Annotated in this window: 45 protein-coding genes and 1 pseudogene; 19 read left to right on the top strand and 27 right to left on the bottom strand. The window is 61.6% G+C overall.

Going from position 1 to position 41,182, the window contains the following annotated elements:
• Positions 1 to 331: 331 nt before the first annotated feature.
• Genes tyrS through NFV80_RS02640 form a run of 6 tightly spaced genes read right to left on the bottom strand, consistent with a single transcriptional unit; the run spans position 332 to position 5,546 of the window.
• A complete protein-coding gene (gene tyrS, locus NFV80_RS02665; RefSeq protein WP_295325869.1) occupies positions 332 to 1,531 on the bottom strand; it encodes a tyrosine--tRNA ligase in 1,200 nt (399 codons plus the stop codon).
• Between the two features lie 31 nt (positions 1,532 to 1,562).
• Positions 1,563 to 1,823 (bottom strand): YfhL family 4Fe-4S dicluster ferredoxin, encoded by a 261-nt coding sequence (locus NFV80_RS02660; RefSeq protein ID WP_295325872.1) that lies wholly within the window; start codon positions 1,821 to 1,823, stop codon positions 1,563 to 1,565.
• 14 nt (positions 1,824 to 1,837) lie between these two features.
• Entirely contained in the window at positions 1,838 to 2,335 is a 498-nt protein-coding gene (gene coaD, locus NFV80_RS02655; RefSeq protein ID WP_295325985.1) for a pantetheine-phosphate adenylyltransferase, read from the bottom strand.
• On the bottom strand, positions 2,328 to 2,882 hold the full coding sequence (gene rsmD / locus NFV80_RS02650; protein WP_295325988.1) for a 16S rRNA (guanine(966)-N(2))-methyltransferase RsmD: 555 nt from the start codon (positions 2,880 to 2,882) through the stop codon (positions 2,328 to 2,330). The genes coaD and rsmD overlap by 8 nt, the downstream gene beginning before the upstream one ends.
• Positions 2,883 to 2,886: 4 nt before the next feature.
• Positions 2,887 to 4,182 carry a pitrilysin family protein gene (locus NFV80_RS02645; protein WP_295325874.1) on the bottom strand — a complete coding sequence of 432 codons (1,296 nt, stop codon included), beginning with the start codon at positions 4,180 to 4,182 and terminating at the stop codon, positions 2,887 to 2,889.
• A gap of 11 nt (positions 4,183 to 4,193) precedes the next feature.
• Positions 4,194 to 5,546: a pitrilysin family protein gene (locus NFV80_RS02640; RefSeq protein ID WP_296757733.1), complete on the bottom strand. Its 1,353-nt coding sequence runs from the start codon at positions 5,544 to 5,546 to the stop codon at positions 4,194 to 4,196.
• Between the two features lie 101 nt (positions 5,547 to 5,647).
• Here NFV80_RS02640 and ftsY point away from each other — a divergent pair, with 101 nt between their 5' ends.
• The 3 genes from ftsY to ftsX are packed head-to-tail and all read left to right on the top strand — an operon-like array spanning position 5,648 to position 8,222.
• Positions 5,648 to 6,640, top strand: a complete 993-nt coding sequence (ftsY, locus tag NFV80_RS02635) for a signal recognition particle-docking protein FtsY (RefSeq protein WP_295325879.1) — start codon at positions 5,648 to 5,650, stop codon at positions 6,638 to 6,640.
• Positions 6,637 to 7,326, top strand: a complete 690-nt coding sequence (locus NFV80_RS02630) for an ATP-binding cassette domain-containing protein (protein WP_295325882.1) — start codon at positions 6,637 to 6,639, stop codon at positions 7,324 to 7,326. Before ftsY ends, NFV80_RS02630 begins: the two co-directional genes overlap by 4 nt.
• Positions 7,323 to 8,222, top strand: coding sequence for a permease-like cell division protein FtsX (gene ftsX / locus NFV80_RS02625; protein WP_295325885.1), 900 nt, complete (start codon positions 7,323 to 7,325; stop codon positions 8,220 to 8,222). Before NFV80_RS02630 ends, ftsX begins: the two co-directional genes overlap by 4 nt.
• 18 nt (positions 8,223 to 8,240) lie before the next feature.
• On the opposite strand, the gene NFV80_RS02620 is transcribed toward ftsX, so the two are convergent.
• From NFV80_RS02620 to nirJ, 5 genes are all read right to left on the bottom strand, one after another.
• Positions 8,241 to 8,786 (bottom strand): chorismate lyase, encoded by a 546-nt coding sequence (locus NFV80_RS02620; RefSeq protein ID WP_295325888.1) that lies wholly within the window; start codon positions 8,784 to 8,786, stop codon positions 8,241 to 8,243.
• 68 nt (positions 8,787 to 8,854) lie between these two features.
• Positions 8,855 to 9,286 carry a DUF192 domain-containing protein gene (locus tag NFV80_RS02615; RefSeq protein ID WP_295325890.1) on the bottom strand — a complete coding sequence of 144 codons (432 nt, stop codon included), beginning with the start codon at positions 9,284 to 9,286 and terminating at the stop codon, positions 8,855 to 8,857.
• An 87-nt stretch (positions 9,287 to 9,373) separates the two neighbouring features.
• Positions 9,374 to 9,823, bottom strand: a complete 450-nt coding sequence (locus tag NFV80_RS02610; protein ID WP_295325893.1) for a hypothetical protein — start codon at positions 9,821 to 9,823, stop codon at positions 9,374 to 9,376.
• Positions 9,824 to 9,855: 32 nt separating this feature from the next.
• On the bottom strand, positions 9,856 to 11,439 hold the full coding sequence (locus NFV80_RS02605) for a nitrite reductase (protein ID WP_295325895.1): 1,584 nt from the start codon (positions 11,437 to 11,439) through the stop codon (positions 9,856 to 9,858).
• Positions 11,436 to 12,632 (bottom strand): heme d1 biosynthesis radical SAM protein NirJ, encoded by a 1,197-nt coding sequence (gene nirJ / locus NFV80_RS02600; RefSeq protein WP_295325898.1) that lies wholly within the window; start codon positions 12,630 to 12,632, stop codon positions 11,436 to 11,438. Before nirJ ends, NFV80_RS02605 begins: the two co-directional genes overlap by 4 nt.
• Before the next feature lie 292 nt (positions 12,633 to 12,924).
• On the opposite strand from nirJ, the gene NFV80_RS02595 reads away from it, so the two are divergent.
• A complete protein-coding gene (locus tag NFV80_RS02595) occupies positions 12,925 to 13,749 on the top strand; it encodes a mechanosensitive ion channel family protein (protein WP_295325900.1) in 825 nt (274 codons plus the stop codon).
• 129 nt (positions 13,750 to 13,878) lie between these two features.
• The gene (gene clsB, locus NFV80_RS02590) at positions 13,879 to 15,033 is read left to right on the top strand and encodes a cardiolipin synthase ClsB (protein ID WP_295325902.1); all 1,155 of its coding nucleotides are present in this window, start codon (positions 13,879 to 13,881) and stop codon (positions 15,031 to 15,033) included.
• Here the strand turns inward: clsB and gluQRS are convergent.
• Positions 15,015 to 15,980, bottom strand: coding sequence for a tRNA glutamyl-Q(34) synthetase GluQRS (gluQRS, locus tag NFV80_RS02585; RefSeq protein ID WP_295325905.1), 966 nt, complete (start codon positions 15,978 to 15,980; stop codon positions 15,015 to 15,017). The two genes, clsB and gluQRS, sit on opposite strands and share 19 nt — an antisense overlap.
• Before the next feature lie 110 nt (positions 15,981 to 16,090).
• On the opposite strand from gluQRS, the gene argB reads away from it, so the two are divergent.
• The 3 genes from argB (at position 16,091) to NFV80_RS02570 (ending at position 19,020) form a co-directional block, all read left to right on the top strand.
• Positions 16,091 to 16,978, top strand: coding sequence for an acetylglutamate kinase (gene argB, locus NFV80_RS02580; protein ID WP_295325907.1), 888 nt, complete (start codon positions 16,091 to 16,093; stop codon positions 16,976 to 16,978).
• 28 nt (positions 16,979 to 17,006) lie between these two features.
• Positions 17,007 to 17,636, top strand: coding sequence for a pyrimidine 5'-nucleotidase (locus NFV80_RS02575; protein WP_295325910.1), 630 nt, complete (start codon positions 17,007 to 17,009; stop codon positions 17,634 to 17,636).
• Positions 17,637 to 17,919: 283 nt separating this feature from the next.
• Positions 17,920 to 19,020: an acyltransferase gene (locus NFV80_RS02570; RefSeq protein ID WP_295325913.1), complete on the top strand. Its 1,101-nt coding sequence runs from the start codon at positions 17,920 to 17,922 to the stop codon at positions 19,018 to 19,020.
• On the opposite strand, the gene hemB is transcribed toward NFV80_RS02570, so the two are convergent.
• Both hemB and yihA read right to left on the bottom strand, forming a co-directional pair.
• Positions 19,004 to 20,020 carry a porphobilinogen synthase gene (hemB, locus tag NFV80_RS02565; RefSeq protein ID WP_295325916.1) on the bottom strand — a complete coding sequence of 339 codons (1,017 nt, stop codon included), beginning with the start codon at positions 20,018 to 20,020 and terminating at the stop codon, positions 19,004 to 19,006. The two genes, NFV80_RS02570 and hemB, sit on opposite strands and share 17 nt — an antisense overlap.
• Before the next feature lie 303 nt (positions 20,021 to 20,323).
• A pseudogene (gene yihA / locus NFV80_RS02560) lies at positions 20,324 to 20,911 on the bottom strand (ribosome biogenesis GTP-binding protein YihA/YsxC); the annotation flags it as partial.
• Between the two features lie 134 nt (positions 20,912 to 21,045).
• Here yihA and NFV80_RS02555 point away from each other — a divergent pair.
• Both NFV80_RS02555 and NFV80_RS02550 read left to right on the top strand, forming a co-directional pair.
• On the top strand, positions 21,046 to 21,681 hold the full coding sequence (locus tag NFV80_RS02555; RefSeq protein ID WP_295325919.1) for a c-type cytochrome: 636 nt from the start codon (positions 21,046 to 21,048) through the stop codon (positions 21,679 to 21,681).
• Between the two features lie 151 nt (positions 21,682 to 21,832).
• On the top strand, positions 21,833 to 22,264 hold the full coding sequence (locus NFV80_RS02550; RefSeq protein WP_295325922.1) for a CBS domain-containing protein: 432 nt from the start codon (positions 21,833 to 21,835) through the stop codon (positions 22,262 to 22,264).
• 79 nt (positions 22,265 to 22,343) lie between these two features.
• Here the strand turns inward: NFV80_RS02550 and NFV80_RS02545 are convergent, their stop codons facing one another.
• On the bottom strand, positions 22,344 to 22,967 hold the full coding sequence (locus NFV80_RS02545; RefSeq protein WP_366143396.1) for a histidine phosphatase family protein: 624 nt from the start codon (positions 22,965 to 22,967) through the stop codon (positions 22,344 to 22,346).
• Positions 22,968 to 23,139: 172 nt separating this feature from the next.
• On the opposite strand from NFV80_RS02545, the gene glpK reads away from it, so the two are divergent.
• Complete coding sequence (gene glpK / locus NFV80_RS02540) at positions 23,140 to 24,651, top strand: glycerol kinase GlpK (RefSeq protein WP_295325927.1); 1,512 nt, start codon at positions 23,140 to 23,142, stop codon at positions 24,649 to 24,651.
• Positions 24,652 to 25,006: 355 nt separating this feature from the next.
• Entirely contained in the window at positions 25,007 to 25,504 is a 498-nt protein-coding gene (locus NFV80_RS02535; RefSeq protein ID WP_295325929.1) for a hypothetical protein, read from the top strand.
• A 144-nt stretch (positions 25,505 to 25,648) separates the two neighbouring features.
• Here the strand turns inward: NFV80_RS02535 and NFV80_RS02530 are convergent, their stop codons facing one another.
• Entirely contained in the window at positions 25,649 to 26,317 is a 669-nt protein-coding gene (locus tag NFV80_RS02530) for an OmpA family protein (protein ID WP_295325931.1), read from the bottom strand.
• Positions 26,318 to 26,676: 359 nt separating this feature from the next.
• Between NFV80_RS02530 and NFV80_RS02525 the strand changes: the two genes are divergently transcribed.
• Entirely contained in the window at positions 26,677 to 27,663 is a 987-nt protein-coding gene (locus NFV80_RS02525) for an NAD(P)H-dependent glycerol-3-phosphate dehydrogenase (RefSeq protein ID WP_295325934.1), read from the top strand.
• Positions 27,664 to 27,683: 20 nt separating this feature from the next.
• Here the strand turns inward: NFV80_RS02525 and NFV80_RS02520 are convergent, their stop codons facing one another.
• Genes NFV80_RS02520 through NFV80_RS02510 form a run of 3 tightly spaced genes read right to left on the bottom strand, consistent with a single transcriptional unit; the run spans position 27,684 to position 29,488 of the window.
• Positions 27,684 to 28,211, bottom strand: coding sequence for a tRNA (cytidine(34)-2'-O)-methyltransferase (locus tag NFV80_RS02520; RefSeq protein WP_295325937.1), 528 nt, complete (start codon positions 28,209 to 28,211; stop codon positions 27,684 to 27,686).
• Entirely contained in the window at positions 28,198 to 29,004 is an 807-nt protein-coding gene (gene dapB / locus NFV80_RS02515; protein ID WP_295325940.1) for a 4-hydroxy-tetrahydrodipicolinate reductase, read from the bottom strand. Before dapB ends, NFV80_RS02520 begins: the two co-directional genes overlap by 14 nt.
• Position 29,005: 1 nt before the next feature.
• Entirely contained in the window at positions 29,006 to 29,488 is a 483-nt protein-coding gene (locus tag NFV80_RS02510; RefSeq protein ID WP_295325943.1) for an outer membrane protein assembly factor BamE, read from the bottom strand.
• Between the two features lie 177 nt (positions 29,489 to 29,665).
• On the opposite strand from NFV80_RS02510, the gene fur reads away from it, so the two are divergent.
• Positions 29,666 to 30,142, top strand: coding sequence for a ferric iron uptake transcriptional regulator (gene fur / locus NFV80_RS02505; protein ID WP_296757721.1), 477 nt, complete (start codon positions 29,666 to 29,668; stop codon positions 30,140 to 30,142).
• A 58-nt stretch (positions 30,143 to 30,200) separates the two neighbouring features.
• Positions 30,201 to 30,476, top strand: a complete 276-nt coding sequence (locus NFV80_RS02500) for a type II toxin-antitoxin system Phd/YefM family antitoxin (protein ID WP_295325950.1) — start codon at positions 30,201 to 30,203, stop codon at positions 30,474 to 30,476.
• A 397-nt stretch (positions 30,477 to 30,873) separates the two neighbouring features.
• On the opposite strand, the gene NFV80_RS02495 is transcribed toward NFV80_RS02500, so the two are convergent.
• The gene (locus tag NFV80_RS02495; protein WP_295325953.1) at positions 30,874 to 31,407 is read right to left on the bottom strand and encodes a helix-turn-helix transcriptional regulator; all 534 of its coding nucleotides are present in this window, start codon (positions 31,405 to 31,407) and stop codon (positions 30,874 to 30,876) included.
• A 282-nt stretch (positions 31,408 to 31,689) separates the two neighbouring features.
• On the bottom strand, positions 31,690 to 32,310 hold the full coding sequence (gene istB, locus NFV80_RS02490) for an IS21-like element helper ATPase IstB (protein ID WP_295325956.1): 621 nt from the start codon (positions 32,308 to 32,310) through the stop codon (positions 31,690 to 31,692).
• Between istB and NFV80_RS02485 the strand changes: the two genes are divergently transcribed.
• The 3 genes from NFV80_RS02485 to NFV80_RS02475 all read left to right on the top strand — a co-directional run bounded on the left by NFV80_RS02485 (position 32,302) and on the right by NFV80_RS02475 (position 33,704).
• A complete protein-coding gene (locus tag NFV80_RS02485) occupies positions 32,302 to 32,826 on the top strand; it encodes a zinc ribbon domain-containing protein (RefSeq protein WP_295325958.1) in 525 nt (174 codons plus the stop codon). The two genes, istB and NFV80_RS02485, sit on opposite strands and share 9 nt — an antisense overlap.
• Entirely contained in the window at positions 32,823 to 33,278 is a 456-nt protein-coding gene (locus NFV80_RS02480; RefSeq protein WP_295325961.1) for a LacI family transcriptional regulator, read from the top strand. Before NFV80_RS02485 ends, NFV80_RS02480 begins: the two co-directional genes overlap by 4 nt.
• A gap of 129 nt (positions 33,279 to 33,407) precedes the next feature.
• Complete coding sequence (locus NFV80_RS02475; RefSeq protein ID WP_295325964.1) at positions 33,408 to 33,704, top strand: antibiotic biosynthesis monooxygenase; 297 nt, start codon at positions 33,408 to 33,410, stop codon at positions 33,702 to 33,704.
• A 225-nt stretch (positions 33,705 to 33,929) separates the two neighbouring features.
• Here the strand turns inward: NFV80_RS02475 and NFV80_RS02470 are convergent, their stop codons facing one another.
• The 5 genes from NFV80_RS02470 to NFV80_RS02450 are packed head-to-tail and all read right to left on the bottom strand — an operon-like array spanning position 33,930 to position 37,925.
• Positions 33,930 to 34,751 carry an alpha/beta hydrolase gene (locus NFV80_RS02470; protein ID WP_295325967.1) on the bottom strand — a complete coding sequence of 274 codons (822 nt, stop codon included), beginning with the start codon at positions 34,749 to 34,751 and terminating at the stop codon, positions 33,930 to 33,932.
• A 6-nt stretch (positions 34,752 to 34,757) separates the two neighbouring features.
• Positions 34,758 to 35,975 (bottom strand): pyridoxal phosphate-dependent aminotransferase, encoded by a 1,218-nt coding sequence (locus NFV80_RS02465; RefSeq protein ID WP_295325970.1) that lies wholly within the window; start codon positions 35,973 to 35,975, stop codon positions 34,758 to 34,760.
• Positions 35,972 to 36,598 carry a dimethylmenaquinone methyltransferase gene (locus NFV80_RS02460; protein WP_295325973.1) on the bottom strand — a complete coding sequence of 209 codons (627 nt, stop codon included), beginning with the start codon at positions 36,596 to 36,598 and terminating at the stop codon, positions 35,972 to 35,974. Before NFV80_RS02460 ends, NFV80_RS02465 begins: the two co-directional genes overlap by 4 nt.
• Positions 36,595 to 37,260, bottom strand: coding sequence for an RraA family protein (locus NFV80_RS02455; protein ID WP_295325976.1), 666 nt, complete (start codon positions 37,258 to 37,260; stop codon positions 36,595 to 36,597). Before NFV80_RS02455 ends, NFV80_RS02460 begins: the two co-directional genes overlap by 4 nt.
• On the bottom strand, positions 37,257 to 37,925 hold the full coding sequence (locus tag NFV80_RS02450) for an RraA family protein (protein WP_295325979.1): 669 nt from the start codon (positions 37,923 to 37,925) through the stop codon (positions 37,257 to 37,259). Before NFV80_RS02450 ends, NFV80_RS02455 begins: the two co-directional genes overlap by 4 nt.
• A 108-nt stretch (positions 37,926 to 38,033) precedes the next feature.
• Here NFV80_RS02450 and NFV80_RS02445 point away from each other — a divergent pair, with 108 nt between their 5' ends.
• A complete protein-coding gene (locus NFV80_RS02445; protein WP_295325982.1) occupies positions 38,034 to 38,924 on the top strand; it encodes a LysR family transcriptional regulator in 891 nt (296 codons plus the stop codon).
• A gap of 866 nt (positions 38,925 to 39,790) precedes the next feature.
• Here the strand turns inward: NFV80_RS02445 and NFV80_RS02440 are convergent.
• Positions 39,791 to 41,011, bottom strand: coding sequence for an aminotransferase class I/II-fold pyridoxal phosphate-dependent enzyme (locus NFV80_RS02440; protein WP_296757712.1), 1,221 nt, complete (start codon positions 41,009 to 41,011; stop codon positions 39,791 to 39,793).
• Positions 41,012 to 41,182 lie beyond the last annotated feature (171 nt).

Raw genomic sequence — 41,182 nt, 5'->3', positions numbered from 1 at the left:
ATCACCACCAAATCCAGAACCCACACCTATCGGTTGTCCAGTTGTTAAAGAGCTGCAGCGCGGTTGTTCGGCCGCTCCGCCTTGCTGCCCGAGCAGCGAGAGGGGCGCATTATACAGACGTTTCCTGCGACGTCAACACCTGGACTTGCAGAACCCGCCAATCGCCCCCCGATGCCCTGACACTCTCCGGCAGGGCTCACCGAAAGCACATAAGCGGCCAATTTAAAAAGGATCTATCGTTCCGAGCAACGAAACTGCGAACCTGCGCGGTGTTGATGGCACGGCAAGCCTCTCTTGCCCCGTGGCGAAGGCGGGACCGTCTGATCCTCGCTCAGGCGATGCTGACTCGGGCGTACTTGCGCTTGCCGACCTGCAGGACGAAGCTCCCTTTGCTCGGAAGCACAAACTGTTTGTCGTCTATCCGGATGCCGTCCACTCTGACGCCACCTTGCTCGATCATGCGCAAAGCCTCCGAGGTGCTGCCAGTAAGGCCCGCCTGCTTGAGGACCTGCGCGATGGCAGGGGGTGACTCGCCAGCCAGCAGGTTCACCTGCGGGATGTCTTCGGGAATGACCCCCTGCCGAAAGCGCGCATCGAAGTCGGCCTGCGCCTGCGCGGCGGCAACCGTTCCATGAAAGCGCTCGACGATTTCGTGCGCCAGCAGGACCTTGATGTCACGCGGATTGCGGCCGCCCGCCGCCTCCTGTTGCAAGTCATTGATGGCCTGCATGCTTCGGAACGAAAGCAGCTCGAAGTATCGCCACATCAAGTCATCGGAAATCGACATCAATTTGCCGAACATCTCAGCGGGCGGCTCGTTGATTCCCACGTAATTTCCGAGCGACTTTGACATCTTGTTGATGCCGTCCAGTCCTTCGAGCAGTGGCATGGTCAGAATGCACTGCGGCGCCTGCCCGTAGTGCTTCTGCAACTCTCGTCCAACGAGGAGGTTGAACTTCTGATCGGTACCACCGAGTTCGACGTCGGCCCTCATCGCAACGGAGTCATACCCCTGGCATAGCGGATAGAGCAGTTCGTGGATCGCGATCGGCTGACCATTGCGATGGCGCTTGGCAAAATCGTCGCGTTCCAGCATCCTCGCCACCGTGTGCAGAGCGGCCAGCCGGATCATTCCGGACGCTCCCAGCGGCTCGAACCAGCGTGAATTGAAGCAGATTTCCGTTTTTTGCGGGTCGAGAATCTTGAACACCTGCTCCTGATAAGTCCGGGCATTGACGACGATCTGCTCGCGTGACAAGGGCGGTCGCGTCACGTTCTTGCCGGTCGGATCCCCAATCATTCCGGTGAAATCCCCGATCAGGAACATCACGTGATGACCGAGATCCTGAAAATGCCGGAGTTTGTTGATCAGGACCGTGTGCCCGAGATGCAGATCGGGCGCCGTGGGATCAAATCCTGCCTTGATCCGCAGAGGCCGACCGGCCTTCAGTTTTTCGAGCAGTTCGGCTCGGATCAGCAGTTCTTCCGACCCGCGCTCGATCTGCTCGATTTCTTCCTCAATGGCTCGCATACAAGAATCTTCCGTAGCTGGAGGGCTTCTGTCAGCGGCGCCCCGGATTCCCGGTCAATTTCTCGTACTTTACCCACAGCTGACCTTCGCTCTCGACGTGCGCCGGATCCTTGGGAATGCAATCTACCGGACAGACCTCGACGCATTGCGGAGTATCGTAGTGCCCGACGCACTCGGTACACTTGTTCGGATCGATCTCGTAGATCTCTGGCCCCTGGGAGATTGCTTCGTTCGGGCACTCCGGCTCGCACACGTCGCAGTTGATGCATTCGTCGGTAATAATCAAAGCCATTCTTGCTTGTTCCTTCAGATCGTTGAAATTTCTCGGACACGCTTGGCGAGCCGCTCACGGATCGCTGGTTGCACGAACTTGCTGACATCGCCACCGAGAATGGCGATCTCCCGCACCATCGTCGCGGAAATGAACAGGTACTGCTCGGCCGGAGTCAGGAACACGGTTTCGACTTCGGGGTACAGATTCCTGTTCATCCCCGCCATCTGGAACTCGTAATCGAAGTCGGAAACCGCCCGCAGCCCGCGGATGATCACCTTGGCACCCTTGGCATGCAGAAAGTCCATCAGTAAACCGTCGAAGCCGCAGACTTCGGCGTTGCGGTACGGCGCAAGCACCTCCTGAGCCATTTCCACCCGTTCCGCCAGCGAGAAGAAAGGGCGCTTCGGCTGATTCTGGGCAATCGCCACGATCACCCGATCGAAAAGGCAAGTGGCACGCCGGACGAGATCCTCGTGCCCCCGGGTCATCGGATCGAAGGTGCCCGCATAGATTGCCACTCGCCTATTCAATGCCATCCGCTTCCCCTCGCCGCATCAAGTGATAGAACACCTGGCCCGCCCGGCCGTGACGCACCGTGCGCCAGTTGCCCAGGCCCGTCAGGAATTTTTCCGCCTCGGCATAAATCGCGCCATCGTCCGCCAGAACACGCGGCAGCAGAGGCGCCAACCGATCCATCCAGGCGTCGTGAAACGGCGGATCGAGAAACAATACGTCGAAACGCGATCCCACGGAAGAAAGAAATCTTACCGCATCCGAATGCACAATACGGACACGCGGACCCGTATCGAGGGCTTGCGCGCTAATGGCGAGCGCTGCCAGGATCTTTGGCGAGTGATCGACCATCACCACCTCGGCCGCGCCACGCGAGGCCGCCTCGAAACCCAGGGCTCCACTGCCGGCAAACAGGTCCAGGCAGCGCAGGCCGGTCAGTTCCTGCCCGAGCCAGTTGAACAGCGTCTCGCGCACCCGGTCGGGCGTCGGTCGCAGCGTCGGCGAATCGGGGAAGCGCAAGGTCCGCCGGCGCCATTCACCACCAATGATGCGCAACGAATTCAGGACGCTACTCCCCACCGACCACCACGGTCACCAGATGCTCCGGGCGTACGTGTCGCGAGAACGCTGCCTTGACATCGGCCACCGTCACCTTTTCGATGTTTTCGGGATAGTGATCGAGATAATCGAGCGGCAGGCCGTAGAAACCAATCATCGCGACATTTTCCAGAAGCTTTCGATTGCTGTCGAGTCGCAAGGGAAAGCTGCCGATCAGATTCTGCTTGGCGGCCTTCAGCTCCGCTTCGCTCGGTCCCTGATCCAGGAAGTTGGCCAGCACTTCCCTGGCGACCTGCAATGCGTCGTTGACCTGCGCCTTCTTGGTCTGCAGGCCAAGCTGAAAGGGTCCCAACTGCTGCAGCGGCAAGAAGTAGCTGTGTACGCTGTAGGCCAGCCCGCGCTTGTCGCGGACTTCCTTCATCAGGCGCGAAACAAAACCGCCGCCGCCGAGCGAATAGTTTCCGACCGACAAGGGAAAAAAGTCGGGATCGCCGCGCTTGAGCGCCGGCAGTCCGAGCAGCAGATGCGCCTGTGCCGCCGGATGAGAAATGCGCTGCTCGCCGGCCGCCGGCATTTCGGGTACGGCGATGGCCAGTCCACCCGGACCCGAAGGCAGACCGGCAGTCAGCTCTTCCGCCACTGCCTTGGCCTGCGCGCGCGACAGGTCGCCGACAATGGCCAGGCTGGCCCGCTGCGCCGTGTAGTTGCCCGCATGGAAGGCAAGCACGTCGGCGCGCGTGAGGGCACCCACCGATTCGGGCGTGGCATAACGTCCATAGGGATGCGCGCCATACATTGCCGCCCAGAAAGCCCGGCTGGCAATCGCGTCGGGGCGCGTCAACGCTTCCTTGAGACTGGCAATCGAACGCGCCCTTTCGCGATCGAAAACGTCAGCAGCGAACTGTGGACTGCTCAGGATGGCCCGTAGCATGGCCAGCGCCGGTTCACGCTTGTCGGGCATCGATAGCGTCCGCAGGGTGACCGAGGCGCGATCCATATCGACACCACCCGAGAGCTTGGCGCCAAGGTCGGCCATCCGGCTGGCAATCTGCATCTCGTCCATCCCGGCGGCGCCCAGATCGAGCAGTGATCGGGTCAGGGAGGCGACGCCCGCCTTGCCTGCGGCCTCACGCGCCGTACCGGCGGCGAAATCGACTTGTACATCGACGATCGGCAGACTGTGATTCTCGACAAAGAGAACTGTGGCGCCCCCCGTCGTCTGCCAGCGCTCGATCTTCGGACCCGCCTGCGCCATCTGCATGGCAAGCGCAAGAAACAGGCAAGTCAGCAACCGGAACGGGATCATGAACGTGACTCTCAATGGCGAAAAACAAACGGCGAGCGCGCGCGCGGCGGCGGCAAGGGTTGCGGATCGAGTTCGGCGACGGTCAACAGCTCTTCGCGAAAGTATTTCCTGGCCACCGCCTGCACCTGTTCGGCGGTGACCGCCTGCAGCTTTTCGATCATGCGCCGGTTCATCGTGTACGAAATCCCGGCGGATTCGAGTTGTCCGATTTCCATGGCCTGGGCGAACATCGAGTCGAGCTTGTAGATCTGCCCGGCAATGAGCTGCGCCTTCGCCCGCCTCAATTCGTCGGCAGCCACTCCCTGCTCCTGCACACGCGCGAGTTCGGCGCGCAGACCCGCTTCGAGCTCACCGCGGGTCCTTCCTTCGCTCGGCGAACCATAGAGGTAGAACAGGCCGGGGCCACGCGCCACCGAATCGTAGCTGGCCGTCGCATTCACCGCCAGACGCTGCTCACGTACCAGGTGCCGGGAGAAGCGCGCCGCTTCGTGCCCCGCAAGTACGGCCGAAAGCATTTCCAGCGCGTAGGGATCGACATCGCTCTCGACGCCGCGGATCACCGGCACCTTGTAGGCCATCATCACCACCGGCAACTCGGCCGGGGCTTTCACCGTCAACCGGCGAACTCCGACCTGTGGTGGCTCGTCCTGCGGTTTGCGCACTGGCAAGCTGCGCGCCGACAGGGCGCCGTAATGCTTTTCGGCCAGCTGGAAGACAGCGTCGTGGTCGACGTCCCCGACGACCACAACATAGGCGTTGTTCGGCGCGTACCAGTTGTCGTACCACAAACGCGCGTCACTTGCCGTCATGTTCTCGAGATCGTTCATCCAGCCGATGATCGGCACCCGATACGGGTGCACCTGCAAGGCCACGGCGGTCAGTTGTTCCAGGAGCAGCGACTGCGGTTGGTCTTCGGTACGCAGCCGCCGCTCTTCCATGACCACCCTGATTTCCTGCCCAAACTCGCGCACGTCGAGGTTCAGATGCCGCATGCGATCGGCTTCCAGTTGCATCATCTCGGAGAGGTTCTGCTTCGGCACCTGTTGAAAGTAGGCCGTATAGTCCCGGCTGGTAAACGCATTGTCCCGCCCACCCGCGGCCGCCACGCGACGGTTGAACTCCCCGGGGCCAGTGGTCGGCGTCCCCTTGAACATCATGTGTTCGAGGACGTGCGCCACCCCGGTACGGCCATTCGTCTCGTCCATGCTGCCTGCCCGGTACCAGACCATATGCACTACCGTCGGTGCACGGCTATCCTCACGGACGATCACTCGCAGGCCATTCGCCAGCTGCTGCTCGTAAGGATTGGCCAGCGCCAGCAACGGCGCTGCAAGAACCAGCAGAATCAATCGCGGGTAAGGCATCGGCATTCGTCGCTTCTGATAGAATTTGCGGTTGTCAGGTAGCTGCGGCGGCATCTTACCATTGCCGCTGCCGCCAGGCGCCTTTGATAGACGGAAGCATCATGTTTGGTTTCCTCAAGAAATCCCCTGGCGAGCAGCCCGCGACAGGCAGTCCAGCCGTCTCTGAATACCCCGAGACGGTTGTTGCCGTACCTTGGCGACAGCGCCTCAAGGCCGGCTTGGCGCGTACTCGAGCGCAGTTCGGCGGCAAGCTGAAATCGCTGTTCGCACGTGGCAAGGTAGACGACGAACTGCTCGAGGATCTCGAAACTCTGCTGTTGAGCAGCGACGTCGGGCTCGATGCGACCGAGCACCTGCTCTATCAACTGAAGATGCGTGCCAGGCGCGACAAGCTCGATACGCCGGAAGCCATTCAGCAGGCGCTAACGGAAGTCTTCTACGAACTCCTGCGGCCGCTCGAGGAACCGCTCGATCTTGCCTCGCATCGTCCCTTCGTGATCATGATTGCCGGAGTCAACGGCGCCGGCAAGACCACTTCGATCGGCAAGCTGGCCAGGCATTTTCAGGGGCAGGGTCTATCCGTCTTGCTGGCAGCCGGCGACACTTTCCGCGCCGCTGCGCGCGAGCAGTTGCAGACCTGGGGTGAGCGCAACAATGTGACGGTTATCGCACAGCAGTCCGGTGATCCGGCGGCGGTGATTTTCGACGCCATCGCTGCAGCCAGGGCGCGGGGCATCGACATCGTGCTGGCCGACACCGCCGGCCGCCTGCCGACGCAGCTACACCTGATGGACGAGATCGCCAAAGTCCGCCGCGTCATCCAGAAGGCTGACCCGTCGGGCCCGCACGAAACCTTGCTGGTACTCGACGCGACCTTTGGCCAGAATACCCTGCAGCAAGTGATGGCCTTCGACAAGGCAATCCAGGTCAGCGGTCTGGTGCTGACCAAGCTCGACGGTTCGGCGAAAGGCGGGGTGGTCGCCGCCATCGCCCGCCAGTGCCCGAAGCCGGTACGTTTCATCGGCGTCGGTGAAGGTATCGACGATCTCCGGCCATTCGTCGCCCGCGATTTCGTAGACGCGCTGTTCGCGTGATCACCGCCAGCGACGTCTGCAAACGCTACCCCGAAGGCCGCGAAGCGCTGCGCAATGTAAGCTTCGAGATCACCACCGGGGAGATGGTCTTCCTCACCGGCCACTCCGGCGCAGGCAAGTCGACGCTGTTCAGGCTCTTGGCCGCGATCGAACGTCCGACTTCGGGCAGCATCGTGATCAACGGTCAGAATCTCGCTTCGCTGCGCAGAAATGCGATCCCCTTCCTGCGCCGTAAACTCGGACTGATCTTCCAGGACCGCAAATTGTTGTTCGATCGAAACGTTCTCGACAACGTACTGTTGCCATTGGCAATCGTCGGCCATCCCGCGAAGGACGCGCGCCGCCGGGCACAGGCAGCGCTGGCCAGGGTCGGCCTCCCCGGTCGGGAACGGACTTTCCCGATCGCGCTCTCGGGGGGTGAGCAACAACGGCTGGCAATTGCGCGCGCCGTGGTCAATAGACCGGCGATCATCCTTGCCGACGAACCGACGGCCAATCTCGATAGCGCTTCGGCAGGCGACATCTTTGAAATCTTTCGCGCCTTTCAGCAAGTGGGAGTAACCGTCCTCATTGCTACGCACGATCCACTCCTGCTGCCCAATATGCGAGCGCGTGTCCTGCTCCTCGAACGGGGAGATTTGAGCGAATCCGAACAGCGTCCAGTCCCGGACACGAGCGCACCGTGATCGGATGGCTCGCCCAGCACCAGGCGGCACTGCGCGACGCCGTGCGTCGGATGACGGCGGCTCCGCTCAATTCGCTGCTCTCGCTGCTGGTGATCGGAGTCGCGCTGACCCTGCCGACCGCCGGATGGCTGACACTCGACAACCTTCGCCAGCTTGCGGGCGACGCGCCGGGCGTGCAACAGATCAGCATCTTCCTCACCGTCGAAGCAGGCAAACGCGAGTTCAACGACATTGATTCGCGGCTCCGGGAGGCGCGCGCCGGAAACTGGCGCTTTGTACCGCGTGAGGAGGCATTGAAGCGACTGCAGGCGGCAGAAGGAATGGCCGAGATCATTGGCAGTCTGCCGCGCAACCCGTTGCCCGACGCTTTCATCGTGACTCCGACCGATGTGCGACCGGAAGCACTCGAGCAATTGGCAAGAAACTTCTCGACCTGGCCAAAGGTGGCACACGTCCAGCTCGATTCAGCCTGGGTCAAACGTTTGGACGCTCTCTTGCGTCTCGGCAAGCTGGTGATCATGCTGCTTGGCGCGCTTTTCGCCGGAGCCATGGTGACCATCACCTTCAACACGATTCGCCTGCAAATCCTTGCCCAGGCGGCCGAAATCGAGGTGGCCAAACTGATCGGTGCCACCGACAGCTACATCCAGCGTCCCCTGCATTATTTCGGAATGCTGCAGGGCGCCCTGGGTGGCCTGGTAGCGGCCCTGCTGGCAAGCGCAGGCTTCCATCTGCTGACGCCGGGTGTGGCGGAACTCGCCCGCCTGTACGGATCCAGTTTCGCCCTGCAGGGGCCTTCGGCAACGGACGTCGTCGTCCTGACCGTGATCGGCGGGGTGCTGGGCTGGCTGGGAGCGAGGATTTCCGTTCTGATTCACTTGCAGCGCGTGATCTGAACTCTGCTCCGGCACGAATCAATTGCCGCGCACCGCCGCCGGCGCGCGGCATCGATCGAACTGCAACAGGGTCGGCGAGAAAACCTCGGTCACCAGCACGGATTGCGCACCGAAACCGAAGCGCGAGCGACGAGCGCAAAGGGCAACTGGTACCCGGTCACCAAGTTGCAGACCGCCGATTGCCGACGAAAACAACGCGTCGCGTCGATCGATCCGCTTGAAAGCCATCGGGCCACGCGTGAAACCGACGTGTGCGAAGAGCAGCGCGCCAAGGGAGCGACTGCCGAGGCGGGCCAGCCAAAGCGTCAACGGACCGCGCGGCCGATAGGGCAGAACCGTATGCGCGAAGACGACGATCCGGTCGTCACAGGACAACGCCACCTCCCGTACCCAGGCATGCACCCCGCACGGAAGCCCGAGCGCGGACGCTTCGTCGGGCGTCGTCCGCTGCAGGCCCTGGCGTAGCACCCGTACCGCGAAACGCCCTCGCTCCTCGATGCGCGCCGTCAGGGAACCTCGGTCACGCAGCCAGTGCAGGAACGGTGCGTTCTCGGCAGTGCGCAACAGACTCTGACGCCATCTGAGGCTGTCTCCATGAATCACTGGCGCAAGCCGCACCGTGGCATCGTCAACTAGTGCGGGACTGGAGACTTTTCGAGGCCATTGACCCGACTCCCCGGTTTGATGCTCTTGCTGGAAAACCAGCCCTGGTTCATTTCCAGCGCATAGCGCGCAGGCTTGGCAGCGCAATGATTGTCTTCCGTCTGCGGCTGCATCTCCTCGATGTTCAGGATTCGTCCGCTTTCGTCGAGAAAGGCTACCGACAGAGGGAGAAGGGTATTTCGCATCCACATGCAGTGCACGGCGGCTTGTGGAAAAACGAACAGCATGCCCTGGTTGGCAGGCATGCTACGGCGATGCATCAGGCCCTGCATACGAGTCTGGTCGTCCGCGGCCACTTCCGCTTCGATTCGGTAGAAACCGGCGGTCAGCTCGATGCGCGGCACTTGCGCCATGACCGGCAAGGCGGCCGACAGCAAGGCAATCAAGAAGGCAATGGGCATCGGAATCTCCGGCATGGACGACGATCAGGGAACCGGCGACTCGCCCGGCAATCTTCGGCACCGCGCCGCAGCGGGAAGATACCGCCGCTATTTCTTCCGTGCCGAACCATTCTTCTTCGCGGAAGCCTGCTGCGCCGGCGATGCCTTGGCGGTCGCTGCCGAGTGCTTGCCTGTGGAGTTTGTCGACCGGGCTTCCTTCCTGGCCAGCGGCGGTTTCCCACTCTGCGCTCGTGGAACCGCCTGCTTTGCCGGCTTGGCCGCCGCGCCTGCCGATCGTGTGCCGGTGCTGGCCGAGGGCTTGCTTCCCGGATGCTTCACGGGTTTGCCTGCCGAGCGCCTTTCGACCGTACCTGCGGGCGGCTTCGCTGCCGACGCCACGTGCTTTGCCACCGGTTTGGGCGGGGCGCCTGCCTCGCCGAAGGTCACCGCTTCTTCCTCGCTCTCGGCAGCTTTCGGTACGGCCAGTGCCACCGCAGCAGGGAAGAAAAAGGCTGTCGCCAAGAGAACGTGCGACAGCCGGACGACGAACTTGCTCATGACCAATTCTTTCAACCTCGCCGGGCACCCGCTCAGTGACTGGTGCCCTCGGAACGCGATATTTTATTCCAAACGTTGTACTTGCCGACCGGTTTGTTCGCCGGAATGCGTTTGACTTCCTTGAGTGTCTGCGCATCGATCACCAGCAGTGCACCATCCAGTTCCCACAGACTGGCGAGCGCGTAGCGGCCGTCCCGCGTGAACTCGACATGCGCCAGGGTCTGGCCGCGATCCGCTTCGATCTGCGCGACGACTTCGAGGTTCTGTTTGTCGATCACCTGCAAGGTGTTCCGGTAATCCCTGCTCATCATCGAGTCGGTAAAAGCATATCGGCTCTTTTCGTGGCTGCGCAGGAAAAAGCCTGGTCCGAGCGTTCTGATCTGCCGGATGGTCTGGTAGGTATTCAGGTCGATCACGGTCACCAGTCCCTCGTTGAGGTTGGGAGAAGCCATGACCGTTCGTTCGCGTCCGGACGGGTCCTTCCACTTCCAGGTGATTCCGGAGCCAAGATGCGGCATTCCAGGCAGATCGAGATCGGCGATTTTCTGCCGTACATCGAGTTGAATCACCTGTCCTCGGGTCGCCGAACGTGACGAGCCGAGAATCGTGTCGTAGCCCTGAGTAAAGAAGAAGTCATCGAGACAGTCTACGAGCCTGGTCCGGCGTGGGGAGAACATCGCCTCTTTGAAGTGCCCTTCCTGGTACTGATAGTCGTGCACCAAGCCTTCAGCGATCGGCCTGGCATCCGGATCATAGCTGATCTCCCAGACTTCCGGCACGTCCTTGAGGGCGGCGACGAAACTCTTGCGTGGCGCCGCATCGTAGACTGCGGATACGCGCGAGCTGCCGGCCTTCGTCACGGTCGGAATGATTTTCACCAGCGAGAGGTCGGCGGCATCGAGCACGACCAGGTTGTGCGGCAGGTAGTTGCCGACCATCACCCACTTTCCGTCCCCCGAAACCGCGGCATTGCGCGTGTTCAGGCCGGCACGAATTTCGGCGACGACCACCAGGTTGTAGAGATCATATTTCGTGATCCAGCCGTCACGCGAAGCAAAGTAGACGAAGCGCCCGTCCGGCGAAAACTTCGGTCCGCCGTGCAGCGCGTAACGGCTCGGAAAACGGTGCAGGCGCTCCAGCCTGTCGCCGTCGAGCAGCGAAACATGATGGTCGCCGGCCTCGACCACGACGAACAGATTCAATGGGTCGGCGCCCCGCAATCCTGGGCCGGGCTGCGCCGGCAGCTTGGCAGCGACCGGATCGAACAGGTGCGAAGCGCGGATCTCCGCCTCACCCCAGGCGGGGGGCGGCTCCAGCGGTGTGTAGATCCATTCCACCAGTTTTTCCACCTCGTCCATACCGAGCTTGTCACCAAAAGGCGGCATCTGCGTCGCCACCCGTCCCTCGCGGATGACTTTCACCGCGTCCCCCCGGCGCAGGCGTTCCAGGCTCTCCGGGAGGAGTGCCGGACCGATGCCACCCAGGCGGGATTCGCCATGACAGGCCATGCAGTGCTCCTGGTACAGCGACTGGACTTCGGCAGCAGCGGCTGGCAACGACGCAGTCGCGAGTACGGCCACGAGAGCACAGGCCAAACGGCCGGTTCGCCGGGTCATGGCGCCCTCCCGATGCTGAAACGAGGCATCGAGGCACTCCGCTCGCGACCGGGAAGGATGCCGATTTCGTCATCGTCGAGATAACAACCCGGATCTTCGGCCCAGGGGTCGCCAGTCAGCTGCTGGGCTCGCACTCGGGTATTGCCGTTGCAGATCGCGAAATGCCGGCACTCGCCACAGCGCCCCGAGACCTTGCGTGGAAACTGCTTGAGTCCCGCCATCAGCGAATCGGAAACGTCCATCCAGATTTCCGAGAAGGGCCGTTGGCGAACGTTTCCCAGGCTGTAATGCCACCACATGGTGTCGGGATGCACATTGCCCAGGTTGTCGATGTTGGCCACATTGACGCCAGACGAATTGCCTCCCCACTGAATCAGGCGTGCCCGAATGTTGTCGACGCGGTCTGGGAAGCGTTTCTCCACCCAGTGCAGGAAGTACACTCCATCGGCATCGTTGTTGCCGCTGGTGAACTCCTTGTGCAGGCCGCGCTGCTGATAGGCCCAGCAGGTCTCGAAGAGCAGATCCATCGCCCAGCGGGTCAGCCGATGCTGCGCATCGTCCTTGCGGTTCGTGTTGCCGCGACCCGCGTAATTGAGATGGGAGAAATAGAAGCGGTCGATGCCTTCGTTTTCGACGAGTTCGAGCAGCGCCGGCAGATCCTGCGCATTGTCCTGGGTCAGCGTGAAGCGGACGCCGATTTTCAGTCCGCGGTCACGGCACAGGCGAATTCCCCGGAGCGATGCAGCGAATGCTCCCTGCATTCGGCGGAACCTGTCATGGGTCGCACCGATGCCATCGAGTGAAACGCCGACGTAATCGAATTCGCAGCCGGCGATGCGATCGATGTTCGCTTCGTCAATCAAGGTGCCGTTGGACGACAGGCCGACGTAAAAACCCAGCGCCTTGGCACGTCGCGCGATGTCGAAGATGTCCGGACGCAACAAAGGTTCGCCGCCGGAAAGGATCAGCACCGGCACCCGAAAACCCCTGAGGTCGTCCAGCACCACGTAGATTTCTTCGGTTGTCAGCTCACCAGGGAAATCCTTGTCGGCCGAAATGGAATAGCAGTGCTTGCAGGTCAGGTTGCAACGGCGGATCAGATTCCAGATGACGACGGGCGCCGGCGGATTCTGTTTGGGTCCGGCCGGCTTGGGCACCGCGAGTTCCTGCATGTACTGCGAGATTCGAAACATCGTACCGTCCCCAAAACCAGGTATTAGAAGAGCGCATCGACGCGCCGGCATTGACGTGCATCAAGCGAGACCGATGGCCGATTGCCGACTATTCTTGCACGCATCGTCCCGGGCGAGAAGGTGTCGAAGGAAGCCGCCGACGCTCGCTCCGCTCATCTTGCTCGGCAGCCACTCGGCACGTATCGTCAGCGATCCGTGGCGCAAACCGACATGCCTGCGGGCATGCCCGCGGGCTTGCGTAGCCCGCACGACAATGGGAAACTGATCGTGTATCAACACTTAGGAGAAACTCATGAACACGGAAGACATCTCGCGCTGGCAGGGGATCGCAGTCCAGTACGTCTCGGAGCTGGGCGTCAAGGTGCTGGCCGCGATCGCCTTCTGGATCATTGGTCGCTGGCTGATCGGCCTCGTTGGGCGCATGATCCAGAGTACTCTGGGGCGCCAGAAGGTCGATGCCACCCTGATGCGCTACCTCGGCACGGTGATTCACGTCACCCTCAACATCCTGCTGGTGATCGGCATCCTGGGCTATTTCGGCATCCAGACGACCACCTTCGCGGCGCTCTTTGCCGCTGCCGGTGTTGCCATCGGACTGGCCTGGTCCGGGCTGCTGGCCAATTTTGCCGGCGGCGTGTTCCTGATCATCCTGCGACCGATCAAGGTCGACGATTTCGTGACGGTCGGCGGCATCACCGGTACGGTCACGGAAATTGGACTGTTCACCACCTCACTGAACACCCCGGACAACGTCCTTACCCTCGTCGGCAACAGCAAGATCTTTGGCGACACCATCCAGAATTTCTCGGCCAATCCCCACCGTCGAGTCGAGCTGAAGGCGCAGCTTGCCGGCGCTGCGGATCATGCAGCCGCGATGGCTCTGCTCAAGGAAAAGATCGCGCTGATTCCGAACGTGTTGTCGAATCCTGCAGTCGATGTCGAGATTCTCGAATTCAATCTCGTCGGTCCGGTCCTGGCAGTACGCCCTTACTGCCACAACGACCACTACTGGCAAGTCTATTTCGACACCAACCGGACAATTCGTGAAGCCCTTGCCGCGGCCGGCTTCCCGGCGCCGATGCCGGCGCAGGTGGTGATCGTCAATCAGCAGCCGTAGAGCGACGACGCCGCGTCACCAGATGCGCCTGCCGAGAAGGCCGACGACGCTGGTGATGCGTCCGCCGCCGAACGACGCCGGGTCGCGTGGACGGCGCTCGTACCCATTTTCCGGCTCACCTGTGCCGCGATGGCTGTCAAGTTCCTTCCCGGCAACCGACTGACCTTGCTCAACAGCGGCGCCGAGTATTTCCCGGCGCTGCTCGGCGCGATCCACGACGCGCGGCGTGAAGTTCATCTCGAAAGCTACATTTTCGAGAACGACGATACCGGCCGCGCCATCGCCGATGCCCTGGCGAGCGCCGCGCGCCGTGGCGTGGCGGTGCGAGTCCTGGTCGATGGCTTCGGTGCTTCCGGCTTTGCCGATCAGTTCCAGCCGCAGCTAGCAGCCGCCGGCGTGCAGGCACTGGTCTATCGGCCCGAGATCGCGCGCTTCCGGCTGCGCCGCCATCGCCTGCGCCGGCTGCACCGCAAACTGGTAGCGATCGACGGCGAAATCGCCTTTGTCGGCGGCATCAACGTCATTGATGACCGGACGCCGCAGTTTCCGACGCGCCACGACTACGCGGTGCGTATCGAAGGCCCGTTGCTGGGGCCGATACAGTTCGCGTTGCGCCGCGTGTGGGAGTTGGTCGTGTGGGCGCGACTGAATCGACGCTTCCGGCTCCCCAGGACCCTGCACGAGCAGCCGAAGGCACGCGGTCAGCAAACGGCAGCCTTCCTCGTGCGTGACAATATCCGTCATCGGCGAGACATCGAGGAGGCGTACCTGGCGGCGATCGCCACCGCCCGCGAAAACATTCTCCTCGCCAACGCATATTTCCTGCCGGGTCGCCGCTTTCGGCGAGCGCTGTATCGCGCCGCCCGACGTGGCGTGAGGGTGGTCATCCTGCTGCAGGGGCGAGTCGAATACCGATTGCTGCATTACGCCACGCAGGCCCTGTACGGCCGGATGCTGCGTGCTGGCATCCACATCTTCGAATATCGGCGCGGCTTCCTGCATGCCAAGGTGGCGGTCGTCGACGACCACTGGGCGACGGTCGGCTCGTCGAACATCGACCCGTTCAGCCTGCTGCTGGCCAGGGAAGCCAACATCGTAGTCCAGGACAGGTCCTTCGCCGAAGAACTGCGGCGCAGTCTCAAGCAAGCGATGCGCGATGACGCACGGGAGTTGCGCGCCGATCGCTGGATACGCCTGCCGTGGCATTCGCGTCTGCTGCGCTGGGCAAGCTACAACCTGGTGCGCATGTTCGTCGGGTTCGTCGGCTACGGTGGCAGGCACTGAACACTCGTGAAACGGTCTATCCGGGCGAGGGAGGCACCGCGCCGTACCGGCACTCGCTCGATCGACCAGTGGGCAATCGCCCAGCGCCAGAAATCGCGTAGCGAACCGCGGCTGATTTCCTCCGGTACCGCATGCCCGAGAAAGCGCAGCGCCTCGGCCAGCACGCCGCTGCCGCCCGCCGCATCGGCCGCCTCCGCACGCGTCTGTTTGGAGAGCTTTTCCCCGGCCGCGTTGGTAACCAGCGGCAGGTGGGCGTAGCTGGGCGTCGGCAGTTCCAGGCTGCGCTGCAACCAGATCTGGCGCGCCGTCGAGTCGAGCAGATCGACGCCGCGAACCACCGCGTTGACCCCCTGGGCCGCATCGTCTACAACCACAGCGAGTTGATAGGCATACTGTCCGTCGGCACGCAACAGAACAAAATCGCCGACGGCACGCGCGAGATTCTGCTGCTGCGAACCCTGCACCCGGTCGTCAAAGGCAATGTCGCAGTTCTCCACCCGTAGTCGCCAGGCACGTGCCGTCCTTCCCGCCGCCAGACCGGTGCGGCAGTTCCCGGGATACACCAGCCCGCCGTCCACCGAGGGGGGCGGCGAACGGGCGGCAATCTCGCTCCGCGAACAGGCACAAGGGTACGCCCGACCGTCGGCCTGCAGCCTTCGGAGCGCTGCGCGATAGACATCGAGACGCCGGCTCTGCAGCAGCACCACACCGTCCCACTCGAAGCCGAACGCGTCGAGCGTGCGCAGAATGTCGTCTGCCGCACCTCGTGCCGTCCGCGGCTGGTCCACGTCTTCGATTCGCAGCAACCAGTCGCCGCCATTGGCGCGGGCGTCCAGGTAGCTGCCGATGGCTGCGACCAGCGAACCGAAATGCAGCGGACCGGTTGGTGAAGGCGCGAAGCGGCCACGATAGCGGAGCGGACGGTCGATCGAATCGAAAAGTCTCATGCTCTTTCGTGGTCTGAGCCAGCAGACATTCCTCTCGCAGCGGCGTCGGTCGCCTTTGTATTTGCCGACACGCCGGGTAAAATCCCCGGCCTATCATCAGGATTCTCGCCATGAGCCATCGTACGATCACCCCCGCCGACGAAGCCGCCATTCTCGCCGAGGCACTTCCGTACATCAAACGGTTTCACGGCAAGACGATCGTTGTCAAGTACGGTGGCAATGCGATGACCGATGAGCATCTCAAGCTATGCTTCGCGCGCGACGTGGTGCTGCTCAAGCTCGTCGGGATGAACGTCGTGGTCGTTCACGGTGGCGGCCCGCAGATCGAGAGCCTGCTCAAACGAGTCGGCAAGAAAGGCAGGTTCGTCCAGGGAATGCGCGTGACCGATGCCGAAACGATGGAAATCGTCGAAATGGTGCTCGGCGGGCAGGTCAACAAGGACGTGGTGAATCTGATCAACCAGGCTGGCGGCAAGGCGGTTGGCCTGACCGGCAAGGATGGCAGCTTCATTCGCGCGAGAAAGCTGCTGCTGACCAACCAGGACAACAGCGAGGACCGGATCGATGTCGGGCAGGTCGGCGACATCACGCAGATCGATCCGTCGCTGATCGGACACCTCGAAGCGGGCGGTTTCATCCCGGTAGTCGCACCGATCGGGGTCGGCAAGGGAGGCGAGACTTACAACATCAATGCCGATGTCGTAGCCGGCAAGATCGCGGAAATTCTCAAGGCGGAAAAACTGGTTCTGCTGACCAATACCCCCGGCGTCCTTGACGAGGCGGGCGCGCTGATTACCGGAATGACGCCGAAAGAGATCGACGAGATGGTCGCCAACGGCACGCTGTCCGGCGGCATGCTGCCAAAGATCGGTTCGGCGCTCGATGCCGCCCGCAATGGCGTGAAGAGCGTCCACATCATTGATGGTCGCGTCGAGCACGCCTTGCTGCTGGAGATTCTGACGGATCACGGCGTCGGCACGATGATCAAGTCGCATTGACTGCGAGGTGGCGCAGCGATCCGCGTCATTGGTTTGGTTGTTCGATCTCGACAACACGCTGCACGACGCCCGCCCGCACATCTTCCCGCACATCAATCGTGCGATGGTCGAGTATATCCGCGATCACCTCGGTGTGGACGAGAACGAGGCGACCCGCATACGCCAGCACTACTGGCAACGCTACGGAGCCACGCTGCTCGGTCTGATGCGGCATCATGGTACCGATCCCCGACACTTTCTCTGGCACACCCACCAGTTCCCCAATCTCAGGCGCATGCTGGTATTCGAGCGCGGGCTCAAGGCCATGCTGCGCTGCTTGCCCGGACGCAAGATCGTCTTCTCGAATGCGCCGCTGCATTACAGCGAGGCGGTACTCGCACTCGCCGGGATCAGGGGCAGCTTCGCTGCCGTCTACTCGGTCGAGCGTCTCCGCTTTCAGCCGAAACCGGCCGTCGGCGGCTTCCGCCACCTGCTGCACAGAGAGCGGCTGGCCGCCCGTCGCTGCATCCTGGTCGAAGACTCGTTGGCCAATCTGCAGACAGCCAAGCGACTCGGCATGAAGACCGTGTGGATCAGCGGCAGTACCCGCCAGCCGCCGTTTGTCGACCTGCGTCTGGCGTCGATCCTCGACTTGCCCCGCCATGTTCACCGTCTCTAGCCGTGACGCAGCCTGCGAGCACAAAGCACCGCCGCCCCAAGCGATACCTCAAGCCCGTGGAGTCGGGTAGACTCCGTCTGCAGATCGCCCGCTGCCATGATCGAGCCCTGTGCATCGACATGCCGCATGCCCGTAGTCGTGCCGATTGGCGAGCGGCTGCGACAGCCTGCCGGCCACCGGGCGCCCGGCATTTCCACCGGTGGTCGGCCGCGGGAATTTCTCGGCCCAGCTTTCCGACCTAGCCAACCGCTGCCCTTTGCTCAATACGAAAGGCACTTCTTAGATGGTTGATCCACGCATGCCGGACGTTCACACGCGACTGGCTTTCATCGACGCCCTGAAGGCGGTCGCCTTTCAACTGATCGTCCTGCATCATCTGGCGTTCTACGGCCCCATGTCGGATCACGCCTACCCGCTGGCACCTGCCCTGATCTCCTGGCTGAGTCAGGACGCTCGGATGGCGGTCCAGGCCTTCCTGGTCATCGCCGGATTCCTCGCCGTGCGTAATCTGGCACCCGCCGGCACACTCCTGGCGGCCCGCCCGCTGCTACTGATTCAGAAACGCTACCTGAAACTCGTCACACCTTACCTTGCCGCCGTGCTGATCGCGATTGTCTGCGCCGCCATCGCTCGCCAACTGATGGTGCACGACTCGGTACCCGACTGGCCGACGCTGCCGCAGGTCGCCGCGCACGCGCTGCTGCTGCAAAGCGTCCTGGGGTATGACGGACTTTCGGCAGGGGTCTGGTACGTCGCCATCGACTTCCAGCTTTTCACGCTCCTGGTCGGCATGTTGTGGCTGGCCCGCAGCATCGACCGCAGCACCGGGGCCTGGGCACCCGTCTGCAGCGCTCTGCTGGTCGTCATTCTCGCCTCGGCGTCGCTCTACTACTTCAACCGGGATGGCGACTGGGACATTTGGGGCGTCTACTTCTTTGCCGCCTACGCTCTGGGAATCGGTACCTACTGGGCGACCAACCGGGAACATGCGTTCGCTTGGCTGCTGCCTATTTTCGCGATGGTGGCGAGCGGATTGCTGCTCGATTACCGCCCACGTATTGCCGTGGCGCTGGTGGTGGCGATGCTGCTGGCTGTCGCGCGCCGCTGCCGATTTCTCGAAGGCTGGCCGAAGTCGCGCCTGATCGCCGACCTCGGACGGATTTCCTATTCGGTCTTTCTGATCCACTTCCCGATCTGTCTGGTGATCAGCGGCGTCTTCGCGCGCTTTGCGACGGACGATCCCTGGGTCAACCTGACCGGGATGGGAGTCGCCTGGCTGGCGAGCATTGCCGGCGGTGCGCTGTTCTACCGTTTCGTGGAAAGCCCGGCGCAACGCGGCCTGCTGCGCATGCGTATGGCCTCCAGGCTCAGGCAGACTCCTTGAGCCAAGCGGCAACCGACAGCGCAAAGTAGGTCAGAATTCCGTCGGCACCGGCCCGTCTGAACGCCAGCAGGCTTTCCAGGACGCAGGCTCGCTCGTTCAACCAGCCGTTCCGGCTGGCAGCCTTGAGCATCGCGTACTCTCCGCTCACCTGATAAGCGTAAGTGGGCACCCTGAACTCGTCCTTTACTCGTTTGACGATGTCGAGGTAAGGCATTCCGGGTTTCACCATCACCATGTCGGCACCTTCGGCGAGGTCCAACGCCACTTCCCGAAGCGCTTCGTCGCTGTTCGCCGGGTCCATCTGATAGCTGTACTTGTCTCCCTTGCCGAGATTTCCAGCCGAACCGACCGCATCGCGAAATGGACCATAAAAGCTGGATGCGTACTTTGCCGAGTAGGCGAGGACGCGTGTGTGGATCTGCCCTGCCCCGTCGAGTTCACGCCGGATGCGCCCGATGCGGCCATCCATCATGTCGGAAGGGGCAACGATGTCCGCCCCCGCCTGCGCATGCAGCAAGGCCTGTCGGGCAAGGATTTCGAGTGTCTCGTCGTTCAATACGTAACCGCGCGGGTCATCGGGGTCGATCAGCCCATCCTGCCCGTGGCTGGTGTAGGGATCGAGCGCGATGTCGGTGATCACCCCGAGTTCCGGAAACTCCTTCTTCAAGGCGACCACGGCACAGGGCACTAGGCCATCGGGATTGCAGGCCTCTTCGGCCGCCGGCGTCTTGCGCCCGCGATCGATCACCGGAAACAGGGCCAGTGCCGGAATGCCCAGGGCAAGCGCCTGCTCGGCCGTTTTCAGCAGACAGTCCAGACTCTGCCGTTCGATCCCCGGCATCGAGGGGATCGGCTCGATTCGCTTCTCTCCCTCGAGCACGAAAACCGGATAGATCAGATTGTCGGCCGCCAGCCGCGACTCGCGCATCAGGCGACGCGAAAAGTCGTCCCGCCGCATGCGACGCATGCGTGTGGCGGGAAAATTTTCTCGGTAGTTCATGGACTCCGCCTCACACCGATAGGATGAAAAAAAAATGCGTCGGCCAGGAACTAGCCGCAAGCTGCTCCACTCTCATTATCGGATGGTTTGACCATCTCCCGCTTCACCTCCCTGAGCGGGTGCCTTATTCCCGTAAGGCATGTCTTGCCCCCGGCCCCCCCCTTTGCCGGGGGTTTCTTTTTCCCGATCGCCTGCGACGCCGTCGGCAGTGGGGACGTCACGGCCAGTCGCCGCACCCCTTCTCGGTTCTGCTCCGCCCTCGCCCGCAGAACCGGAAGCTCGCAGCTCTGCTTTCGCTTCCAGGCCAAGCCAGGCGCCGAGAACACTCTCCGCCTCAGCAACCCCCGATTTCTTCAGGCTCGAAAACAGCTGCAGAGAGCAATTGCCGCAGAGTTCCACAAGCTCCCTTCGCACGTCGCGAAACGTCACGATCTGTTCCTGGCGAGTGAGCTTGTCGGCCTTGGACAGGAGCACGTGAATCGGCTTCCCGGTCGGCGCAAACCAGCCCAGCATCTTTCGGTCGAGCTCGGTGAGCGGGTGGCGGCTGTCCATGATCAGCACCAGTCCGCAAAGAGGCGCACGCTGCTGCAGATAGGGAGCAAGCAAACCTTCCCATCGCGCGCGAACCTCCTCCGGCGCCCTGGCAAATCCATAGCCTGGCAAATCGACGAAATATTTCCCATCAGCAAGCCGGAAGTAATTCAGATGCTGGGTTCTTCCCGGCGTCTTGGAAACGAAGGCAAGACGCGAATGATTCGCCAGTGTGTTGATTGCCGAGGATTTGCCGGAGTTCGAGCGTCCGGCGAAGGCGATTTCGCAGCGAGAATCGCTCGGCAGGTCGCGCAGGCGGGCAACGGTCGTGTGAAAGGCGGCGTTCTGGAACAGGGGCATGAAGGAACCCTGGAAGACTATGTGCGGATCGAGGGGACGCGCGCCCCGGGGCGTCAATCTGATATAGAATACCAGCTTTGCTGCATCGCTTCTCGGGCTTCGGATTAGTCACTGTTGGCAATGGGAGTTTGGACATGATTCGTACTACGGCACTCGCGGTTCTCCTGGCCGCCAGTTATCCCGCAATCGCAAACGAGCAGGCGAACACACCGGTCGACCTGGCGAAGGCCAAGGAAATCGCCGAGAGCGTTTGTGTCGGCTGCCACGGGGCCGATGGTAACAGCCAGGTCGCTGCCAACCCGATCCTCGCCGGCCAGATCCCCGGCTATCTCTACAAGCAGCTGGGCGATTTCAAGTCCACAGATGGGAAACCGGCGATGCGCAACAATCCGATCATGGGCGGCATGGTCGCCACGCTGTCGGACGGAGACATGAAGAGCCTGGCAGTGTATTTCTCGCAGCAAAAAATGAAGCCTTCGCTGGCCAAGGAAGAGAAGCTCTTGGCTGAAGGCAAGACGCTATGGCGACAGGGAGACTTTGCCAAGGGCGTACCGGCATGCGCCGGTTGTCATGGTCCGGCGGGCGCCGGATTGCCGGCACAGTACCCGCGACTGGCCGGGCAGTACGCAGACTATACCGCCGCCCAGTTGAAGAGTTTCCGGAGTGAGGAACGCGTCAACGATTCGGAAAGAGTGATGCGAATGATTGCAGGCAAGCTCTCGGACCACCAAATCGCCGCGGTCGCCGAGTACGCCGCCGGTCTGCGCTAGAGCGTCGCGCGAAGAGGCAGGGCGCGCCGGAGTAATTTCCGCCGCGCTTGGTCGTGCCCCACGGGGTGGTCGCCCTCTGTGCTCGCCCTCTTGGCAAGAAGTGTCTGACAGTCTAGTATGAGCTGACCCCCCCGACCAGAAAGGACGCTTCATGAAGACACTCAGGCAAATCCTCGCCGGCAAGAGTGGGCAGCTGGTGACTGTCTCGCCGGACGATCAGGTTTTTCACGCGCTCCAGCTGATGGCCGATGCCAATGTCGGTGCACTCCTCGTGCTTGACGGTGAGCAACTGGTGGGCATCTTCTCGGAGCGGGACTACGCGCGCAAGGTGATCCTTTTCGGCAAGGCGTCGAAGGATACGCTGGTTCGCGAGATCATGTCCGACAAGGTGCTGTACGTCACTCCGGACCGCACGGTCGATGAGTGCATGGCAATCATGACCGAAAAGCACTTCCGCCATCTCCCGGTTCTCGACGACAAGGGCAAGGTGCTCGGGGTCATTTCGATCGGTGACGTGGTCAAGGAAACGATCTGCGCGCAGCAGTTCATCATCCAGCAAATGGAGAAATACATCACGGGTTGACCACCGTGCACCTGGGTCCGCCCAGTGCCTACTTCCGACGAGATTTGGCGTGGCCGGTCATGATGGCACGGAGGCCAAGTTATGGCAGTTCGTCGAGGCCGACCATCGCGAGATGTCCGGTTTCTCCCCAGGCTTCCAACAGCCAGCGGTCGTCCTGAAACCGTACCCAGTTGATCCCAGCATTAGGAATCAGGAAATCGCGTGGTTTGCTCAAGGGATTGCCACGAACCAGGCGATTCACGATGTCGAGCACCCCGCCATGGGTGACGACGACGATCGTCTCGCCGGGATGATCGATGGCAATCCGTCGCAGACCGCCGCTGACTCGCTCGTGCAGTTGCTGCAGGCTCTCTCCGCCCGAAGGAATCACGAATTCCGGCTCGCGCCTTTCGAACGACAGGTATTCGGCCGGGTATCTGGCACGAGATTCTTCGTAGGTCAGCCCCTCGAACAGCCCGTAGCGCCGTTCTCGAAACTCTGCGCGCAGGGTCGGAACCAACCTCAGGCCGGCCGCGATTCGATCGGCTGTCTGTCGCGTGCGTAGCAGGTCGCTGCTGTACAGCACCGTCACCGCCAAGCGGGACAGCCAGCGTGCCACTGCCTCGGCCTGTGACAATCCAACGGCATTGAGACCGACGTCGATCTGGCCCTGGATACGCTTTTCCGCGTTCCAGGTGGTTTCACCATGGCGAACGAGGCACACTCGGGTTGCTTCCTGCATATCGTGTCGGTATTCCGCGAGCGGAGGTGAGCAATTGGCCAACGGCCATTCTAAGCCATCTGGCGAAGACGCGTCGCCCAGTGCCGCAGTCTGAACGGATATCTCCATCGACTGCGGGGCAAATCTCCGCAACAGCCACGTAGGAGGAACAGTCGTGAAAAATGGCTATGTGCTGGCAATAGACCAGGGCACCACCGGTTCGACAGTGCTGATTTTCGACCATGACGGTCAGGTCAGGGGCCGCGCCTATTCGGAGTTTGCGCAATACTACCCGAAGCCCGGCTGGGTGGAACACGATGCCGACGAGATCTGGCTGGTGACCGTCAAGGTGATCGGCGAAGCGCTCGCCGCAGCGCGGATCCGGGCCAGCGATCTGCGCGCGATTGGCATCACCAACCAGCGGGAAACGACGGTGCTCTGGGATCGGGCCAGCGGGAAGCCCGTGGCCCGGGCAATCGTCTGGCAGGATCGCCGCACGGCTCACCATTGCGACGAGCTGAAGGAGCGCGGGCTGGAAGAACTCTTCCGCCGTAAGACCGGGCTGGTGATCGATCCGTATTTTTCTGGGACCAAGGTCAAGTGGTTGCTCGATCAGGAGGATGGCCTGCGTGCTCGCGCCGAGCGAGGCGAAATTGCTTTCGGCACGATCGATTGCTGGTTGATCTGGAAACTGACGGGCGGCCGGACGCACGCGACGGACTATTCCAACGCCGCGCGTACGCTGCTTTACAACATCCAGGATCTTTGTTGGGACGAAGAGATTCTCGGACTGCTCGATATCCCGAAGGCGATCCTGCCGGAAGTGAAGCCCTCCGCATGCATTTTCGGGGCGACCGGTCCGGAGCGCTTTTTCGGTACGCCCGCTATTCCGGTGGCCGGGGTCGCCGGCGATCAGCAGGCAGCGCTTTTCGGCCAGGCCTGCCACGGCCCCGGTCTTGCCAAGAACACGTACGGCACCGGTTCCTTTGTTCTCATGAACACCGGCAACAAGCTCGTTTTCAGCAACGAAAGACTGCTCACCACGATCGCCTGGGGAATCGGCGACGAACCGGTCGAATACGCGCTGGAGGGCGCCATCTTCGTTACCGGCGCAGCAGTGCAGTGGCTTCGCGACGGACTGCAGATCATCCAGTCGGCTGCCGAATGCGAAGCGCTGGCGCGCTCCGTGGCAGACAACGAGGGCGTCTACTTCGTGCCAGCGCTGGTTGGGCTCGGCGCACCGCATTGGGACCCCTATGCCCGTGGCCTGCTGATCGGCCTCACACGCGGTACGACGCAGGCGCACGTGGCCCGGGCAGTCCTCGAAAGCATGGCGTACCAGACGCGCGACGTGATCGAGGCGATGCAGCGCGACTCCGGTATCACATTGAGGGAGTTGCGCTGTGATGGCGGCGCCTCGGTCAACAGCCTGTTGATGCAGCTGCAGGCCGACATCCTCGGGGTGCCGGTCGAGGTACCACGCATCGTCGAAACCACAGCCCTCGGCGCCGCGTACCTCGCCGGTCTGGCCACCGATTTCTGGAGTGATCGCCGCGAGCTGGCAGACAAATGGCAGCTCGACCACCGCTATACGCCGCGTCTCGATCAAGCCGAGCGGCAGCGTTTGTTCAGGCGCTGGCACCAGGCAGTCGAACGTTGCAAGGGCTGGGCGCTCGACGAGGAATGAACGGTTTGCCGCTGCACGGCTGCGCTGGCACGGAGAAGCGCTCGCCAGCGCCCGCAAGCAACGTCGATGCGGCTCGTGCCATACGCGAGCTCGCCATGCGGAGCAATAGGCAGTGCCGCCGAATTTCACTTCCGGTGCACAACCAAGGGGACCGTCGCCATCGGCATTGACGGCACGGGACAGGCAGGAGTGGCGCCTCACTGCTTGCATTCTCGCGACCTGACCGCGTGCCTGATGTCGCTCGGGAATCCCAGCAGCAGCGGTCGAACCCTACAAGAAACATTTGCTGCGCTGCAGCAATCTCTGCTATATTGATTACGTTCTCGGCTCGCGGTTGTGCTACGGCAGGAAACGCATGTACATCGTAGATGATCCCACTCTCGCGCTGATTATCCGGTTTGTTGGCGATTCGTCGGACCCGGAGATTGCGGGTGCTGAATTCTTTCGTCAGCAACTTGCTGCGATCGAGGAGTATGTGGCGGGTTTTCCGTCCACCGAGAGAGAGTCGAGGGCGGCGGCGTGGATCGAAGCGAACGCCCGACTATACCGGCAGCAGTGGCAGAAGCAGGTGGCGCTCGACGCCCTGGCGAGCAAGAGATGTCCGGACTGCCCGATCATGGGCGGCGACAGGAACACTCCCTGTGCAATCCATTCCCGCTGGCTGAGACTCTTGCGCAGCTACGCGGCGAGCGAGCTTTCTTCGCACGATTATGTGGAAAGGAGCCTCGCGCTGCTCTCCGCGCACAAGGAATCGCTGAAGGTCGGCCGCGCCCGCGCGGCTCTGCCGCGCGGGCACACGAGCAATATGTCCCTCCAGGTCGAAGCGGAGGCGCCGCTCGCCGCAACGATGTGACGGGCTTCGCTTGCGGCTGCCACAGCGCACCGGGTGGATCCTTCCGGTTCGACTACCTGCATTCTGATCCGCAGACAAGCCCGATACCCGCGGGCAATCGGGTTGCGACTATCTCACCGGAGCGTGCCCGTCTTCCGCTGCTCGTCATTTCGCAGGAGGCTCGGCGACGAAGATTTCCACACGACGGTTCTTTGCTCGACCGGCGGCCGTGGCGTTGTCGGCAATTGGCTGGCTCGATCCGCGGCCGTCGATGGCGATGCGTGACGCCGAAACTCCACGTGAGACCAGATAGTCTCGTGTCGCGGCCGCACGGTTCACCGACAGCGGATTGTTGACCGCGTCGGAACCACTGTTGTCGGTATGACCGACGATGGTGACCGTAGTCACCGGATACTGGTTGAGTTGTGCCGCGAGACGATCGAGCACCGGACGCATCTCCGGTTTGATGTCATAGCGGCCCGTGGCGAAGGAGACGTCGCTCGGAATGTCGATCTTCAGCTGGTTGTCCGCCGTCTGCGAAACTTCTACTCCGGTGCCTGCCGCCGCCTGCTGCATCGCAAGTTTCTGCTCCTGCATGTGCTTCGACCACAGGTAGCCACCACCCGCCCCGATAGCCGCGCCGATCAATGCACCGGTCGCCGTGCTTCTTCCCTTGTTGCCACCTGCCGTGGCACGACCGATGATCGCACCGGCGGCAGCGCCAATGGCCGCCCCCGTCGCAGTATCGCGTTGCGTTTCACTCATTTCGGCACAACCGGGAAGAATCCCGACGATCATGCTCACCGAGGTGACCAAGGCTATCGTTCTTTTCATCTTTCAGTCTCCGGAGAACGGCAGCGCCGAACTGACGCTGCGAGGTGGCAACATTCTGCTGTCGCAACGGAAAAAAAGAAACCCCCCCCGATTTTCGCTCCTCACCCCGCGAAGAGGGGGAAAGATACCGGACGAACATTCTCATTCCCTTCGCCTGCGCGTCGCCGGGATCACTTGCGCATGACCAGGCTCTCCGCCACCACGCGTCATGCGGATTGACGACTGCCGCGACCGCCGGATATGCTCCCGCGACCCGCTGGCAGGTGTCGAAGGCGCCAGAGCAATGGACTCCTGGTCGCGGTCGCTGCCGCGCTGGCTCGCGGCGCAGCGTTGACCAACGTTGGAAGGGAGGCAAATCGATGCGAATCGCCGTACTGGGCGCCGGCGCGTGGGGCACCGCGCTGGCCATCTCCTTCGCCCATCGCCATTCGGTCGTCCTGTGGGCGCGCGATCCCGCAAGAGTGGCAAGCATGCAGGCCGCCCGCGAAAACAGCCGCTACTTGCCAGGCCACGCGTTTCCCGCCTCACTCGATCCGACCGGAGACTTCGAAGGAGCCACCGATGGCGCGGAACTGCTGCTGCTTGCCGCCCCGCTGGCCGGCCTGCGCACGGCGCTGCAGTCCTTGCGCGAGGCGCGAATCTCTGCGCCTTTCCTGTGGGTGTGCAAGGGACTGGAAAAAGGCAGCGGACTGTTGCCACACCAAGTGGTGCACGACGTCCTCGGCCGACGGGTATGCGGAGTGCTTACCGGGCCGAGTTTTGCGGACGAGGTGGCACGCGAGCTGCCAACCGCAGTGACCATTGCATCTGACGACGCCACATTTGCGCTGCGTTGTGCGGAAGACCTGCATGGGCCGCGCCTACGAATCTATGCCAGCGACGACGTGATCGGCGCCGAAGTGGGGGGCGCCGTGAAAAATGTCATGGCCATCGCCACCGGCGTTTGTGACGGCCTCGGACTCGGCATGAACGCGCGCGCGGCGCTGCTGACACGTGGATTGCACGAAATCACCCGCTTTGGCAAAGCCCTGGGAGGACGCGCCGATACCTTCATGGGCCTGACCGGAATGGGCGACCTGTTTCTGACCTGTACCGGCGATCTTTCGCGCAACCGGCGGGTCGGCCTTCTCCTGGCGACCGGCAAACCGCTCGATCAGATTACCCGGGAACTCGGTCACGTCGCCGAAGGCGTTCCCGCCGCCCACGAGGTGCAACGCCGTGCTGCGGCACTGGGAGTCGCAATGCCGATTACCGACTGGGTATGCGCAGTACTCGACGGCACGGTAACGCCGATCCAGGGAGTCGCCGCCCTGATGGAACGCGATATCGGATTCGAGGACAAATAACCTGGACCGAATGCACCGTGCTATGTGGCACCAACGTAACCGATCTGGCGCCACGCTTCATAGACGGTGATCGCGACCGCGTTCGACAGGTTGATGCTGCGGTTGTTCGGCAACATCGGCAGGCGCAGGCGGTGCTCGGCGGGAAACTCGGCAAGTATCTCCGGTGGCAGGCCGCGCGTCTCGCAGCCAAAGACCAGCGTGTCCCCGGCTCTAAAATCGACACTGACCGGAAATCGGCTTCCCTTGGTGGTCAGCGCGAAACGTCGCCCCGACGGCGAAAGCTCTGACAGCGCCTCGCTGCAGCTCGCCCAATCCGGGTGGACCTGTACTGCCACCAGCTCAGAGTAGTCCATCCCGGCACGCCGCAGGCGGTTCTCCGTGAGCTCGAAGCCGAGCGGCTCGACCAGGTGCAATCGCGCTCCGGCATTGGCGCACAATCGTATGGCGTTGCCGGTATTGGGCGGGATTTCCGGATGGACCAGGACGACCTCGAAAGTCCGGCAGAGCGAGGAAAGGCCCGCCTTGGCCGATGCCTCAGCGCAAGCCAAGCACGTCCTGCATGTCGAACAGGCCCGCCTGCCGCCCAACCAGAAAATGGGCGGCGCGCAGACTGCCGAGTGCATACGGCATGCGGCTGCCCGCCTTGTGACCGATCTCTACCCGTTCGCCGACGCCGCAGAACATGACCTGGTGATCGCCGACGATATCGCCACCGCGAACAGTGGCAAAACCGATGGTTGTCTGCTGCCGCTCGCCAGTCACTCCTTCGCGTCCATAGACGGCGCAATCGTCGAGATCGCGACCAAGCGCCCTGGCCACCACCTCGCCCATGCGCAGCGCAGTGCCTGAAGGTGCGTCGACCTTGTGCCGGTGATGCGCCTCGACGATCTCTACGTCGTAGCCCTCGCCGAGAATCCGGGCGGCAAGGTCGAGCAGCTTGAAGACCACGTTGACGCCGACGCTCATGTTCGGCGCAAAGACGATCGGGATCTCCTGCGCCGCCGCGGTGATCGCCGCCTTGCCGGCGCCGTCGAAACCGGTAGTACCGATGACCATGGCCACGCCATGCCGGCGGCAGACCGCGACATGTTCGAGGGTGGCGACCGGGCGCGTGAAATCGATCAGGACGCTGGCCCGCGCAATACCCGCTTCGCTGTCGCTACCAACCCGGACACCACAAGGGCGCCCGACCAGCTCACCGGCATCCTTTCCCTGCACCGTCGCATCCGGCTGATCGAAAGCTGCCACGAGCGCCGCACGCGGATCGCCCAGCGTCGCCTCTATGAGCATGCGTCCCATGCGGCCACCGGCACCCGCGACCGCAACCCTCAGTTCATCCATTTCAGAATCCTATGCTGTCCATGATCCCACCGAAAAAGCCTCGCCCTTCGGGAGGCGGAATCTCCACAGTGGCGTCCGCCGGCAACGATCCCAGATCGATTTCCCGGTTGCGCACCTCGGTAACGCCGGTAGAGTCGCTCGCGTCGGCCGCAGCCACATCACCCGCGACCCTCTGCAGCCTGCCGTCGGCGTCGAAGAAGACGGTAAAGCGGCGCGTCTCGACTTCGCCGGAATTTCCCTTCTTCAGCCAGTAGAAATAATCCCAGCGATTACCATGGAACATGTCCATCAGCACCGGAGTACCGAGGATGAAGCGCACCTGATCCTTGCTCAAGCCCGGGCGCAACTGGGAGACCATGTCCTGCGAGAGGACGTTTCCCTGCTGCACGTCGATCCGGTATTCGTTGAAGATACGCGGCACCGAGGAGCAGGCGGCGAGCGTGGCAAGGGCCGCGACGGCTAGTGCGAATCGGGGAAAAATCATCTTCAGGTCGAACCGTCTTCCGTGGTCGATAACAAACGGGCAATGGCGTATGCCCGGGCCCCACTATGGTCGGAGCGTCGATCGTCCGGACGGGAAGCCAGCTTCGGGACCGCACGCCCGGCAGCGAGGGTATATCATAACCGAAACCCACCCCTCGTACCCGACCAAGGTAAGCCGATGAGCAACTCCGAAGACCTCAAGAACATCGGGCTGAAAGCCACCAGTCCTCGCCTCCACATCCTTGCCCTGTTCGAACGGACGGAAGTGCGCCATCTCTCGGCCGAGGACGTGTACCGGCTGTTGCTCGCCGAAAACCTGGACATCGGCCTCGCCACCGTCTATCGCGTTCTCACCCAGTTCGAGCAGGCCGGTCTGCTCGAACGCCACTACTTCGAAACCGGCAAGGCGGTATTCGAACTGAGTCACGGACAGCATCACGACCATCTCGTCTGTATCGATTGCGGCCGTGTCGAGGAATTCTACGATGCCGAGATCGAACGACGACAGACCAGGATTGCCAGGGAGCGCGGCTTCACCATTCGCGAACACGCACTCCACCTTTATGCGGAATGCAGCAAGCCGGAATGCCCGCATCGTGGCGAACGTGCCAGTGCGATGAGGAGTTCTGGCGAACGCCACAAGACGCCATCCTGAAGAAGCGTTCTCCTGGCCAGCAGGCCACTGCGGACGCGTGCTCCCCGTGGAAAGCACCGTGACCGAATCCATTGTCCGATTCCGCGAGCTCAGGAGCCGCTTGCGCCATTACCTGAGACTGGCCTGCGGGGGCAATTCGGTCGTCATCACCGACCGTGACGCACCGGTCGGCCGGGTCGTGCCGATCGAACGGGATCTGGACAGGCGTTTCGCCGCGCTACGTGCCGCTGGGCTTCTGCAATGGAGCGGGCGACGGCTGGCACCGCGCCAGCGGACTGTCCGATTCCCGCCGGGCACGACTGCCGCCGAACTGATCGTCGTAGATCGCAGGTGATTTCTTATCCTGTTGCTGAACGATGATTTCCGCCGGCAGCCGGTCGACCCGTAACCCAAGCCCACGTAGTTCGCCCTTTTCTGTCTTAATGTGAAAGTCGCCTCAGCGACTCACGAACCTCCCCTCGCCCGCTTGCGGGAGAGGGGTTGGGGGGCGAGATGGGGAATTCACGGAGCATGCTCCGTGCCCATCGAGCGATTCCGGCGTGCAAGCCGGAATGCGCCCTGCAAGGGAGGGAAACGGGCATGACTTTCATTATTGGGGGTGTCTGGGACCGTCATGCCCGTTAGCCCGCACTCGCAGAGTAGAAGGCCCTTCAAGGACAAAAGGGAAAAAACAATGACGAGATCCCTGCCGGCGCCGACGAACGGGCTTCCGTTCTTGGTGTCGCCGGCGGTCACGATCCTGAACTGCAGCTGGAGCAGCTTGTGCAGTTCGCGGTACCAGTTGCCCACCAGGACGCGGCGGATCCTCCTGCGCGACAGGCTCTTGCGGACGTAGAGGCCAGGCCGGTCATGATCGTCTTGCCGGCACCCGCCTCATCGGCCAGCAGGAGGCGCAGGCGATGCTGGAGCAGGGTACGCTGGTAGACCGCGATTCGCTGATGCGGCGGCGGATCGATCTCGCCGATCTCGATCGCAAACGCCGGATCGAACAGATGCCCGTCGGACAGCCGTTCGCCCTCGAAGAGAACGCGCAGCGCGTTTGCGTCCCCGGGGAAAAGTCCAGCCGATGCTCCTCGACCGAAGCGGCTATCGACATCGGCGCCGCTTCTACGGCTGTAGTTGCCCACACCCGATCCACCACAAGCGAGCGCCCTGAGCCTGGAAAGCCCGATCGCCGACGGCTTGGACTGCTCGTTCTCCCGTCGGTCGAGCGTGACGAACGAGACCCCCAGCAGATCGGCAGTTTGCTGTTGGGTCGAGCTCATCGACCTTCGAAGATCGCGTATCTGCTCTGGTTTCATGCGCGGCGCATTTCAACATGGTTTCCTCCGTTAGCCCATTGCGGCAGCCGGAGAGGGAGGGTCCAAGGCGATTGGGTAGCGGGTTTTCGGTGTGGCGCTGTCCGCGCCGGCCAGAAACTGGTGCGGATCTGACGGCTTGAAACTGGATGTTGATTGGGCATTGAGCATCGAGGGACGGTGAGCGAGCGAGACACAAGCGGCCGGCCCTGCGAAGCAGGAAGCCGGCGGCTCCTGGCGAGAAGAAGTTCAGGCGTCGGACTGATCGCGCATGCGGTAGCAGGGGCCCTCGATGACGATGGACTCGGCGTGATGGAGCAAGCGGTCGAGCAATGCCGAAGTCAGCGTGCTGTCGTTGTGGAAGATCTCCGGCCAGTGCTTGAAGGCACGGTTGGTGGTGATCACCGTCGAGCCGCGCTCATAACGCTGGCTGATCCCCTGGAAGAGCACATCGGCGCCGAACTTGTCGATGGGCAGGTAGCCGAGTTCGTCGACGACGAGCAGCGAAGGCTTGAGCAGCCGGGCCATCTCGCGCTTGATGCCGCCGGTGGCCTGAGCGGCGGCCAGCGCGTTGACGTTATCGACGGCACTGGTGAAGAGCGTCGTCTTGCCCTGGAGGCAAGCGGTATGGGCCAGGGCGATCGCCAGGTGCGTCTTGCCGACACCGACGCCGCCGAGCAGGATCACATTGCCGTGCTGCGGCAGGAAGTCCAGCCGAAACACCTGCTGCAGCAGCGCCCGGTTGATCTTCTTTGGCCAACTCCAATCGAAGCCGTCGAGCGTCTTGATCCCCGGCAGGCGGGCCGCCTTCACCCGGCGATCGTCGATCCAGCGTTGTGGCAAGGCGTGCACGATATCCTGGTGATCCACTGCCGCAACCGTGGCGGCGCGACGCGCTCCACCGTGCCGTTCCTGCTCAAGGGTATCGTGTTCGGGAACGATGGGCGTGCCTTGTCACCCTGGCACAGCATCAAGAAGGCGAGCGGGCGGCGCCATCGTTATTACATCCCGATGCGCGATACGAAGGAGCACGCCGGTGCTTCGGGGCTGCCGCGATTTCCGGCGGCAGAACTCGAATCCGCCGTGTTGGATCATTTGCGTGCGATTCTGCGCGCTCCGGCGTTGCTCGGCGACTTGCTGACCGAAGCGATCGAGCTGGATCCGACGCTGGATGAAGCCAAGGTCACCGTGGCGATGACGCGGATCGAGGCGATCTGGGATCAACTGTTCCCGGCGGAGCAAACCCGCATCGTCCGGCTGCTGGTCGAGAAGGTAATCGTGTCGCCCGACCACCTGGAAGTGCGTCTGCGCGCCAACGGGATCGAGCAACTGGCACTGGAACTGCGTTCGGATCAAACCGAACGGTGCGAGGAGGCCCTGGCATGAACGGGATTCGGATCGCCAAGGCCGGCGCGCCGGAGGTCATCGCAGCCAGTGACGGGAGATTGACGCTGTCGGTGCCGATCCGGATCAAACGACGCGGTGGCAGAAAGCTGGTCACGTTGCCGAACGGCGAAACGGCAACCCCAAGACCGTGGGATCAGGCGGCAACGCCGATGCAACTGGCACTGGCCAAAGGTCACCGCTGGCTGGCCATGCTCGAATCCGGCGAAGCGAAATCCATCAAGGCACTCGCCGCACGGGAGAAGATCGACAACAGTTACGTCGGCCGGCTGCTCAACCTGACCACGCTCGCGCCCGATATCGTGGCGGCGATTCTGGATGACACCTTGCCTCCCCACGTCACCGTGCTTGCTCTGGCGATCAATCCGCCGGTGTTGTGGGACGAGCAACGGTTGCGGATCAATGCGGTAGGCGACCGCCCATCGACGAACTGATGGGCCATCCCTCGGTCTATGCAATGTGGCCGCCTCGCGCAACGCAGAGCGGAAACGCTGGATCTGCGGTCCGCCGATCGACGACGCATGGCACCCCATTCCGCCTACCGATAACAAGGAGAAAGCCTCATGACCGCCTTCAACGTCGTGCGCTTCCGGGTGAAGCCGGGGCGCGAGCAAGAATTCCTGGATGCACATCAGAAGGTCTCGCGCGATTGGCCTGGCCTCAGGCGGGTCAACATGCTGCAGACCGGCGACAGAAGCTACTGCATCATTGCCGAATGGGACGGCATGGACTCGCTTGCCAACGCTCGACCAAACATGATCGCCACGCTCGATTCGTTCCGCGACACACTGGAAGATTTGGGTGGCGGTCTTGGCGTCACCGATCCGGTCTCGGGCCCGGTGGTGCTGGAGTTGAAATAGTACGTAGAAGTGGGCGCAAAGCCCGTCGCTGTTCGGAAACCGCCTATCAGCCAAAGGGACAGTAGCGACCCTTTGCCGACATAGGACAATGAGAAGTCCACCGGCCGTTACTGCCCTATGCTGCCGTTGACGTAGCTCATTCAAAGACAGGTATCCGCTCAACAGGCGACCTAAGAAATCTGTCAGCTTGCCTATTTCGAAACCCAATGTCGGAAGGCAACAGCTCTATAAAGACATTGCCTGTGACTTCGAGAATTGCAAGAATTTCGCAATCGCATTCCACATGCCCGGAGGATTGGAATACATCGGGAAATGTCCGCATTGCGTGATACAGGCTAGACGAACGCTGTGACGGGCAAGGTGCGGCAGATAGCTAAGGTGCTGGTTCTGCTCACCGTACATGAACATCTTTGGGCAACGCAGCTTCAGAAATCGGTGCATCAAGTCGCCATTGTCAGACAAGTCAACCATCGACCGAAAAATGCCAGGCACTGCTTGGGCCCGCACTTTATGAGGCAAGCTTGCAGCATATAGCGAGCTGGCGAATGCTGGGGACTGTCGTACCCGCTTGATGAAGCGCTGCAAGAATCGCTCACAGTCATCGTCTGGGAATTGATCGATCTGCCGGCTCAAGAAGCAGTCCTCGGAGGCGACGTTGCCTTCAATATTCGTGAAACTCAAGACCCTCTCCGGGATTCGATCTGCCAACATCAGCGACGTCAGCCCACCCATCGAGTGCCCTACAAGGTGAAAGCGCTCATATCCCGCAGCGTCCACCATGGCCACGGCCGTATCAATCAACAATCCAATGGATATGCGGTCCAAGCGAGAGCACTCTGTCACCCCGCAGCCGGGTGCATCCCACGCCAGAACTGGATGGTCATCGAATCTGGAGTGTAAGGAAATATCTGCGTAGTCTTCCTTGGTCGAACCGAACCCATGCAGAAACACAATGGGCTCGGCATTGCCATCGCGCTGCAAAGTAGCCACATCCAGATCCGTTTCATGAATCCGCAATGTGCGACGTGAAAATGCAAGAGGCGTCATGTCCGTCTACCTGTCGCAACCTCTGACAAAAGTCTCCAATGCACGGCATGCTTTTTGGAGCGACGCGTCGTCCAGCGCGTAAGCAATACGCAGATACGACCCCAAGCCAAATGCACTACCGTGAACAGTCCCCACACCCTGTTCATTGAGCAGCGCCAGGGCGACCTCTTCATCGCTTTGCAGTGGCGAACCGGCAGCCGTGACGCGGCCAATCAATGATTCACAGGACACGAATGCATAGAACGCCCCGGCGGGGGGCGAGCAATGCAAGCCTGGGATGCGGTTGATGCTTGCCACCACTACGTCACGCCTTCGCTGAAAGACTGCTCGTGTCTCCCGCACAAAATCCTGCGGTCCATTGAGAGCCGCCAACGCAGCGTACTGCGAAATCGAACACGCCCCTGACGTCTGCTGACCTTGCAGGGTCTCCATGGCCTGCAACAGCCATCGAGGCCCCGTGCCAAAGCCGATGCGCCATCCGGTCATTGCATAGGCCTTGGACACGCCATTCATGGTCAATGTTCGATCACGCAGGCGTGGCTCCACTTGGGCCAAGGTCTGGAACAGCGCGCCGTCATAGATCAAATGTTCGTAGATGTCGTCGCAGAGGATCAACACTTGCGGATGGCTTAGCAGCACATCGGCGAAAGTCCGCAATTCCGCAGCCGAGTACACCGCGCCCGTTGGATTGGATGGCGAATTCAGGATCAACCAGCGTGTGCGAGGCGTAATTGCGCTTGCCAGGGTATCAGCCGTGAGCTTGAAGCCATCAGATTCACGACACGAAACAAGGACGGCCGCCGCACCACTGAGTTGCACCATTTCGGGGTAACTGACCCAGTAGGGCGCCGGGATGATGACCTCATCACCAATGTTCAAAGTCGCGGCCAAGGCGTTGTACAAGACCTGCTTTCCACCACTGCAGACAATCGTGTCCTGCCAAGTGACGTCCAGCCCGTTCTCGCGCTGGAACTTGCGAGCCACTGCTTCACGCAGCTCACGCAATCCAGCTACTTGAGTGTATCGCGTCTTGCCAGCCTCGATGGCAGCGATGGCGGCCTGCCTGACGTGAGATGGTGTGTTGAAATCGGGCTCTCCAGCCGTCAAGGAAATGATGCTGCGTCCGGCCGTCCTCAATTCGGCCACGCGGTCAATCATCTTGTAGGTTGCGGACGGCTTTGCCGCGGCCAAATGCACGTTGAGTCGTTGAAGCCTGGCGTTCATGCACGCTCCCTCGAAGCTTGTAAACCCATGAGCTCAACCGTTGTGGCGCCCTTGGCCAGTTGTTCCATCATGGCCGCTTCCTTGGCAGCTCTTGCATCCCCAGCCACTATTACTCGAGATATGTCGGCGGCGGGCAAGATGACCACGCCATCGTCGTCGGCAACCAGCCAATCGCCCTGCTGAACGGGCACACCGCTAAAGCGCATGGGTTTTCCTACGGAGGGCGCTGTCGCCTTCACTGTGCCGCAAACGGAGATCCCTCGACTGAAAACCGGAAACCGCCGCCGCTGTAGCGCGGCAATGTCTCGCACGCCCCCGTCAGTCACGAGTCCCACGATTCCAACGGCCTCGGCTGCGACCGTTAGCACTTCACCCCAGTAGCCTGCCAGATAGCCGCCCGTGGCAACCAAGAGCACACTACCTTTGGGTGCTCTTTCAAGCGCCAAATGGATAGCCAAGTTGTCGCCCGGCGCACATTGCACGGGATAGACAAGTGCAGCGATAGCAGCCCCCTGCCATACCGGACGGATGGCCGGATCAACCGCACAGGCGAGCCCCGAAGCCTCATACAGCGTGGATGTGCCCAGCGATAGCGCTCGTTCCGACATCAACTCGGTATTCATGAAGATCTCGTTTGTAGTTGGTGGTAGCCCATGGACTTGCGGGCATCGCCCAAGGTCATGCCGCTGGAGATCAACTCGCGGATGCGGGATTCCGCATCCTCAATGTGTCGTGCGGTCTGGGCAACCTCTCTGGCACGAGCGCGGGGGACCACGACCACACCGTTGGCATCGGCCACAACAATGTCGCGGGAGCACACCCGCGCAGTACCGATGGAAACAGGTTGATTGACCGCCGCCACTTCCACACGATCCTTGCCTGTTCGCATGAAACGTCCCCGCGTGAACATCGGGTAGCCACCACCCAGTGCCTTGGCTACATCGCGGCAAACACCATCAATCACCGTTGCGGCAATCCCACGCAGTCCCGCGTACTGGGTCATGATGTCGCCCCACACCGTACAGTCCGTGCGGCTTCCGTTATCAATGACCACCACATCACCCGGTGTCACGTCGTCGATGAAGTCGCCGACCGTTCCAGCCGGTTGACCACAAGGAACGTACCGTACCGTGAAAGCTGGACCGACAACGGTGTGAGCGTAGTTATCCAGAGGGGAGATTCCCAGGCACTGGCCTCGAATTCCCAGTTTGTCCATGGCGTCGGACACGCCGGGGGTATCCAGCCCATCGAAAAGGGCTACCAATTCTGCATCGGTGGTGTTCATTGTGTCTGTCCCACCTTAATGGCTTCAAATTCCTTGTCGTGCATGACCGCTTCGACGGACCGGCCAGACCGTACGGCTTTCACCATGCCATCCTGGCGGCGCTGGATGCGCTCTGCGAGATCCAGTACTTCGTCAATGCGCTCCTGCGCAACGAACACGGTCCCGCACCGGTCTGCGATGACGTAGTCCCCTTCACTCACCGTGACGCCGCCAAATGCGATCGGCGTACCCGATGCAACCTGGATGACCCGGTTTCGGGCACTAACCATGGTGGCGCCACGGCCATAGAGCGGGTAGCCAAGCGCTTCGTTGGCTTCAATGTCGCGGGCGTAACCGTCGATGACGGTGCCCCGAATACCTTTGACGCTGGCTGCATTGGCCAAGATATCCCCCCAACACGACACACCATCTGTGCCACCTGCAATGACAAGTACACGGTCGGCACTGTTGATGGCAGCAATGACGGGCGATATCAGGTGCACGGTTGGCGCGGCCTCGCGTTTGGGGCCAAGCTGAACCGTACTGGCACGGCCCACGATACGCGGGCAATTCCAAAGAGGTAGTACGCCTACAGTGGCACCCGGCATGGCGAGAAAGTCGAGGGCATCGGACACCGTCGTGGTGTCGAGTTGTGAAAACCGGCTTAGTGCTTGGGAAGTGGTCATGTTTGCATCCTTCGATGGAATGAATGCAACTGTTCCTGAAAACGGATGATCTGTAAATTCCAAATTTAGTAAGCTTGTGATACGAAATAGATATGAAGGTGTCTGTACATGATTAACTTTCGTCTCATGCGCCATCTATGGATGTTTCTCGCGGTGGCTGAGGAGCAACACTTCGGCCGAGCAGCCCGGCGACTGGGCATGTCGCAACCGCCGTTGACGGAACAGATTCAGGTCCTTGAGCAAGCCCTGAAGGTCAAGCTCTTTGAACGCTCACGGCAGGGAACGCAACTCACCCCGGTAGGGCGTGCCATCCTGCCCGCCGTCCAACGGTTTGCATCACAAATGGAACAACTCGAACTGACCGTGCGCGAGGCCACGGCTGGACAGAGCGGAACCTTGACCATAGGCGCCATTTCGTCGGCACTGGTTGACGCAATTCCGCCTTTGGTCGATCAATTTAAGCAGGCGCACCCAGACGTTTCTGTATCGGTGCGCGAGATCGATAGCGCTGAAGCCATACCGGCCTTGCAGGCCGGGGAGCTTGATCTTGCTTTTGCAAGGCTTCAGGGTGAACTTGGTTCAGATATATCCACAAAGCTGCTTGCTCAGGACCGCATGGCAGTTGCTTTACCGTCCAAGCACCGATTGGCTGGCAGTCAGTCTATTCGACTTGGCCAGCTTGTCGATGAGCCTTTTGTGATGTTCATGCGCCAAGTAAGTCCGGTGTATTTCGACAGCATCATCGCCGGCTGTCAGGCGCATGGATTTTCTCCCAGGGTGCTACACGATGTACGCTCAGTGGCTGCGCAGATTGCACTCGTAGGATGCGGTCAGGGCGTGGCGTTGATTCCATCGGGATTGAAGCGTCTTGCACCAGAAAATGTTTTGGTGAAGCCACTGAAAGAAGAAATCGAAGTGGTTACGACAGCCGTTGCCTGGCGCCGCAATTCATTCAACCCGGCCCTACAACTGGCGCTTTCGACATGGAAGTGGGCATAACAACTGGCTGGTCTCCGAAGAACAACTGTCATTGGAAGCGCTCACTTGTGTGGCAGTTTGTGGCCGGGAACGGCCCGCCAACGGCAATCTTTCCAGCATTTTGCGTTCGCTGGAATGGAGCTACTGTTTCCACCGCCTACCAATGCTACGAATCAACCGCCTGATCGGACCACGCGTAACACGTTGATTTTAGGAATCGTAAATTGGGACCTTCGTGGACTTCAAGTCTCCAAGGGAAGCGAGGCCGGAGAGAAAAATGGCCAGGAGAGAGTGAAAACGGCCAAATCCGGGCGCCCGCGGGAAACCCCGAAGTCCACAGGAACCCGCACGAACCCGCGCCAGGACGCGGGAGTACCAAGAAAAAGCCCCGACCGAGAACGGCCGGGGCTTCTTGTTTGGTGGGCCCGCAGGGACTTGAACCCTGGACCAAAGGATTATGCTTGCCACTACGACTTTCGCCGCCCCTTTCGAGTTTGTGGTCTGGACTATACCTTCCCGTTACAGGCTGGCCGTCTAGTCTCTACACCTTTCCCCGTTCTGCTCGGAGACTTGGCTCGGTATTGGCTTGTCCCGAAGAAGTTAGCTTCCACCGAATTTGACCAGTTCTACCCACCGCCAGAGGCAATCTGGCGACGGACAACCCATGAGAACAACCATGCACCGGAGAGTGCTCAGGTTGGCCTCGCTAAGTCCTCTGCTCTGACCGACTGAGCTACAGGCCCGGGGCAGTATTTTACAGGGTTCCCACACGCTGACCACAGACAGACCGCGGATCCCGATGGCAACAGTCGTCCGCGGAGTCGGCCAGATGGGCGACCGGAGGTTCGCGAGTCGCGTTCGCGTCTTTCCCGACAACAGAAATCACCTCAGGTACGAGCGCGGCCAACCGGCCTGGCTCCAGCCTCGACCAGACAGCGATCGATGCGCGCCATGGTTTCCGCGATGTCTTCGTCGAGGCCGATCGAAAAGCGGATCAATCCTTCGTGCAGACCTGCTGCCTCGCGTTCCTCCAGCGGAATCTCGGATGAAGTGCTGTGGCCGGGCGTGGTAAACAGTGTCTTGAAGTAGCCGAGGCTGACCGCCAGATAGCCGACCTGCTCGCGTTGCATCAGCGTCATCAGGCGGTTGGCTGTGGCAAGATCGCCGGCATCAAGGGTCAACATTCCCCCCCAACCATACCCCGGATTCATCAAACGTCCCAGCAGTCCGTGCTGTGGATGACTCGCCAGCCCCGGGTAGTGTACGGTGTAGCCCAGACCCTCAAGCCGGGAAGCCAGATAGAGCGCATTCGCGCCATGCTGACGCAGGCGGATGTGCAGACTGTGCAGATTCTTCAGAATGCTCGCTGCGCGCGTGCTGTCGAGCACGGGGCCAAGGAGCATGCTCGGACCCGCATTGATGTCGTTCAGTCGGGCAATGAACTCGCGCGACGACACGACGCAGCCGGCAACACAGTCACTGGTGCCGTTGACGAACTTGGTCAGGCTATGCACGACGACGTCGGCACCATGGCGAAGCGGCGACACGATCATCGGCGTGAACGTGTTGTCCACGACCAATCGTGCCCCGTTCTCGTGCGCGATGGCGGCTAGCGCCGGCAGGTCGCTGACTTCGAGCAGCGGGTTGCTGAGCGATTCGCAGTAGAGCACTCGTGTGCGTGGCGTCATGGCGGCACGCAGCGCATCGTGATCGCAAAGGTCGACGAAACGGGCATTGACACCGAAGCGTGGCAACAGATTCTTGAGCAGGGCGTAGGTGCCGCCATAGATGGTGCGGCCGCAGACGATCTCGTCGCCGGCACTGCAGAGGGTCATCAGCGTGGTGCTGATCGCTCCCATCCCGGACGCCATGACTTGCGCGGCTTCGCCATCTTCCATCCGCGCCAGCGCACTGGCAAGGTACTTGTTGGTTGGATTGAAGTGACGCGAATACAGGAAGCAGCCTTCGATCTCGTGCTCGAACAACTCCGCCATTCTCTCCGGGCTGAGAAATGTGTAGGTGGAGGAGTCGGTGATCGATGGATTGACGTCCCCGAACTCGCCGAACACCAGGTAATCCTGAACTCGAGACGCCGGATTGAAACCCATTGCGATCCTCATCGGAGGCGGGTCAAAGCGGTACCGTAGCACGTGGCAGGCGGCATCGGCAACAGTCCGGTCGTCTGCTGTAGGGAACACGTAACCTGTCCGGGTTTGTAGCAAAGGGTCTGTCCGGTTTATGTTGCTCCAGAGGAGGAGCGAGATGAGACGGACGGAGTT

It is taken from the genome of Accumulibacter sp., from assembly GCF_023806565.1.
In the GTDB taxonomy this organism is placed as follows: domain Bacteria; phylum Pseudomonadota; class Gammaproteobacteria; order Burkholderiales; family Rhodocyclaceae; genus Accumulibacter.
The sequence above is the reverse complement of the archived record's forward strand: the minus strand, read 5'-3'. Positions and strand labels throughout refer to the sequence as shown.

What these genes read in the sequence shown, in the direction of transcription:
- tyrS (WP_295325869.1), bottom strand. Translation starts at nt 1,531, where the DNA reads ATGCGAGCCATTGAGGAAGAAATCGAGCAGATCGAGCGCGGGTCGGAA.
- NFV80_RS02660 (WP_295325872.1), bottom strand. Translation starts at nt 1,823, where the DNA reads ATGGCTTTGATTATTACCGACGAATGCATCAACTGCGACGTGTGCGAG.
- NFV80_RS02645 (WP_295325874.1), bottom strand. Translation starts at nt 4,182, where the DNA reads ATGATCCCGTTCCGGTTGCTGACTTGCCTGTTTCTTGCGCTTGCCATG.
- NFV80_RS02640 (WP_296757733.1), bottom strand. Translation starts at nt 5,546, where the DNA reads ATGCCTTACCCGCGATTGATTCTGCTGGTTCTTGCAGCGCCGTTGCTG.
- ftsY (WP_295325879.1), top strand. Translation starts at nt 5,648, where the DNA reads ATGTTTGGTTTCCTCAAGAAATCCCCTGGCGAGCAGCCCGCGACAGGC.
- NFV80_RS02615 (WP_295325890.1), bottom strand. Translation starts at nt 9,286, where the DNA reads ATGCCCATTGCCTTCTTGATTGCCTTGCTGTCGGCCGCCTTGCCGGTC.
- NFV80_RS02610 (WP_295325893.1), bottom strand. Translation starts at nt 9,823, where the DNA reads ATGAGCAAGTTCGTCGTCCGGCTGTCGCACGTTCTCTTGGCGACAGCC.
- NFV80_RS02605 (WP_295325895.1), bottom strand. Translation starts at nt 11,439, where the DNA reads ATGACCCGGCGAACCGGCCGTTTGGCCTGTGCTCTCGTGGCCGTACTC.
- nirJ (WP_295325898.1), bottom strand. Translation starts at nt 12,632, where the DNA reads ATGTTTCGAATCTCGCAGTACATGCAGGAACTCGCGGTGCCCAAGCCG.
- NFV80_RS02595 (WP_295325900.1), top strand. Translation starts at nt 12,925, where the DNA reads ATGAACACGGAAGACATCTCGCGCTGGCAGGGGATCGCAGTCCAGTAC.
- clsB (WP_295325902.1), top strand. Translation starts at nt 13,879, where the DNA reads ATGGCTGTCAAGTTCCTTCCCGGCAACCGACTGACCTTGCTCAACAGC.
- gluQRS (WP_295325905.1), bottom strand. Translation starts at nt 15,980, where the DNA reads ATGAGACTTTTCGATTCGATCGACCGTCCGCTCCGCTATCGTGGCCGC.
- argB (WP_295325907.1), top strand. Translation starts at nt 16,091, where the DNA reads ATGAGCCATCGTACGATCACCCCCGCCGACGAAGCCGCCATTCTCGCC.
- NFV80_RS02570 (WP_295325913.1), top strand. Translation starts at nt 17,920, where the DNA reads ATGGTTGATCCACGCATGCCGGACGTTCACACGCGACTGGCTTTCATC.
- hemB (WP_295325916.1), bottom strand. Translation starts at nt 20,020, where the DNA reads ATGAACTACCGAGAAAATTTTCCCGCCACACGCATGCGTCGCATGCGG.
- NFV80_RS02555 (WP_295325919.1), top strand. Translation starts at nt 21,046, where the DNA reads ATGATTCGTACTACGGCACTCGCGGTTCTCCTGGCCGCCAGTTATCCC.
- NFV80_RS02550 (WP_295325922.1), top strand. Translation starts at nt 21,833, where the DNA reads ATGAAGACACTCAGGCAAATCCTCGCCGGCAAGAGTGGGCAGCTGGTG.
- NFV80_RS02535 (WP_295325929.1), top strand. Translation starts at nt 25,007, where the DNA reads ATGTACATCGTAGATGATCCCACTCTCGCGCTGATTATCCGGTTTGTT.
- NFV80_RS02530 (WP_295325931.1), bottom strand. Translation starts at nt 26,317, where the DNA reads ATGAAAAGAACGATAGCCTTGGTCACCTCGGTGAGCATGATCGTCGGG.
- NFV80_RS02525 (WP_295325934.1), top strand. Translation starts at nt 26,677, where the DNA reads ATGCGAATCGCCGTACTGGGCGCCGGCGCGTGGGGCACCGCGCTGGCC.
- dapB (WP_295325940.1), bottom strand. Translation starts at nt 29,004, where the DNA reads ATGGATGAACTGAGGGTTGCGGTCGCGGGTGCCGGTGGCCGCATGGGA.
- NFV80_RS02510 (WP_295325943.1), bottom strand. Translation starts at nt 29,488, where the DNA reads ATGATTTTTCCCCGATTCGCACTAGCCGTCGCGGCCCTTGCCACGCTC.
- fur (WP_296757721.1), top strand. Translation starts at nt 29,666, where the DNA reads ATGAGCAACTCCGAAGACCTCAAGAACATCGGGCTGAAAGCCACCAGT.
- NFV80_RS02495 (WP_295325953.1), bottom strand. Translation starts at nt 31,407, where the DNA reads ATGAGCTCGACCCAACAGCAAACTGCCGATCTGCTGGGGGTCTCGTTC.
- NFV80_RS02480 (WP_295325961.1), top strand. Translation starts at nt 32,823, where the DNA reads ATGAACGGGATTCGGATCGCCAAGGCCGGCGCGCCGGAGGTCATCGCA.
- NFV80_RS02475 (WP_295325964.1), top strand. Translation starts at nt 33,408, where the DNA reads ATGACCGCCTTCAACGTCGTGCGCTTCCGGGTGAAGCCGGGGCGCGAG.
- NFV80_RS02470 (WP_295325967.1), bottom strand. Translation starts at nt 34,751, where the DNA reads ATGACGCCTCTTGCATTTTCACGTCGCACATTGCGGATTCATGAAACG.
- NFV80_RS02465 (WP_295325970.1), bottom strand. Translation starts at nt 35,975, where the DNA reads ATGAACGCCAGGCTTCAACGACTCAACGTGCATTTGGCCGCGGCAAAG.
- NFV80_RS02460 (WP_295325973.1), bottom strand. Translation starts at nt 36,598, where the DNA reads ATGAATACCGAGTTGATGTCGGAACGAGCGCTATCGCTGGGCACATCC.
- NFV80_RS02455 (WP_295325976.1), bottom strand. Translation starts at nt 37,260, where the DNA reads ATGAACACCACCGATGCAGAATTGGTAGCCCTTTTCGATGGGCTGGAT.
- NFV80_RS02450 (WP_295325979.1), bottom strand. Translation starts at nt 37,925, where the DNA reads ATGACCACTTCCCAAGCACTAAGCCGGTTTTCACAACTCGACACCACG.
- NFV80_RS02445 (WP_295325982.1), top strand. Translation starts at nt 38,034, where the DNA reads ATGATTAACTTTCGTCTCATGCGCCATCTATGGATGTTTCTCGCGGTG.
- NFV80_RS02440 (WP_296757712.1), bottom strand. Translation starts at nt 41,011, where the DNA reads ATGGGTTTCAATCCGGCGTCTCGAGTTCAGGATTACCTGGTGTTCGGC.